Raw genomic sequence first — 54,795 nt, forward strand, 5'->3', positions numbered from 1 at the left:
CGGCGAAGGTGAACAGCGTTTCCGAAAGAATTTCCGCTGCCGCCGGGTCGGCGTCGCCAAGCGCCCGTAGCGCCGCTTCCTCGTCGAGGCCGGCCAGATTGATGAGATCGGCGGCCCGCTGCATCCCGCCATGCCCGACCAGCGGCTGCCTTGGCCGGGCGTTGCTGATGCGCGCTTCGAGTGCGGCATCCAGTGCTTCGGCGGCGTGCGGCGTCACTGGTCCCATGGTTGCGATCCGGCGCACGAGGTCGGGTTGCAGTTCTGCGGGCAGCCGAGCCAGCACGGCTGCCGCGCGCGCCGTGTCGAGCCGGGCGAGGATGAACGCCTGCGCCTGCGGGTGCTCCCCCTCGAGCAGGCTGGCGATGGCGTAAGGTTCCAGCCATTGCAGCCGGGCGAACAGCGGCTGCGTGGCATCGTCGCCGATGCGTTCGATCATGCCGCCCGCCCGTTCCTCGCCAAGCGCCTTGCCGAACAGGTCGCGCATGGTCGCAGGGCCGGTGCCGACGGCTACCGTTTCGCTGGCGATTGCAAGCACTTCATCGAGCAGGGTGTCGATCGTCGCTGGCGTCGCCTCGGCGACGGAAAGCATTGCGCGGCCGACGGTTTCCACTTCGGCGGGGGCGAGGCGCGCCAGCATGGCAGCGGCCTCAGGCCCTTCGAGGAGGAGCAGCAGCAACGCCGTTTTCTGTGCACCTGTCAGCATCACGCGTCGCCTGCGGGGGCGGCCAGCAGCCGGCGGGCGACGGCGGTAACGCGCGCGCTGTCGGAGGCGGCGAGCAGCCGCGTCTCGGCCAGCTTGGCGGAATAGTCGGCCGGAGGCAGCGGTGCAGGTGGCGCGCCGCCGATGATCGTGCCGGTTGCGCCCGCCCGGTCAGGCATGGCGGGGCTGGCAGCCATCAGCCGTTTCAGCACCGGCCGCACGACGAACGCCAGCAGCGCAATCGCCACCAGCGCGACGGCGAGCCAGCGGCTGCCTTCCACTACCAGCGGCTCGCGCCACAGCGGCACTTCGTCTGGCCGGGCTGTGGCAAAGTCGCGCGCGGATACGGCGATCCTGTCGCCGCGTGCCTGATCGTAGCCGACCGCCCCTTCGACGAGCGCGCGCATGTCGGCCAGAACCTTGTCGCGGCCTTTGGCCGGCCCAAGAGCGCCCGCACGGATGGCGACGGCCGCCGTCAGCCGGCGGATCTGCCCGCCGCTCCGGCTGGTCACTTCGACCGAGCGGCCGAGTTCGAAGTTCCGGGTGGCTGCCTCGTTGCCGGTTGCGCTGACCTGCGGCCCGGCAGCGACTGGCGCAGTTGCCGAAACGCTGGCGGCGGCGGGAATGCTGTTCGACAGCGCCCCCGGTATCCCCATCGCCCTGGGTTCCGACGCAGTGCTGCGGCTGGTCTGTTCGGAGCGCAACGCGCCTGCCGGATCATAGCGTTCCTGCGTTGCCTCGTGTGCGGCGAAATCCAGATCGACCGACACCTGCGCAGTGACGTTTTCGCGCCCGACGATCGGGCCGAGCAGTTGCAGGATCGACTGGCGCGCCCGTTCTTCGATTGCTGTTTGCAAACGCAGGCGGCGGTCGTCTCCGGCCAGTCGGCCGGGGCCGGGTTCACCGGCCAGCAGGCGGCCCGACTGGTCGGCGATCGCCACATTGTCGGGCGAAAGGCCGGGTACGGCGCCCGCGACCAGATGCACGATTGCGCGCGCCTGCGTATCGGAAAGGCTGCGCCCCGGCGCAAGCGTCAGCGTGATCGACGCCGTGACGGGGACCTGTTCGCGCACGAAAGGCGAAGCTTCGGGCCGGGCGATCAGCACGCGCGCGGCTTCGATGCCCTGCAACGATTCGATCGATCGGGCGAGTTCGCGTTCCTCGGCGGATTTCAGCCGCGCGCCTTCGATGGCGCGGCTGGTGCCAAGCGGCATGTCGGCCAGAAGTTCGGCGCCGCCGGGCGCCGCGCGCGGCAGGCCCTGCCCGGCAAGGATCATCCGCGCGCGGGCATGGTCGGCGGATGGAAGCAGCACGTCGCCGCTGGCTGCATCCAGCCCGACATCGAACCCGGCGGTTTCCAGCGCCGACACGACGGCTGCCTTGTCGCTGTCGGGCAATTGGCGGAACAGCGGCGCGCGCGCCGACGGCCCAAGCAGCAGCCAGCCGATCAGGGCAAGGCCGATGACGGCGGCGGCAAGAGCGGGCAACGCCGCCCGCGACATGACGGGGCTGGCGCGCAAACGGGCGAGCGCCTGACCGACGGGTGCCGGAAGCGCGCCGGAGAGCGAGCCAGAGAGCGGACCGGTGCCGGAAATTTCGGTGCCCGCCATCTCAGACCGGCATGTTCATGACATCGCGGTAGGCACCGAGCAGGCGGTTGCGCGCCTGCAGCGTGGCCTCGAACGCGATGGCGGCTTTCTGCCTGCCAAGCATCACGGCAGCGATGTCCTGCGTGTCGCCGCGTTCCCATGATGCGCCCGCAGCCTGCGCTTCGGCTTGCAGCCCGTTCACCGCTTTCAGCGCGTCGGCCATGGCGCCGCCGAACCCCTGGGCGGTGGATTGCGTTGTGCCGCCGGCGGGTGCGGTTGCGGGCGCCAGCGCCTGGCTGCGCTGGACGATTTCCGCCCTTAGCGCCAGCACGCCCGACATGCCGAGCGAAGGGGAAATGCCGTTCATGCGAGCACGAGCCGGGCGGATGCGCCAGCGCGCGCCGGGTTGCGCGGACGTCCGGCAAGTGCCGCCAGCTTGTAGCGAAGCGCGCGCTCGGAAATGCCGAGCCGCGCCGCCGCTTCGGAACGGCGGCCGTCGGTTTCGGCAAGCGCGGTTTGCAGCGCCTGCGTTTCATGCTGGCGGAGGTCGTCGGCAAGGGACGATGCGGCGGGTTGCCGAACCTCGATGCCGATATGGTGCGTGGCGATCGGCTGGCCACCGGCCAGGATCGCCGCACGCTCCAGCACGTTCGAGAGTTCGCGCACATTCCCCGGCCAGTCGTGGCTGAGGAGCGCCTGCAACGCGCCCATGGTTGGCGCCGCGACGACGCCGTTGCGGCGCAGCAGCATGGCGGCAAGCGGCAGGATGTCGGCCGGTCGCTCGGCAAGCGGCGGGATCGCCAGCGGGAACACCGCGAGGCGCCAATAAAGGTCGGCGCGGAAGCGGCCTGCCGCGACCTCGGCGGCGAGGTTGCGGTTGGTTGCCGCCACGAGGCGCACATCGACGGTGACCGGCGCCGTCGCGCCAAGCGGCAGCACTTCCCCCAGTTCGACCGCGCGCAGCAGCTTTGCCTGAAGGCTGAGCGGCAGTTCGCCCAGCTCATCGAGAAACAGTGTGCCCCCGCTGGCCGCGCGGAACAGCCCGGCCGACGCACCTTGCGCGCCGGTGAAGGCGCCGCGTTCATAGCCGAACAGCATGGCTTCGAGCATGGTTTCCGGAAGTGCCGCGCAGTTCAGCGCAAGGAACGGCTGCCGGCGGCGCGGGCTTTCGTCGTGCAGGAAGCGCGCCACCACCTCTTTGCCGGCGCCCGAGGGGCCGGTGACGAGCACCGTCGCGCGGCCCGGCGCCACCTGCCGGGCGAGATCGAACAGCGCGATGGTCTTGCGGTCGGCCATGACCGGCGCCGGGGATGCTGTTGCCAGCAGACCCGCAAACCAGGCTGCCAGCCCACCCGGCCCATGTTCCGGCCTTTCCGCACCGATCATCGCGCACCCTTTCTTCTGCCCGGTTTCTTTTTTCAGGCCCGCAAGCTTTTCCGGCGCGGGTCGTTCAGGGTGCAGCAAAGGCCGTGCCAACTGCGCCATCCTCGGTGCGGACGGTGTGGCTTAGGGCATTGCCGTCAGGAAATTGACGCTTGTGCGCTGGGGCGTCAGAAAATTGACGTGGGCCATCATGGACGGGGGCGCTGACGATTCCCGTGGCATTCGCCGGCAGTCGGGGCTAGCGGATCAGACCATGAGCAGCCCCGACGTTCTTCTTCTCCGCCGCCCGGACGACTGGCACGCCCACCTGCGCGACGGCCCGATGCTGAAGGCGGTGGCCGACAGCACGGCGCGGCAGTTCCGCCGCGCCATCGTCATGCCCAATCTGGTACCGCCGGTGCTGACCGTGGCCGACGCCAAGGCCTATCGGCAGCGCATTCTGGAAGCCGTCGATCCCGCATACGGCTTCGAGCCGCTGATGACATGCTACCTGACCGACACGACCGATGCCGACGATCTGGCCCGTGGCGCGGTGGAAGGCCTGTTCACCGCCGCCAAGCTCTATCCGGCGCACGCCACCACCAACAGCAGCCATGGCGTCACCGATATCGGGCGGCTGGATGGCGTGTTGCAGCGGATGCAGGAAATCGGCCTGCCGCTGCTGGTGCATGGCGAAGTGACGGATCGAACAGTCGACATTTTCGACCGCGAGGCGGTGTTCATCGAGCGGGTGCTGACGCCGCTGACAGTCCGCTATCCGGGCCTGAAGCTGGTGCTGGAGCATATCACCACCGAACAGGCGGTCGCCTTCGTCGAGGCTGCGGGGCCGAATGTTGCGGCCACCATCACGCCGCACCATCTGCACATCAACCGCAACGCCATCTTCGACGGCGGGATCCGGCCACACGCCTATTGCCTGCCTGTCGCCAAGCGCGAACGGCATCGGCTTGCCCTGCGCAAGGCCGCGACATCGGGTTCGGCGAAGTTCTTTCTTGGCACCGACACCGCGCCACATGCTGTTACGGCAAAGGAATCGGCCTGCGGTTGCGCCGGCATTTTCTGCGCGCCCCATGCGCTGGAAAGCTATGCCGCCGTGTTCGACGAGGAAGGCGCGCTGGACCGGTTGCAGGCCTTCGCCAGCGAGAATGGGCCGCGCTTTTACGGGCTGCCCCTGAACGACGAACTGGTCCGGCTGGAGCGCCGCCCGACGCAGGTGCCGGAATTCCTGGACCTTCAGGGTGCGCGGCTGGTGCCGTTCCACGCGGGTGAAACGCTGGGCTGGGCCTTTACCGGAATCGCCTGACCGGCCTCAGTAGAGGCCCGACCCGTACCAGGTGGCAAACTCGGCGAAGTTCGGCGCCTGCAGCGCATTCACCACCGGATCGACGGCGATCTGCACCACGCTGGTGCGGCCGCTTTCCAGGGCGCGCCGGATCGCCGGGCCGATGTCGGCGGTTCGATCGACATACTGGCCGTAGGCACCGAATCCTTCGGCGATCCGGTCGAACCTGACTTCGCCCCACTTCACCTCGACGTCGCGGTTTTCGCCGAAGGCGGCGTAGGCGGGCAGATGCTCCATGCCCCACGCAGCGTCGTAATTGACGACGCAGACAATCGGCAGCTTCTTGCGGACGGCGGTTTCCAGTTCCGAAATATGGAACTGGAACGCGGAATCGCCAGTGATCAGGCAGACCCGCCGGTCATTGCCGACAGCAAGCTGCGCCCCGATCGCATAGGGCAGGCCAACGCCCAGATGCCCGAACTTCGACGTCCACAGATAGTCCCGTCCGCGCAGTTCGTTGTAGGCCAGTTCCCAGAGCGAGGTGCAGCCGCCATCGCGGACGATCACCGTGTCGTCGGGCAGTTCGCGCGTTACTTCGACGATCATCCGGCCTGGGTGGATGGGCATGGTGTCGGGCGCGGCGGCGATCATCGCGGCGCGGCCTTCCGCCAGCGTCTGCCGCCATGCGGCAAGCTGCGGGAACGGGCGCATCGGCCCGAGTTCGGCGAGCGCCTGATGCAGTTGCGGCACGACATCGACGAGATTGCCGACCAGCGGCACGTCGATCGGCCGGTTCACGCCGATGTTGCCGGGGTCGCGTTCGATGTAGATCCATTTGCGATCCGTTCGCCCGACGGCCCAGTGGCTGTCGGTGCCATAGTGCAGCGGCTCGCCGATGCCGGTGCCGACGGCCAGCACCACATCGGCGGCGGCGATGGCGGCGTTCGCCTGCTCCGTCGAATAGGGCAGCACCTGTGCGTGGGTGTCGGGCAAGGTGCCGCGTCCGCCCCAGCTCGGGATGACTGGGCAGCCCGCATGTTCGGCCAGCGCCTGCATCGCCGCATGGCCGCGCGCGGTGTGCACGCCGGTGCCGCTGAGGATGATGGGGAGTTCTGCGTTGAAGATCATTTCGGCGGCGCGACGGACGGATTGCGGATCTGCCAGTTGCTGCACCACGCGATACTGTTCCGGGCGGGGCGCTTCGCCACAGGCAAGCTGCGTAAGGCTGTGATCCTCGGGGAGTTCGACATAGACCGGGCCGGGCGTGCCGCTCATGGCCTGGCGGAACGCCTCGTGCATGACATCATCCACCTGATCGGCAAACTCGATGATGCCGACATATTTCATCGCCGGGCGGAAGAATTCGGGCTGGTGCGTGTATTGAAACTGGCTGCGGCGGACGCGCGCATCATAGCGGCGGGCGCGCTGGCCGCCGAGGAAGATGACGGGGATCTTTTCCTTGGCGGCGCAGACGGCGGCGGGCAGCAGGTTGGCGACGCCCGGCCCTTCGTTGCCGCAGATGATCGCCGGGCGCCCGGTCATGCGGGCCATGGCGTCGGCCATGAATGCGCCCGCCGATTCATGGTGCGGCGCGATCACTTCCCACCCGCGATCGACGGCGGCGCGGTGCAGGTGCTGCACCAGTGGATCGGGAATCCCGAACAATGTGCGGATGCCTTCGGCTTCCAGCAGTTCGATGATGCGCTGCGGCACGGTCGTCTGGTTGGATTTCGGATCGGCCATGTTCGTTGTCCGGTGCTGGAGGGCAGGAATTCCCGAGAATTCGGCAACGTTGATCATGTCGACGACAGGAAACACTGATCAATGAACGAGGTGTGACGATTCGTCGTTCCCCGATAATGGCATTCGATATTGCCCAAGGCCAAATAATCACTTAGGATGCAAACCAGTATTTTCTGAAACGGGTATTGGTCGCACTTCTGCTGACGCGGGGGAAAGCCATGTCGGATCTTGCCTGGTACATCACACTCGCGCTGGTGCTGGCGCTGGCGTTGGTCTTTCTGCTGGTTGCGGTGCGCTCGCGCGAACCGGCCGATGCGGTGAAGGTGCAGAAGGCATCCTATGGTTATCGCCGGGGGCTTTTCATCGGGCTGGTGCTGCTGGGCGTGGTGGTCGCCTTCGCGTCGCTTCGCAACCTGCCATATACCTCTGCCAGTGCGGCGGTGCCGGATCAGGTGATCAACGCCACCGGGCATCAGTGGTATTGGGATCTCGATCGGGAAACGGTGGTCGCGGGGCAGCCGGTCGAATTCAGGATCACCAGCGCCGACGTCAACCACGGCTTTGGTATCTATGATGCGGAAAACCGGCTGCATGCGCAGGTGCAGGCGATGCCCGGCTATGTGAACCGGCTGCGCTTCACCTTCCGGCAGCCGGGCACCTACCGTGTGCTGTGCCTCGAATATTGCGGACTGGCGCACCACGACATGACAGCGCAGATCGAGGTGAAAGCGCCCTGACGAGGGAGGACGGACCATGGCCGCCGGAGAATTTCACGAACCAGAGATCGACAGCCTCGGGCGGCGGATGATCGCCACCAACTTGTCGCTGGTCGGGGTCGTGTTCCTGCTGATGGTGGTTGCCGGGTTGCTGATGCGGCTGGCGCAGGCCGGCTGGATGGAAATCGGCGCAGATCGCTTCTACCAGCTTCTCACCGTGCACGGCACCGGGATGGTCGGGATCGCGATCCTCGGCGGGTCGTCGGTGATGTGGTATTTCCTCAGCCGTTATGTGCGCCTGACGAGTGCGCTGCTGGTGGTGAACCTGCTGCTGTTTCTGGCTGGCGTGGTGATGATTCTGGGTGCCGCCTTCGTCGGCGGCTATGCCAGCGCCTGGACGTTTCTCTACCCGCTGCCCGCAGTATCAGGCGGGGTGTGGGGACAGCAGGCGGCGTTCTGGTACCTGTTCGGCCTGCTGCTGATCGGCGTCGGGTTTCTGCTGCTGTTTCTGGATGTCGGGCGCGCGATCGTCGGGCGGTATGGCGGGATCTTCCGCGCGCTCGGCTGGCCGCAACTGTTCGGCTCCTCGACCGAGGAACTGCCGCCGCCCACGGTCGTCGCCAGCACCATGTCGACGGTGGTGACGGTGCTCTGCCTGATCGCCGGGGCGACGATCCTTATCCTCAGCATCGTCAACCTGTTCGTGCCGGGGTTCACGGTCGATCCGCTGTTCGCCAAGAACATCATCTATTTCTTCGGCCACACCGTCATCAACGCCACCATCTACATGGCGGTGACGGTGGTTTATGAACTGCTGCCGGTGCACACCGGCCGCCCCTACAAGTCGTCGAAGGTGTTTCTGGCCGCCTGGGCCGGATCGACGATCATGGTGCTGGTGATCTTCCCGCACCATCTGCTGATGGACTTCGCCATGCCCAAATGGGCGATGATCTTCGCGCAGATCCTTTCCTATACCAACAGCTTCCCGGTGCTGACCGTTACCGGGCTTGGCGCGCTGGCGCTGGTGCACCGTTCGGGCATGAAATGGAACATGATCAGCGGCCTGATCTTCCTGTCGATGTTCGGCTGGATGGCGGGCGTGGTGCCGGCGGTCATCGATGCGACGATCGTCGTCAATTCGGTGATGCACAACACGCTCTGGGTGCCGGGCCATTTCCACTTCTATCTGCTGCTTGGCCTGCTGCCGATGATCCTTGCGTTCATGTATCATCTGGCCCGGCTGCCGGCGTCGCTTGCGCCGTCCTCGCCCGAGGGCTGGGCGCTCTGGCTTTATGTGCTGGCGGGGTTCGGGTTCGTGCTGATGTTCCTGAACGGCGGAAGCCATAGCGTGCCGCGCCGCTGGGCGGTGCATCTGCCGGAATGGATGGTCTATGACCAGATCGCCTCGGTGTTCGCGATTGTGGTGCTGGCGGCGGCCACCTTCTTCATCCTGCGGACGATTGCCGGCCTGGCCCGCTACGCAACCGGAAAATGAGCCGGCGCGGCATCGCCGCCGTTGGCGCGGCGCTGGTGGCAGGCGCCGCATTGCTGTGGTGGGGGACGGGCGGTTTCACCATCTTCACCGCCGAAACGGCGCGGCGCGCGGATGTGGCGCGGCAGCCGCGCCCGCTGCCGCCGATCCGGCTGGAAGACCAGAACGGCCAACCCGCCAGTTTTTCGTCGATGGCGGGCAAGGTCGTGTTGATGGACTTCGTCTATACCCGCTGCCCGACCGTCTGCTCGGTGCTTGGGGCGGGGTTCGAGCAATTGCGCGCACGCATCCGCCGCGAAGGATTGCAGGACCGCATCCTCCTCGTCACCTTCAGTTTCGACCCCGAGCATGACGGCCCGGCGGAACTTTCCGCCTATGCCGAACGGTTCGGCGGCGCCGACGCCGGGTGGAGCTTTGTGCGCGCGCCATCGCGCCGGCAGACAGATGAACTGCTGCGCGCGACCGAACTGGTGGCGGTGCCGGATGGTGCGGGCGGGTTCGTCCACAATGCCGCCATTCACATCGTCGACCGGCGGGGCCGCGTCGTCCGTATCGTCGACAGCGACGCCTTCGACGAGGCATTCGAGATCGCGCGCAAACTGGCATGAGCCGGCGCCGAAGGGTTCTGCTGGCTCTGGCCATCGTGGCGCTGTTCGGCCTGCCGCCGCCTGCCATCTGGTGGGAAGCGTCTCTGGTGCGGCACATGCTGGTGCAGATTCCGGCGCTGGTTGCGGCAGGCTTTGCCATTGGTGCGCGGTTACCACCCGATCGCGTAGCCGCCGGGGCGCGGCAGGCCGATGCGGTGGCGGCCGTCCTCGTCGGATTGTTCGTGCTTGCGTTCTGGATGCTGCCGCGCTGGCTGGATGCGGCAGTTGTCAGCCGCACCACCGACGCGGTGAAGGTTGCAAGCCTGGTACTGCTGGCCGGGGTGCCGCTTGGCTGGGGCTGGGTGCGGCTTGGTGTGGTTGCGCGCGGCTTCGTATGGGTGCATGGCGTCACCATGCTGCTGGTGCTGGGTTTCCTCTATCTGGGATACCCGGATCGCCTCTGTAACAGCTATCTTCTGGGCGAGCAGGCCCGGCTTGGGCGCGGTGCTTTGCTGCTGGCGGCGATCGTCGGGGTGATTGCCGTCTATCCGGCCTTCGTCGGGCGCCACCCGCAGGCAAGCGCGAACGAGACCGACCGATGAAGCCCAAACTGCTGACGACCCTTGCCACCTATAATCGCCGGCTGTTCGTGGGCGATGCGGTGGCCGGGATCACGGTTGCGCTGGTGGCGCTGCCGCTCAGCATCGCCATTGCGATCGCCTCGGGTGCAGACCCAAAGGCCGGGCTGGTGACGGCGGTGATCGGCGGGCTGCTGATCTCGTTGCTGGGCGGAAGCCGGGTGCAGATCGGCGGGCCGACGGGCGCGTTCATCGTGGTGGTCTATGGCGTGATCCACCAGCACGGCTTCGACGGGCTGCTGCTGGCGACGCTGATGGCGGGGCTGCTGCTGGTTGTCGGCGCGCTGTTCCGGGTCGGGCGGCTGATCCGGCTGGTGCCCGAACCGGTGGTCGAGGGGTTCACCATCGGCATCGCCATCATCATCGCCGTCAGCCAGTTGAAGGATCTGCTGGGCCTGTCGCTGGGCAAGGTCTCGGCGGATCTGGTCGAACTGGTTCCGGCGCTGTGGGATGCGCGTGCTTCGACCAATGTTGCGGCGCTTGGTATCGGCCTTGGCACCATTGCCGCGATATTTGCACTGCGAAAGGCGGCGCCGCGCCTGCCCGGCGCGATGCTGGCGGTCGTCGTGGCGTCGGCAGCCGTTGCGCTGCTGTCGCTGCCCGTCGACAGCATCTATTCGCGCTATGGGCCGATGCCCGCAAGTTTTCCGCCGCCATCCCTGCCGCCGATCAGCATCGCCAGAATCGCCGCGTTGCTGCCTTCCGCCTTTGTGATCGCGTTTCTGGCGGCGGTTGAATCGCTGCTTTCGGCAATCGTCGCCGACCGCATGATCGAGGGGAGCCACCGCCCCAATGCCGAACTGCTGGCGCAAGGTGCCGCGAACATCGTGTCGCCGCTGTTCGGCGGCCTGCCTGCAACCGGCGCGATCGCGCGCACGGCAACCAATGTGCGCGCCGGCGGCACCACGCCCGTCGCCGGTATCGTGCATGCGCTGGTGATTCTGCTGGTGGTGCTGACGCTGGGGCCGCTTGCGGGCTATCTGGTGATGCCGGCGATGGCCGGGCTGCTGATCGTGACCGCCTGGACCATGAGCGAGCCGAGGCGATGGCCCGAGCGCCTGCGTATGCGCTCGGCCGACCGGCTGCTGCTGTTCCTGACCATCGCGCTGACGGTGCTGAGCGACCTGACGGTGGCGATTGCGGTTGGAACGGCGCTTGGCCTTGCGCAGCGGCTGATGCGGCGCGGCGTCGAACCCGCCGACTGGAACCCGAGGGACCACTGACCAGCCGGGCTGAAACCTCTTTGCATCCACAGCTTGGGGAAGCCGTCTGCCCCGTTCATGATGCACCCGACATCGCTAGGAGCAGGAAATGAAACTGGACGGCAAGGTTGCGCTGGTAACGGGTGGCGCAAGCGGCATCGGCCGCGAGGCGGCGTTTGCGCTGGCCCGCGAGGGGGCCGCCGTCATGGTGACCGACATCGACGGCGAGGGCGGCGCGGCAACGGTCGCGCAGATCGAAAAGGCGGGCGGTCGTGCGCGCTATCAGCACCACGATGTCCGTTCCGAGGATGAATGGATCGCAGTCGTTACGGCAACCGAACAAGCGTTCGGAGGGCTGGACATTCTGGTCAACAATGCCGGCATCGGCAAAGGCGAACTGATCACCGAAATGCGCCTGGAGGACTGGAACAACCAGGTTGCGATCAACCTGACCGGCGTGTTTCTTGGCTGCAAGCACGGCATCCGCGCCATGCGGCGCACGGGGCGCGGCGGTTCGATCATCAATATTTCGTCGGTTGCCGGGCTGGAAGGCGCAGTGGGCCTTGGCGGCTACAGCGCCACCAAGGGCGGCGTGCGGCTGCTGACGAAATCGGTGGCGAAGGAATATGCGACCGAGCGCATCCGCTGCAATTCGGTGCATCCGGGCATCATCGACACCCCGATCTGGACCAAGATCGACAATGGCGGACTTACCGCCACGCGCGAGGCGCTGGGACTTGCCGATGGTGCGAACGCCGTGCCGGTTGGCGCGCTGGCGATGATGACGCCGATCCAGCGGCCCGGCCTGCCCGAGGAAATCGCCAACGGCATCCTGTTCCTCGCCTCGGACGAATCGGCCCTGATGACGGGTTCGGAACTGGTGATGGACGGCGGCATGACCGCCTGACGGCGGCGCGCCGTCAGCGCCAGAGGCAGTCGTCCAGCCCCTCGTTGGCGACGACACGCGTCCGCGCCGAAATGCGCCCGGCATAGCGCCGGGTGTAGCGGCCCGGCGATGCGGCGTCGCGCTTGATCGGCTGCGGCAGGATCGCCGCCAGACGTGCTGCTTCGATCCGCGTCAGGTTTTTCGCCGATTTGTTGAAATAATGCTTCGATGCAGCCTCGACGCCGAAGACACCGCGGCCGAACTCGGCGACGTTCAGATAGACTTCCATGATACGGGGTTTGCCCCAGATCAGCTCGATCAGCACGGTGAACCAGGCTTCGACGCCTTTGCGGACGATGGTGCGACCCGGCCACAGGAAGGCGTTCTTGGCGGTCTGCTGGCTGATCGTCGATCCGCCGCGCAGTTTGCCGCCCTTCTGGTTGCGTTGCATTGCCTTTTCGATTGCTTCGACGTCGAAGCCGCGATGTTCGCAGAAGCGGGAATCCTCGGCGGCGATGACGGCGCGCGGCAGGTGCGCCGACATGGCGCCAAGCCCGACCCATTGCTGGTGGACTTCCGTGCCGCGAAGCCGGTCGCGCAGCATCAGAAAGGTGGTTGGCGGGTTCAGCAGGCGATAGGCCGCGACCCACAGCACCGTGAACAGCACAAGGCCAAGCACCAGTTTGGCGGTGAACGCCAGAAACGCCTTCATAGCCCCTCCAGCGTGGTGGCGATGGTTCGGGCGACGATTGCCGCATAGCGAGCTATGCCGGCATCGTTGCTGAGCAGGTCCTGTCGGATTTCGAAGCCCAGATAGGGGATGCCGTTCGCCTCGGCGTGGCGGTTCATGGTGTAGTTCAACACTTTGCCGGAATAGGGTTCGTTGGCGCCCACCGGGCCGGGCAGCCCGGCCTCGGCTTCCAGTGCTGCAAGGCCCAGTTCGGCTGCGCGATAATCCTCGTTCCAGAGGATGGCGATCGGCCACGGGCGGGGCGCGGGCGCCGAAGCGAGGGCCGGGGTGAAGCTGTGGATCGACACCAGCAATTGCGGCTGGGCACCGGTGATCGATGTGGTGATGCTGTCGTGGAACGCCTGATGGATGCCGTGCCTTCGCGCGAGGTCGGCGCCGTCGAGGCCGACATTGCCGGGGATCAGCAACCCGTCGCTTCGTTCGGGGACGCAATGGTCGGGTTCGCGGTTGCAGTCGGCGACGAGGCGCGACGCGGTTGCGAGGATCGCCGGGCACGACAGGCTGGCCGCAACCTTCGCCGTTACCGCTGCCGCGCCGAGATCATAGGCGACATGTTCCTGCATGGCGGCAGCGGGAACGCCCAGCGCGATGTCCGGCGGCACCGCGTTCGAGGCATGGTCGCACAGCAGCAGCAGGCGGGTGTCCGGTCCGTCGAGAAGGCGGGGTATCGTCATGGAGGGCAGGTCGTCCGCAGTTGGCTGGTTGCGCCATTGCTTCTGCCAGCACCGGCCGCGCCTCTCAAGCCCGGCGCGGCATCGGCGCCGCCGAACCGCACATGAAAACGGCGGCAGCCCCCATTGATGGGAACTGCCGCCGGAATCCCGCAACGGGCCGCGCAGGGGAGGGGAGGGGAAGCGGCCCGCCGGGGTTTAGAGGTTACTGGACGTTGGCCGAAGCAGCCGGTGTCATGACGGCAGCCAGGTCGGTGCCGAGCGCAACAGCCGCCAGATTGAACTTCTTCGCGGCTTCCGAACGGTTGCGGGCTTCGCAGAGCGCTTCGCCGAGGGCGATGTTGCGTTCCGCCTTCTTCGCGGCCTGCGGCTGGGCGTTCGCCGTCATGGCGCGCAGCTTGGCCGGCGCGGTGGCGCAGGCTTCGGCGTTGGCGAAGGCGGGGGTGGCGGCAGCCGCTGCGAAGGCGATGGCAAGGCCAAGAAGTGTGCGCATATGACGAACTTTCCTGTTCAGTGCCGGAGGCCTGGTGTGGGTGCCGGCTGGGTTGGCGACAAATTTCCGAGTCGCACTCAATTTCTGTTGTCTAATTAGAGCGTCGCTCAGTTTTGATCAATGAAAATCTGCGAGCGATTGCTGAATTCAGCACAAGTTTATGCTGCATCGCCGCATATGCGGTGCTGCGGCGGCAATTAGATGCAGTTATTCAGTGTGTTGTATTGTGTAGAAAATTGCGCCATGCAGTAAAGGCATGGCTGCCATGTTCCCGGTGATGGGCCTGCGTTCGTCGGAATCGAACCTGCCGGAAGTCGGTCAGGCCTCGCCTTCGGTTTCCACCATGGCGGCGGCCAGCGCATCGCGCGGGGATTTTCCGCCCCACAGCACGAACTGGAACACCGGATAATAGCGTTCGCATTCGTCGAGCGCGGCATCGACCAGCGCATGCGCCTGCGGCATGCTGAGCGTCGCTTCTTCCGGCCCGTCGAGCAATGCCGCATGCCGGAACAGGATTGCGCCATCCGCCGACCATTGTTCGAAATGGCCGATCCACAGTTGCTCGTTGATGAGCGCCAGCGCCTCGAAGAGGTTGGCGCGGGTGGCGGCGTCGCCGCGGGCCGCAGCGGCGTTGATCCCGGTCAGGGCGATGAACTGCAAAACCCGGTCATCCTCGCGCCAGAGTGCGCGCAGTTCGTAATCCGACCAGCTTCCCTTGACGGTGGTGACGATTTCTTCGTCGCCCTCGCGCTCGAAGCTCCAGTTGTGGCTGGCGAAATATTGTTCCAGCATGTCGATCGGGGCCGATTCCACGGCGCCGGGATCAAACTGAAGGCTGGACATCGGCCAAGTTCCTTGTTGCTGCCAACGCCATCAGTTGCGGCGTTGGCCGGTGAATACCACCAGATATTGGTGGCAGCGCCATGTTGGCAAGCGGCAGCAGCATGGCGGCCGCCGTAAAACTGTGGATAGTCGTTCGCGCGTCAGGCGATATCGATCTTCTTTGCCGCCGACTTCGGTGCGGCTTTGGCGGCGGCCTTTGGCGCGGCCTTTGCCGTGGCGCCGGTTTTCAGCGCCGCCAACTCGGCGCGCAGCGCCTCGACCTCGGCGCGGGCTTCGGCCGCCATCGCCTTCACGGCTTCGAACTCGTCGCGGCTGACCATGTCCGGGCCGCCCATCGCTTCGCGCAGGCGTTCCTGCATGCGGGTCTGCGCCTCGCGGCCGGCACCTGCCATGGTGCCGGCGATCGACGACATCAGCCGCGACAGGTCATCGAAAACCGGGTTCTGGTTCTGCATGCATCGTCCTCGTTGACAGGGTGCGGGTGCCGGCAGGCCGGGCCGTTGCGCGCGCCAGATAGCGCATTTCACTGCAAATGCGAAGCCCGGCCCGGATTTGGCCCGCTATTCGGCCGGATGCCCGTCCTCGTCCAGTTTCAGTTCGTCCATCTCGCGGCGCAGTTCGCGGCTGATGGTTTCGGGCGATTTCGTCCGCCGGGCGAACGCCGCATAGAACACCGGGATCACGAACAGGGTAAGCAGCGTCGCAAGGCTTACGCCCCAGACGATCACCACCCCGATCGCCCGCCGCGAACCCGCGCCCGCGCCGCTGGCGACCATCAGCGGCACCGAACCGGCCACGGTTGCGATCGAGGTCATCAGCACCGGGCGCAACCGCCGTTCCGAGGCTTCCATGATGGCGTCGCGGAATGCCTTGCCGCGATCGCGCAACTGGTTGGCGAACTCGACGATCAGGATGCCGTTCTTGGCGGCAAGCCCGACCAGCATGACGATGCCGACCTGCGAATAGAGGTTGAGCGTGCCCCCCGTCACCCACAGGCCGAACAGGCCGCCGCCAAGCGCCAGCGGCACCGTCAGGATGATGACGGCCGGGTGCACCCAGCTTTCGAACTGCGCGGCCAGCACCAGGAACACCAGCACGATCGTCAGCCCCAGCACCACCCACAGCGACGAACCGGTCTGACGAAGTTGCAGGCTTTCGCCCCGGTGGCCGATCGACGTCACCTGCGGCTGTTCGGCGGCGACGCCCTCCAGAAAGTTGAGCGCCTGCCCCAGCGTGGTGCCCGGAGCGAGGCTGCCCTGCAAGGTGATCGCGCGCTGCTTGTTGAAGCGGCCGAGCTGCCCGGCCTGCGCCGATTCGCGCAGCTTCACCAGGTTGGAAAGCGGCACCAGTTCGTTCGTGGTTTTCGATCGCACATAGATGTTGGCGAGGTTGCCGGGGCTGGCGCGGTCGGCGTCCTCGGCCTGCAGAACCACATAATATTCTTCGCCCCGGTCGATGAAGGTGGTGACGCGGCGGCTGCCCATCATGGTTTCCAGGGTCGCGCCGATGTCGGCGATCTGCACGCCAAGATCGCCGGCGCGGGTGGTGTCGATGTCGACGATCAGTTGCGGCCGGGTTTCCCGGTAGTCGCTGTCGAGGTCGATGATGCCCGGGTAGGACTGGGCCGCCTTGAAGATGGCGTCGCGCGCTTTCACCAGTTCGTCGAAGGTGCTGCCGGCAATCACCAACTGGATCGGCCGCCCGCGCCCGCGGGACAGGGTGTTGCCGCTGGTGGCGTTGCCACGGATGCGCGGGTCCATGCCGATGATCTTCTGGGTTTCGTCCATCACCTGCTGGGTGGTGACGTCGCGCTCCTCCCACGGCACGAGGAACACCGTCATGCCGCCAGTCGAGAAATCCTCGGTGGCGCCGAAGCTTCCGGGCGCGCGCACCAGCAGCCGGCGGATCGGCTGGCCGTCGCCGACTTTCGGCATCATCCGCGCCTGCAGGTCCTCCATGTAGCTTTTCATGCGGTTATAGCCGGTGCCCTCGGCGCCCTGCACGCTGACCGAGAAATAGCCGACATCTTCGGGCGGGGCGAGTTCCGAGGCGAGGCGTGTGCCGAGGCCGAGGCAGAGCAGCACGAAACCGATGGCAATGCCACCGACCACCAGAGGACGGTCGAGCACGCGGTCGAGCAGCCCGACATAGCGGCGGCGCACCCGGTCGAACTGGCGGTCGAACCACTGGGTGAAACGGTTGTGCCCGGTTTCCTTGCGCAGCAGCTTGGAACAGAGCATCGGCGTCAGCGACAGGGCGACGAAGCCGGAAAAGGCGATTGCGCCGATCATGGCACCAGCAAGTTCTCGGAACAGCAGGCCGGTGTTGCCCGCGATGAAATAGAGCGGGACGAACACCGAGCAGACGACGATCGTGGTTGCCAGCACCGCGAACCCCACTTCGCGCGCGCCCAGAAATGCGGCGGCCAGCGGCGGTTCGCCGCGCTCGATGCGGTAATAGATGTTCTCGAGGACGACGATGGCGTCGTCGACGACGATGCCGATCGCCAGCACGAACGCAAGCAGCGTCAGCAGGTTCAGCGAATAGCCGAGCACATATAGAACGGCGAAGGATGCGACGAGGCAGATCGGCACCGTCAGCGCCGGTATGAGCGTTGCGCGCACGGAACCCAGAAAGACGAAGATCACCGCGACCACCAGAATGGCGGCTTCGGCAAGGGTCATCCAGACATTGTCGATCGCGCGTTCGATGAACAGCGAACTGTCGAAGCTTACCGCCATGCTCATGCCGGCGGGCAGGTTCTTCTCGACTTCCTTGATCCGCTCCTTGACCTGATTGGCGACTTCCAGCGTGTTGGCGCCCGACTGGCGGACGATGCCGAGGCCGATCGCCTGCACGCCGTTCGACCGGAAGAAATCATAGCGGTTTTCCGGTTCGAGGCTGACCCGCGCCACGTCGCCGAGGCGGACGAGATAGCCATCCGGCCCGCGCCCGACGATCAGACGGCGGAAATCATCCTCGGAGGTGAACTGGCGGGTGACGCGCACCGTCAGGTTGCTGGCTTCCCCCTCGACCCGGCCGGCGGGAAGCTCGACATTCTGCCGCCGCAATGCCGCTTCGACGTCGGCGGGCGTCATTGCATAGGCGTTCAGGCGCGCGCGTTCGAGCCAGATGCGCATCGACGGCCGCGCTTCGCCGCCGATCATCACCCGCGAGACGCCGTTGATCCCGGCGAAACGGTCGACGACCACGCGCTTGGCGTAGTCGGACAACTGCATCGGCGTCCAGTCGGGCTGGATCAGGTTGACCCAGATGATCGGGCTGGCGTCGACGTCGACCTTGCGCACCTCCGGCGGATCGGCTTCCTGCGGCAGGTTCTGCAGTGCGCCCGACACGCGGTCGCGCACGTCGTTCGCCGCAGCGTCGATGTCGCGCGTCGCCGAAAATTCGATGGTGATGTCCGATCGGCCGTCCTGCGAGCGCGAGGTGATGGATTCGATCCCCTCGATGCCCGACACCCGGTCCTCGATCTGGCGGGTGATGCGGTTTTCGATCACCTGCGAGTTGGCGCCGCGATAGGTGGTGGTGATCGAGACGATCGGCGGCTCGATCGCAGGCAGGTCGCGCACCGGCAGCCGCGAGTAGGAGACGATGCCGACCAGCAGCAGAATCAGCGACAGCACGGCACCGAAAACGGGCCTGCGGACGGACAGATCCGACAGGATCATGCGGCAGGCGCCTTGGCGGGCGCTTCTGCACCTGCGGCCCGTGCGACTTCGGCCGGCTGCACCGGGCCGGGGCCGCGCAGCTTCACGGTGCCTTCGGTCACGATGCGGTCGCCCTCGGACAGGCCCGAGAGGATTTCGACCTGACCGTCACGGCGCTGCCCGGTGGTGACGTTCTGCCTTGCCGCCTTGTTGTCGGAGGATACCTTCCAGACATAGGCGCCGTCGCCTTCGCCGACGACAGCGAGTTCCGGCACCGTCAGGGCCTGGCGCGGCGCCGACTTGATGTTGACCGTCATCATCATGCCGGGCCTGAGCCGCAGGTCGGCGTTCGGCAGCAGTGCGCGCGCGGTTGCGGAACGGGTCACGGGGTCCAGCACCGGATCGACCGAGGAAATGCGGCCGTGGAAGGTTTCGCCGGGGAAGGCGGCCGCGTGCGCCTCGATTTCGAGGCCGGGTTTCAGCGCTGGGATGAAGGTTTCGGGAACGGTGAAATCCAGCTTGATTTTGGAATGGTCGGTGATGGTGACGATGGTGGTGCCGGCGTTCACCACGGTTCCCGGCGAAACCTTGCGCAACGACAGCCAGCCCGAAAAGGGCGCGCGGATCACCCGGTCGGCGATCTGGCTGCCGGCCTGCTGCGTGCCTGCACGGGCCACATCGACGACTGCCTGCTGCTGGTCGACCCGCGCCTTGGTGGCGAACCCCTGCGCCAGCAACTGGTTCAGACGTTCGAGCTGAAGCTCGGCCTCGCGCAGGCGGGCGCGGTTTTCCGCAAGCGTTGCCGATTGCGCCGACTGGACCAGTTCGGCGACGACTGCGCCCTTGGGTACATACTGACCATCGGCGAAGTTGATTTTGGCGATGCGTTCGGTGACCGTCGAGTTGACGTCTGCCTGTTCATTGGCGCGCGCGGTGCCGACCGCTTCGATGGTGTCGACAAGCTGCGTTTTTTCGGCGCGGGATACCACGACGAGCGGCGCCGAACCGGGGCCGGCCTTGTCTTGACCGGCCTTGTCCTGACCGTCTTTTGAACCGCCCGGCAGGAGTGAGCAGCCGGGGAGTGCGACGAGCGCAAGGGAAAGCAGCAATACAAGGGGACGGCGGTTCAAGCGCGGTGTTCCTCGGACGTGAATGGCGAGTGAATACTGTATCTGAAAGATTCCGGATGGCTGCCCCATGAACATGTTTCGTGCACGACCGCAACCGATTGTTGGCGCGACTGGCGGCAGCAATGGCGCACTGCCCGCTTTGACCACCCGGCGGCGTTGGGATATTCTTGCGACATGCTGAATCGCCACGACACAAAAGCGCTGCCGGGCAGCGGGCCAATTTGCGGGCCGAGCGGCAGCGACGACGCCGCTGGTTCCGGCGGCGACGCCGGCACGGGCACCGGCATCGCCACCAAGACGCGCGCCGAAACGCGCAAGCCGTCGCTCTATCGGGTGCTGATGCTGAACGACGATTACACCCCGATGGAGTTCGTCGTGCATGTGCTGCGGCGGTTCTTCCGCATGGGCATCGACGATGCGACGCGGGTGATGCTGCATGTCCACCAGCGCGGCGTGGGGGTGTGCGGCGTCTTTACCTATGAGGTGGCGGAAACCAAGGTGTCGCAGGTGATGGATTTCGCACGAGAGCACCAGCACCCGCTGCAATGCACCTTTGAAAAGGTGTGACTGGTGAAAAGGTGTGACTGGCGAGAAGGCTTGACTGGCGGGCCGGGCAACCCGGAACTTGCCAAGCGGCGCGAACTGCACTAACGCCCCGCGCTTCAACTGCGAGATCGAATCCCGACCTGCCCGGCGAACATGGGCTGCCGCGGCCGGTCCTGAACTCGCCCCAACCCCCCAAGCGGGGACAAGGAAGGAGCCGAAATGCCCAAGCTGAAGACGAAGAGCGGTGTGAAGAAGCGCTTCAAGTTCACCGCGACCGGCAAGGTCAAGCACGGCGTTGCCGGCAAGCGCCACCGGCTGATCAGCCACAATGGCAAATACATCCGTCAGAACCGCGGCACCGAAGTGCTGTCTGATGCCGATACCGCTCGGGTCGTCCTCTGGGCGCCCTACGGCCTGAAGTAAGGAGAGCGCAGACATGGCACGTGTGAAGAGGGGCGTTACCGCCCACGCGCGGCACAAGCGCGTTCTCGTCGAAGCCAAGGGCTATTACGGTCGCCGCAAGAACACCATCCGCGTTGCGCGCCAGGCCGTCGAAAAGGCCGGGCAATATGCCTATCGTGACCGCAAGGCGAAGAAGCGTTCGTTCCGGGCGCTGTGGATCCAGCGGATCAACGCTGCAACGCGCGAACTGGGCGTGACCTATTCGGCGTTCATGCACGCACTGGCGAACTCGGGTCTCGAACTCGACCGCAAGGTTCTGGCCGACCTCGCCATGAACGAGCCGGCGGCCTTCAAGGCGGTGTTCGATTCGGTGATGGCCGGCGCCAAGGCCTGAGCCCCCACACGACCGCAAGGTCAGGGTTTCGGGGCGCGGGAGGCTTGGCCTTCCCGCGCCCTTTGCCGTTTGGAAACCCTGTTGCACACTCAGGTATTTGAAGGATCCGCATCCGTGACGATCGACACCCTGCGTGGCGAAACGCTTGACGCCATCGCTGCTGCCCCGACGCCCGAGGCGCTGGAAGCAGTGCGCGTGGCGGCGCTGGGGAAATCCGGCACCATCACCCAGTTGATGAAAAGCCTCGGCGGCCTTGCCGCAGACGAGCGGCTGAAGGTCGCCCCGGCCTATCAGGCCCTGCGTGAGGAAATCTCAGGCGCACTCGATGCGCGCAAGGCCGATCTCGGCCGGGCGGCGCTTGCCGCGCGGTTGCTGGCGGAACGGCAGGACATGTCGTTGCCGGCGCTGCCGCACATCGCCGGGACGGTGCATCCGATCAGCCAGGTGATGGACGAGCTGTCGGAAATCTTTGCCGATCTCGGCTTCGCCGTCGCCGAGGGACCAGAGATCGAGGACGACTGGCACAACTTCACCGCGCTGAACATTCCGCCCGAGCATCCGGCGCGCGCCATGCACGACACCTTTTACGTGCGCCCGGCCGGTGGCGGCGAGCAGATGGTGCTGCGCACCCATACCTCGCCGGTGCAGATCCGCACCATGATGCGCGACAAGCCTCCGATCCGCATCATCGCACCGGGGCGGGTCTATCGTTCCGATTCCGACGCCACGCACACACCGATGTTCCACCAGGTCGAGGGGCTGGTGATCGACCGGGGCATTCACCTCGGGCATCTGAAATGGACGCTGGAAACCTTCGTCAAGGCGTTCTTCGAGGTGGACGACGTGACGCTTCGCCTGCGCCCCAGCTTTTTCCCGTTCACCGAACCCAGCGTCGAGGTGGACGTGGGCTGCGCGTGGGAAGGCGGTACGCTGAAAGTCGGCGGCGAGGCGAGCTGGCTGGAAATCCTTGGCGCCGGCATGGTGCATCCGCGTGTCATCGCGAACTGCGGTCTCGATCCGGCCGAATGGCAGGGCTTTGCCTTCGGTTGCGGCATCGACCGGCTGGCGATGCTGAAATATGGCATGACCGACCTTCGCGCCTTCTTCGACGCCGATCTTCGCTGGCTGAAGCATTTCGGCTTTTCCGCACTCGACGTGCCGACGCTGTCCGCAGGAGTGGGCGCATGAAATTCCCGTTGTCCTGGCTGAAGCGCTATCTGGAAACCAGCGCCACCACCGCCGAACTGGCCGAGGCGATGACCCGCCTCGGGCTGGAAGTCGAGGGGCTGGAGAATCCGGCCGACGCTCTGCGGCCCTTCGTCATCGCCCGTGTGCTGACCGCCGAGGCCCACCCGCAGGCCGACAAGTTGCAGGTGCTTGGCGTCGATCTGGGCGACGGCAACAGCCTGCAGGTCGTCTGCGGGGCGCCCAATGCCCGTGCCGGGCTTGTTGGCGTGTTCGGCCCGCCGGGCGCGTTCGTGCCCGGTTCGGAGATGACGCTGAAAATTGCCGATATCCGGGGTATCACCTCGAACGGCATGATGTGTTCGGCCCGCGAACTGCAACTGGGCGACGAACATGACGGGATTCTGGACCTGCCTGCGGATGCGCCGGTCGGTGCAGGCTATGCCGCATGGGCCGGTCTCGACGATCCGGTGTTCGATATCGCCATCACGCCCAACCGGCAGGACTGCATGGGCGTGCATGGCATCGCCCGCGATCTGGCCGCCGCCGGGCTTGGCACGCTGAAGCCGTTGCCGGTGCCCGCAATCGATGGCGATGCGCCGCCGGTGGTGACAGTGCGGACCGACGATCCCGAAGGCTGTCCGGCCTTCTACGCGCGTTCGGTCGCAGGCGTTCGCAACGGGCCTTCGCCGCAGTGGTTGCAGGATCTGCTGACCCGTGCCGGGCTGCGGCCGATCTCGGCGCTGGTCGATGTGACCAACTATTTCTCGATCGGCTATGGCCGCCCGCTGCATGTCTATGATGTGGCGCGGCTGTCGGGCGGGCTGGCGGCGCGGCGCGCCCGCACCGGAGAGACGCTGCTGGCGCTGAACGGCAAGACCTACGCGCTGGACGAACGCATGACCGTCATTGCCGACGATCTCAATGTGCACGATATCGGCGGCATCATGGGCGGCATGGATTCCGGCGTTTCGGAAAACTCGACCGACGTGCTGGTGGAAGCCGCCTGGTTCGACCCGGCGCGGATCGGCGCGACAGGCAGGGCGCTTGGCCTGACGTCGGATGCGCGCGCGCGGTTCGAGCGCGGCGTCGATCCGGCGTTCGTCGAAACCGGCCTCGATCTGGCGGTAGCGATGATCGTCGAGCTGTGCGGCGGACGTGCGTCGGCGATCCAGCGCGCGGGCGAACCGCCGCTGGCGCGGAAGATCGTGCCGTTCGATCCGGCGCGGACCAAGGCGCTGGGCGGGCTGGACGTTCCGGATGAACGCCAGCGCGAAATCCTTGCGCAGCTTGGCTTCGAGGTGTCGGCAGCGGCCGTGCCATGGACCGTTGGTGTGCCGACCTGGCGGCGTGACATCGACGGCGACGCCGATCTGGTCGAGGAAATCGTCCGGCTGTTCGGGTTGGACAAGGTGCAGTCGGTGCCGTTGCCGCGCGCCAGCGGCGTCGCCCGGCCGACCGCCACCCCGGCGCAGAAGCAGGAACGCCGCCTGAAGCGGCTGATGGCGGCGCGCGGGCTGGATGAGGCGATCACCTGGAGCTTCATTTCCGAAGCCGAAGCCGCGCGCTTCGGCGGCTTTCACTGGAAGCTCGAAAACCCGCTGTCGGCCGAACTGGCGGTGATGCGGACCTCGTTGCTGCCGGGGCTGGTGGCGGCTGCCACCCGCAACATGGCGCGCGGCGGGCAAAGCGTGCGCTTGTTCCAATATGGCCGACGCTATCTGGCCGATGGCGAACGGCCGACGCTGGCGCTGCTGCTGGCGGGCGAAGAGCGTCCGCGCGACTGGCGCCATGGCAAGGCGCGCGGCTTTGATGCGTTCGACGTGAAGGCCGAAGTGGTGGCGGCGCTGGCGGCGGCGGGCGCACCTGTTGAACGGTTGCAGACGGTTGAACCGGCGGGCGCGCATTATCATCCCGGCCGTTCGGCGCGGCTGGTGCTGGGCAAGGCAGTGCTGGCCGAGTTCGGCGAGCTGCATCCGGCGGTGACGGGCGATCTCGATCGCGCGGTCGCGGCGGAAATCTATCTGGATCAGGTGCCGGAACGGCGCGGGCGCAAGGCGCGGCCGGCGTTCACGCCCACGGCGTTGCAACCCGTCCGGCGCGACTTCGCGTTCCTGCTGCCGGAAACGGCGCAGGCCGATGCGCTGGTTCGTGCGGTAAAGGGCGCCGACAAAGCGCTGATCGCCGACGTGCAGGTGTTCGATCGATTCGCGGGCCAGGGCGTGCCGGAAGGGCAACTTAGCCTGGCCGTCGCAGTGACGCTGCAACCGCTGGCAAAGACGCTGACCGACGCCGACATCGAAGCGGTTGCGCGTTCGGTGGTTGCGGCGGCAGCAAAGCTTGGGGCCGTGCTGCGGGGTTGATGCCTTCGTGCAGGGGTGCGACGCTGTTGCGCCGCACCCCGCAGCATCATTGCCGATACGGCTGGATCTGCTCCTGGCTGACGGGCACGATGCGGATTTCCACCCGGCGGTTTTTCGCCCGGCCTTCCGGCGTGTCGTTCGAAGCGACCGGCTGCATATAGCCGAAGCCGCGCACCTGCATGCGCGGACGGGCGACGCCGAAGCTTTCGAGCGTTCCCGCAACCGATTCCGCGCGCTGTTCGGACAGGCGCTGGTTCACTTCCGTCGTGCCGACATTGTCGGTGTGGCCGAACACGCCGATCACCGTCGAGGGGTAGCTGTTCAGAACCTTTGCGACGTCTTGCAACTGGGTGCGCATTTCCGGGCGCACCACGGCGGAATTGAAATCGAAGGTGATGGTGTCGGGGAAGACCAGCTTGATCTCGTCGCCCTGACGCTCGACCTGCACGTCGGTGCCGGCGGTTGCTTCGCGCAGGGCGCGTTCCTGCCGGTCCATGTAGGTGCCGATGCCGCCGCCGGCGATCGAGCCGACGCCTGCGCCGATCAGCGCGCCGGTGTTGCCGCCGATCAGCGCACCCAGCAGCGCACCGCCGGCGGCGCCGGCCAGCGCACCCTGTCCGCCTTTCGACATGCGCTGCTGGCCGGTGACAGGGTCGGTGGTGCAGCCGCTGGCCAGCACGAGGGCGGCGAGCGCACCTGCCATCAGCATGCGCGATTTTCTGGACGTGGTGGTGGTCGCCATGGCGGCATTCTCCTTTGCGGGGGGGGGCTGTTTCAGCGCCAAGACTAACTGTCGGGGCGCATTTGCGAAAGCCCGTGCGTGCAGCCGATGACAAGGGACGCTTGAGCGCGCCCGCGCTTCGCGGCATAAGCCAGCCGATCATGGGCTTACCCTGGACCGATGTCGCGATCATCCTTGCGCTGATCGTGCTGAACGGCTTCTTTGCCGGTGCTGAACTCGCCATCGTGTCGGCGCGCAGGCCGCGCCTGCACGTCATGCAGCGGGCGAATGTGCGCGGCGCCGGCAGCGTGCTGGCGCTACAGGCCGAGCAGGGGCGTTTTCTTTCGGCGGTGCAGATCGGAATCACGCTGGTGGGCGTTGCCAATGGCGCCTTTTCGGGTGCCAGCCTGGCCGGCCCGGCTGGCGCGATGTTGCAGCGGGCGGGGGTTCCAGCGCACTGGGCAGGCGAACTGGGCTTTGCGCTGGTGATCCTTGTGGTTACCTATCTGTCGCTGATCATCGGCGAACTGGTGCCCAAGCAGCTTGCGCTGCGGGCGCCGGAACGCATCGCCGTCGTCGTCGCCCCGGCGATGATCCTGCTGACGCGCCTGACCAGCCCGTTCGTCGGCTTTCTGGATGCATCGAGCGCGCTGATCTTCCGGCTGCTGCGGATCAACCGCGAAAGCGACAACGGCGTGACCGAGGCCGAACTGCGCCACGTCGTGCAGGAGGCCGAGGAAGCCGGCGTCATCGAAGGCGAGGAACGCGAACTGATCTCGGGGATCCTGCGGCTGGCCGACCGGCAGGTGCGCGGGGTGATGACACCGCGCCCCGAAGTCGATTGGCTGAATGTGGCTTCCCCGCCCGAGGAAGTGCGCGAACGGCTGATCGCCACACCGCACACACGCCTTGTGGTTGCCGACGGTTCGATCGACCGCATCATGGGCGTGGTGCAGGCGCGCGATGCGCTGGCCGCCATCCTGGAGGGGCGGACACTGGATCTTGCGTCGCTGGTGCGGCAGGCCCCCGTGGTGCCGGATGTCGCGGATTCGACTGTTGCGCTGGCGGCGCTTCGCGATGCCGCTGTGCCGATGGCGCTGGTGATCGACGAATATGGCCATTTCGAAGGGGTGGTGACACCCTCCGATCTGCTGGCGGCGATCGCCGGAGAATTCCGTTCCGACATGGACGAGGGGCACGACCCGCCGATGGTCGAGCGGGCGGACGGAAGCTGGCTGGTGTCGGGCGGGCTGCCCGCCGACGAACTGGCCGAGCGGCTGGGCTTCGCGCTGGAGGACGAACGCGATTTCCAGACGGTTGCAGGTTTTGCGCTGGCAGTGCTTGAACATATTCCGGCGACCGGCGAATATTTCAGCGCACACGGATTCCGCTTCGAGGTGATCGACATGGATGGCCGCAAGATCGACAAGCTGCTGGTGACGAAAGAGGGGGAGGGATGAAGCAGATCATCTGGGCCGTGCTGGCGGTGGTCGGCCTGTTCTGGTCGGGTTTTGCCTGGCTGGTCTGGGCGCTGGCGGGCGCCGGCGGGCGGACGGTCGTCACCGTCAGCGGCTGGTTCGATATCGACCCGTCGGCGACGCAGTGGCTGGCCGATGGCCTGGAACTGGCGGGCGGCATCGCGCAGTGGCTGGTCGTGCTGGTCTGGGTGCTGGGTGTGATCGCGCTGGTGATCGCCGGGTGGCTTGCCGGGCGGGCGCAGGAGGCGATCGTCGAAACCAGCCTGCGCGAGGAAATCCTCTATCGCGAACCGGCGATCGACGGCGAAATCCGTTCGAGAACGGTGTCGCCGCAGAACCGGCCCGACGAACCGGGGGCCTAGGCAACCTCCGGATCGGCGGGCACAGCGATCAGGCCGGTTTTGCGCCTGCCTTCAGCGCCTGCTCCCATGCAAGTTTCGCCATCGGCTCGACGGTTTCGGCCATGGCTTTGGCGTGCGCATTGGCGGCGGTTCCACGGATCACCCGGCCACGAATACCATGGACGATCGCCGCCAGCCGGAACATGTTGTAGGCCATCAGGAAATCCATGATGCCAAGCACATGCCCGGCATCGCGGCCGACGGTCTGGCAATAGCGTTCGACATATTCGCGTTCCGTCGGGATGTTCATTGCCGCCATGTCGACGCCGGTCAGGCCGGCGGAACCGGTCGTCGTCATGCGATACATCATCAGGTGATAGGAAAAATCGGCGAGCGGGTGGCCGAGCGTCGACAGTTCCCAGTCCAGCACCGCCAGCACGCGCGGCTCGGTCGGATGGAAGATCATGTTGTCGCAACGATAGTCGCCATGAACGACGGTCGATTCGTCGCCGGGCGGGATGTTGGCCGGAAGCCACTCGACCAGCCGGTCCATTTCCGGCACGCGGCCTGCGGCGTCGTCGTCCAGATACTGCTTCGACCAGCGACCGATCTGCCGCTCGAAATAGTTGCCGGGGCGGCCGAAGTCGCCGAGGCCTGCCTTGTCGGGGTCGATGGAATGCAGGTGGGCGATGGTGTCGTTCATCGCCTGAAAATGGGCGCGCCGGTCGGCCGTCGGCACATCCGGGAAAGTGCCGTCCCAGATGATGCGGCCCTCGACGCAATCCATCACATAGAACCATGTGCCGATCACGCTGTCGTCGGTGCAGAGACCGAAGGTTTCAGCGACCGGGAAGCCCTGCGCGAACAGGGCGCTGATCACGCGATATTCGCGGTCGACGGCGTGGGCCGATTTCAGCAGCAGGCCGGGCGGCTTGCGCCGCAGCACATAGGTGCGCTTCGGGGTAATCAGCTTGTAAGTCGGGTTCGACTGCCCGCCCTTGAACTGGCGCACCTCCAGCGGTCCCGCGTAATCCTTCACATTGTCACGCATCCAGCGTTCCAGTGCGGCTTCGTCGAAGCGTGCGCCTTCGCGCACTTCGGTCGTGCCGGTGAATTGTTCCTGGCGGCTTGCCATGTTCCTCTCCTCTGGTCGTTTCGCCGGGTGGGCCTTAGTGTGATTCCCGTTCCCGCATGATTTCACGCCAGCCGATATCGGCCCGACAGAAGCCATCGGCAAAGCTGATCCTTTTGATTGCCGCATAAGAAAGGGCGGCCGCCTCGGTCACGCTTGGCCCCCGGCCGACGATCCCCAGCACGCGCCCGCCGGACGCCACCAGCCGGCCTTCGGCATCGAGCGCGGTTCCTGCGTGCAGCACCGAGGCGCCGGTTTCTTCGGCTTCGGCAAGGCCGTCGATCTGCCCGCCCTTTGCCGGGGTTCCGGGGTAGCCGCGCGCCGCCATCACCACCACGGCCGCAAAGCCGGGCGCCCAGCGCGCGCTGACGCTGTCCAGCCGGCCGAGCGCCGCCGCCAGCAGGATTTCGCCGAGGTCGCTTGTCAGCAGCGCCATAAGCACCTGGCATTCCGGGTCGCCGAAGCGGACATTATATTCGATGAGCTTCGGGCCGTCGGCCGTCAGCATCAGGCCACAGAACAGAACCCCGGTGAACGGCGTGCCACGCGCAGCCATCGTGGCCAGCGTCGGCTCGATGATCTCGGTCATGGTGCGGGCCTGAAGGCTGGGCGTGAACACGCGGGCGGGCGCATAGGCCCCCATGCCGCCGGTGTTGGGACCGGTATCGCCGTCACCCGCGCGCTTGTGATCCTGTGCGGCAAGCAGCGGCAGTGCCGTGCGCCCGTCGGCCAGCACGAAGAAGCTGACTTCCTCGCCGACGAGGCATTCCTCGATCACCACTTCGGCGTCGGCCTCGGTGAAGAGGTCGCGCAGCGCCGCCTCGGCTTCGGCATGGCTGGCCGCAACGGTGACGCCCTTGCCAGCCGCCAGCCCGTCGGCCTTGACGACGGCCGGCAGTGCATGCGCCCGAACATGGGAAAGCGCCGGTTCGAGCGAAGTGAAATGCCGGTAGCCCGCCGTTGGGATCCCGGCTTCGTCGCACAGGGCCTTGGTAAAGGCCTTCGACGCCTCCAGCCGCGCCGCCTGGGCGCCCGGCCCGAACACCGGAATGCCCGCAGCCGACAGCGCGTCGGCGACGCCTGCCGCCAGCGGCGCTTCCGGGCCGACCACCACCAGCCCGATCCCCTGCCCGGCAGCCCACGCAACCACTGCATCGGCGTTCAGGATGTCGAGATCGGGAACGAGCGTTGCCACATGGGCGATACCTGGATTGCCGGGGGCGGCGAACAGGCGGGCGCAGATCGCCGACGCGGCCAGTTTCTTCGCCAGCGCATGTTCGCGCCCGCCCGCGCCCAGAAGGAGGATGTCGATAGCCATGCGCGTTCGTTAGGGGCGGGCGGCCGATTTGCAAAGCATCTTGGATTGCTGACCGGTGCGGCGCTGGTCTATGCGAAGGCGATGGCAAGCGCTGCGCCCAACATCCCCGAGTTTTCGGTTTCCGAACTGGCGGGTTCCGTGCGCCGCACCCTCGAGGATCGCTTCTCGCTCGTTCGCGTCCGGGGAGAGATATCGGGCTTCAAGGCCTATGGCTCGGGCCACGGCTATTTCGATTTGAAGGACGCCGACGCCGTGCTTGCGGGCGTGATGTGGAAGGGCAACCTGCAACGGCTGAATTTCCGGCCCGAGGACGGGCTGGAAGTGGTGGCGACGGGCAAGCTTTCCGCCTATCCGCGCTCGTCGAGGTATCAGCTCGTCGTCGAGCGCATGGAGGTGGCCGGTGTCGGCGCGCTGCTGAAGCAGATCGAGGACCGCCGCCGCCGCCTTGAAGCCGAAGGGCTGTTCGACCGCGCGGCCAAGCCGCGCCGCCCGTTTCTGCCGCACCACATCGGCGTGGTGACTTCGCCGCAGGGCGCAGTGATCCGCGACATCCTGCACCGCCTTGCCGACAGGTTTCCGCGCCGCGTGACGCTTTGGCCGGTGCCGGTGCAGGGCGAAGGCGCCGCCGCACGGATCCGGCAGGCGATCGAGGGGTTCAATGCGATGCCGGCGGCGCAACGGCCGGACCTGCTGATCGTGGCGCGCGGCGGTGGCTCGATCGAGGATCTGATGCCCTTCAACGATGAAGGCGTCGTCAGGGCGGCCGCCGCCAGCGCCATCCCGCTGATTTCCGCCGTCGGCCACGAAACCGACACTACCCTGATAGACCATGCCTCGGCACTGCGCGCCCCGACGCCGACCGCTGCCGCCGAACTGGCGGTGCCGGTGCGCGCGGAATTGCAGTTGCTGCTGGCCGATCTCGGCCTGCGCAGCAGGCGGGCCGAACGCAGGGCGCGGCTGCAACAGGGTGAACGGCTGGCGGCGCTCGGGCAGCGGCTCAGGCATCCGGCGGCGATAGCAGGGGTTGCGCGCCAGCGCCTCGACGATGCCGCCGATCGCCTGCCACGGGTGTTGATGGCGCGTGCGAAACTGTTGCGCGCGCGCCACGATGCGCTGGCCGGGCGATTGGCCCCCCGGCTGCTGGCGCAACGGGTGGATCAGATGCGCGCGCTGTTGGGCGCCCCCCGGGTGACGCCGAATCCGGCGCTGTTTCGCGCAAGGGTCACGCATGCGCGCGCCGCGCTGGATGCAGCGTTCCGGCTGGCCGAAGGGCTGTCGCCGCATGCAGTGCTGGCGCGTGGTTTCGTGCTGGTGCGGCGGGCGGATGGCGCAATCGTCCGCTCGGCCGCCGACGCAAGGGCCGAAGCGCGGCTTTCGCTGGCGTTCGCCGATGGCGAAGTGACCGTGCGCACCATGGCGCAACCGGCGCCGCGCCCCGGCGGCGATCAGGCCGGGCCGGTCGTGCAGGGCCGGCTTCTATGACAGGAGAAACCCGATGCTGAAGTTTGCTGCCGGCCGCGAGGCCAGGCTTCGCTATCTGTCCGGCTCGTTCCAGCGATTGTCCGACGGCGACCATGTGGTGTGCGCGGTGACCGGCCGGAAGGTCCCGCTCGGCGATCTGCGCTACTGGAGCCATGAACTTCAGGAGGCCTATGCCGATGCCGCAGCCGCTGCGGCGCGCTATGCCGAAGCGCGGGCGAAGGGCCTGCTTTAAGCACGCAACCGGCATGCGCGGCGTCAAAACTGTGGCAGAGGCGCAACAGGCGCCGACAATGAAGTAACCGCGCCCGCCCGACGCTTTACAGAACAGTTACAAATTGGCGATAGGGGCAACCAAGCCCATCAAGGCGACTGGTCTTGTCGTGTCTGTTCCGCGCAATCGCGGGGTGCAAGGTGCGATCCGGCCGGGAAATTAACGGCTCCTGCGGGGGGATTCCGGCGCGTCTGCCGGGCCGCACGAAGCCCGAGAAGGAAGGACTGTCCATCGTGATCAACAATAGCTGGCAAAAGCGCGCCGTGCTGAAGGGTTCGGTTGCATCCGCCGCCGTAACCATCGCCATGCTGGCGGGCTCTTCCGCCTTCGCACAGTCGACCGCGTCGACCGAGGCGGCAGAAGCCGAGACCATCGTCGTCACCGGCTCGCTCATCAAGAACCCGAACCTCGAGCGCGCGACCCCGGTCAGCGTCACGTCGGCTTCCGAAATCGAACTTCGCGGCGTGAACAGCGCCGAAGCCGTGCTGCGGGAAATCCCGGGCGTGGTGCCGTCGATCGGCTCGGCCGTGAACAACGGCAACGGCGGTGCGTCGTTCGTCAACCTTCGTGGTCTCGGTTCGAACCGCAACATCGTTCTCCTCGATGGCGATCGCCTGACCCCGGCTGAACTGAACGGCCGCTTCGACCTCAACAACATCCCGACCGCTCTCCTCGAGCGCGTCGACGTGCTGACGGGTGGCGCTTCGACCACCTACGGCGCCGACGCCATCTCGGGTGTGGTGAACTTCATCACCAAGCGCGACTTCTCGGGCGTCGAACTGTCGGGCAACACCGGCATCACCCAGAAGGGTGACGGCGGCAACATCCGCCTCGACCTCACGATCGGCACCAACCTCGACGACGGTCGCGGCAACGTGGTGTTGTCGTTCGGCTACATGAAGACCGATCCGGTCTACATGGGCGACCGCGACTTCTCGGTCACCGCCATCGACAGCTTCACCGGCCAGGGCGGCGGCTCGGGCACCGGCACGCCTTCGCGCTTCACCGGCGTCAGCGACACCGGCGCGGACTCGGTCACCTCGGGTTGCGGCGGCAGCACCGGCGTCACCTGCGTCACCAGCGCGCAGGGTACCCGCCAGATCGCGGTGCCGGGCTATCGCTTCAGCAACGTCAGCCTCTACGCGCCCTATAACTACAACCCGTACAACGTCTTCCAGACGCCGTTCAAGCGCTACAACATGTACGCTGCCGGCCGTTACGAGATCAACGACGCGGTTGAAGTCTATGCGCGCGGCCTGTTCTCGCGCAACTCGGTGAAGACGATCATCGCGCCGTCGGGCTCGTTCGGTTACAGCTTCACCGTTCCGCTGAACAACCCGTTCATGTCCGCCGCCCAGCGTCAGGCATTCTGCCAATATGACGTGAATCCGGGCGTCGGCTACACGCCGCGCTTCACCGCCGCCGAGTGCGCCGCTGCCGCAACGGCGGTCGACCCCAACGATCCGAACTACCGTTCGGTGACGTCGACGATCTCGCGTCGTGCAACCGAGTTCGGTCCGCGTATCTCGGACTTCGTGACGACCTATTTCGACTATCAGGCAGGTCTGCGCGGCGGCATCACCGAGAACATCGACTGGGATGCCAGCGTTTCGTACGGCGAAAGCGAAAACACGCAGACGCAATATGGCTACTGGCTGCGCAGCCGCCTGCAACAGGGCCTGCTTGCCGGTCCGAACGGCTGCTTCAACACGGCCAACAACTGCGTTCCGGTGAACCTGTTCGGGCCTGACGGTTCGATCACCAGCGAAATGAACCAGTTCATGACCGGCAACTCGGTCGTGTCGACCCGCACCTCGATGCTGCAGGCCAAGGGCCTGATCTCGGGTGATGTCGGCTACACCGTCCCCTGGGCTTCGGACGGCATCTCGTTCGCCATCGGCACGGAATACCGCAAGTACAACGCGTCGCAGGAATCCGACCTGCTGTCGCAGGCGAACGATCTGGGCGGCGCCGGCGGCGCGGCTCCGAACGTTGCGGGTGCCTATTCGGTCTATGAAGGCATCGGCGAAGTGCTGATCCCGCTGGTTCAGGATGTCCCCGGCATCCAGAGCCTGACGGTCGGCGGCGGCATCCGCTACTCCAGCTACAAGGTCGAAGCGGCGGGCAGCCCGTCGTACGACGCCTGGACCTGGAAGGGCGAAGCCACCTGGAACATCGCCGACGGCTTCAAGGTTCGCGGCAACTACTCGCGCGCTGTTCGTGCTCCGAACATCAGCGAGCTGTTCTACCCGGTGACGACGGCGCTGACCAACCTCGGCACCGATCCCTGCGCCGGCGCCAACCCGGTCGCCAACGCCAACCTGCGCGCGGTCTGCATCGCGCAGGGTGCCACGGCCGGCCAGATCGGCACCATCGCTCCGCCGAGCGCTGGTCAGGTCAACTACACCGGTGGCGGCAACCTGAACCTGAAGCCTGAAAAGTCGAACAGCTGGACGGTGGGCCTCGTGGCCACGCCGACCTTCCTGCCGGGCTTCTCGGCAACGATCGACTACTACAACATCAAGGTGACGGATGCGATCACCAGCCCGACCCCGGGTGACGCGATCGCAGCCTGCTTCGGCAACCTGACCGCGGCCAGCGCCTCGGATCCGGCCTGCACCTCGATCCGCCGCTACACCGACGGCAGCCTGAACGGCGATGCCAAGGGCCTGCTGCTGACCCTGTCGAACATGGGTCGTCTGGCAACCGACGGTATCGACCTGACGATGAACTACGCGACGGACCTGAGCGACAGTGTGCGCCTCAGCCTCGGCTTCCAGGGTAACTGGACGCACAAGTCGACGTTCCAGGCTACCCCGACCTCGGTCGACCGGGACTGCGTCGGTTACTACAGCGTGAACTGCGGCTCGATCCAGCCGAAGTACTCGTTCAGCCAGCGGACCACGCTGTCGGTCTCCGACCTGGACTTCTCGCTGAACTGGCGCTTCCTCAGCTCGACCCAGTACGAGCCGCTGCAGTATGACGACGAACTGGCGGCTGCCATTCGTGACGGTTGCCGTGATCCGCAGGGCGCCGATCCCGATGGCTGCATGGTCGAAAAGGACTTCCTGAAGATCCCGGCCGCGCACTACTTCGACTTCTCGCTGCGTGCGAACATCATCGAGAACTTCACCCTGACGGTGAGCGCTCTCAATCTGTTCGACAAGAAGCCCCATGTGGTTGGCGCGAACATCGGTTCGACCAGCTACAACAGCGGCAACAACTATCCGTCGACCTACGACGCGCTTGGTCGCAGGTTCTCGGTCACCGGCCGCCTGCGCTTCTGATCAGGGCGCAGACCTGAAAATGGGGGGCGATCCGAAAGGATCGCCCCCTTTTTCATGCCTGCCATATGGTGTTGATGGCGGGCAGGCTGCCGTTCAGGCTGCTGGCAGACGAAGGCCGATCGAAGCAGCCAGCTTTTCCGCCCAGCCGATCACCATCGTGATTTCGTCTGCGTGACGGGCAAGGCCGTCCTCGCGCTCTGCTGCGCGCGCGGCCGCGTCGAAGCTCTCGCCCGATTTGGAATGCCGGGTAAACGCTGGCCCGCTGACGATTTCACCCAGTTTCCCGGCTGAAATGCCAAGCTGCATCAGCGTGTTGATCCTGCCCAGCACGGGGCGCGGGTCGGCCATCAGGGTGTCGCTGTGCAGCGACAGCACCCGTTCCGGCATGCGATGTTCAAGCTGTGTGAAAATGCGCAACTGCGCCAGCCAGCACAGCGCTGCCACCTGCAGATCCGACAGTTGCAGCAAATCTTCCGGCCCAAGCCCGAACTCGATCACGCCTGCTTCGCGAAGATATTTTACCAGCAGTTCCCGCACCCAGAGCCGCCCCCAAAGCCCCTTGCGGGCGATCGAGCCAAGGAACACCGAAAGCGGCGCCCGCAGCAGCACTGCACGGGCGTCGGGCCGCAGGGCCATCATCGCGGGGGCCAGCGGGTTCAGCAGGTTCGAGGGTTTCAGCACCACGGCTTCGGCCTTGCCCCATGGCCGCGCCAGCAGCGAAAGCGACTGATCGAGGAGTGCTGCCACCTGCCGCCCGTCGGGCCGATGCCGGTGGCGCCAGCCGACGATGTCGTTCAGCAGCACCGGTTCGGAAAGCGCCATCGCAACACCCGGCGCATCCAGCGCGCGCGCCAGCAAGGTCGAGCAGCAGAAGGCCGAATGAAAGATGAAATGCACCGGCCCGGCAGGCATGGCGTCGCGCACGGCCTGCTGCCGGTCGAGCGCCACGAACGCGCGTTCGCCAAGATGCTCGTCGGTCAGGAACGGTATCGCTGCATGTTCGGCGCGGGTCAGGTGCACGAAGCGGAACTGGTCGGCGTTTTCATCATAGCGATGGGCGAGCCAGTGCGCATCCCGTGCCGGGTTTCGGGGCGATTGAGACATACTGTCTGATTGCATGGGCGCCATGCTTGCTGCAAGAACCAGCCATGCAAAGCGATGAACTGGTGGCGCGTGCGTCGCATGCGCGGCAAACGGGAAATCTGGCCGAGGCAGGGCGGCTGCTGGAACAGGCGCGGCGCCTCTCGCCCTCTGACCCGGTGGTTCTGAACGCGCTGGGGATGCACCTGCTTGCAAGCGGCGACCCGACGGCTGCCGTCCGTGAATTCGAAGCAGCGATCCATCACGACCCGCGCGAACCGGCGTTGTGGATGAACCTGGCATCGGCCCAGCGACAGCGTCAGGACGACGCGAGCGAACAGCTTGCGCTGGAAGGCGCGCTGGCGATCGACCAGACGCACTTCATGGCGCAGTTGCGGATCGCCGAACTGCACGAACGGCTGGAGCAAGCGACCATCGCAGCGGAACACTGGCGCGCTGTTCTGTCGCTGGCGCCGCCCGATGACCAGCTTCCACCGGCGCTGGCCGACCGGCTGGCCGAGGCGCGGGCCTATGTCGCCAGCGAGGCGATCGAAATATCCGCCCATGTGGATGCCGGGCTGGCGGTGGCGCGGGAAGGTCTGTCGGCTTCGGATGTGCGCCGGTTCGATGCGGCGGTCGATGTGGCGCTGGGGCGCCGTTCGCGGGTGTATTTCAATGAATGCAGCGGCCTGCATTTCCCGTTCCTGCCGGCGGATGAATATTTCGACCGGGCGCTGTTCCCGTGGATGGATGCGCTGGAAGCCGAATGGGAAGCCATCCGCGACGAATTTCTGGCGCTGGCCGGCAACGGGGATGGCGTCATTCGGCCCTATGTGCAGCAGGAAAAGGGGACGCCCGCCAACAAGTGGACGCCGCTCGACCATCGGCTGGACTGGGGCGCCTATTTCCTGTGGGAATATGGCAGGCCCAACCACGAAGTTCTGGATCGCTGCCCGCGAACCAGGGCGGCGCTCGAGGCGCTTCCCCGCAGCGAGATTCCGGGCCGGTCGCCGTCGGCGTTTTTTTCGGCGCTGAAGCCGCGCACGCGGATCCCGCCGCACACGGGCGTCACCAATACCCGCTGCACCGTGCACTTGCCGCTGATCGTGCCGCCGGGCTGCGCGTTCCGGGTTGGCGGTGAAACCCGGCCGTGGGTGCCGGGCAAGGTGTTCGCTTTCGACGATTCGATCGAGCACGAGGCATGGAACGACAGTGACGAACTGCGCGTGATCCTGATTTTCGATATGTGGAACCCGCATCTTTCTGTTGCGGAACAGCAGTTGCTGCGGCAATTCTACGTGCTGGCAGACGAGACGGGCCGGAATCCATGGCAGGCCACGTAACCGTCTGACAGGAGGAACAGATGAAGTCGATTCTAGTTTCGTCGGCGCTGGCGGCGCTGTTGTTCGCTGCCGCCCCGGCTCTGGCGCAGGCCCCGGCGGCCGAGGCCGCGCCCACCGCCAAGCTTGACGCCAAAGATCCGAACGCAGTTCGCTGCCGCAGGCTTTCGGTAACGGGAAGCCTCGTCAAGAAAGACCGGATCTGCAAGACCAACGCCGAATGGCAGTCGATCGCGGATCAACAGCGCCGCGACGGCACCGACCTGATCGAGCGTTCACGCGCCGGGATGAACCCGAACGGCTGAACGACCAGTTGCGCTGCCCCCGGTCAGACGCTGGTGTCTGACCGGGTGTCGGCCTTGCCGATGACCGACAATTGCAGCTCTCCGTCGCCGTCCTCGATGTGGACGGTGGCGCCATCCGGCACGTCGCCTGCAAGCAGCATTTCCGCCAGCGGATCGACAAGGTGCCGGCTGATTGCCCGCTTCAGCGGCCGGGCGCCATAGACGGGATCATAGCCGACACGCGCCAGCCAGTGGCGCGCGCCGTCGGTCAGCTCCAGCTCGATCTTGCGGTCTTTCAGCAGCTTGCGCACATGCGCCGCCTGAATGTCGACGATCGCGCCCATATGTTCCAGCCCCAGCCGGTGGAACAGGATGATCTCGTCCAGCCGGTTCAGGAATTCGGGGCGGAAAGCTGCCTTCACCACCTCCATCACCTGTGGTTCCGCCTGTTTTACGTCGGCGCCGTCGGGCAGGGCTGCGATGAACTGCGAGCCGAGGTTCGACGTAAGCACGATCAGGGTGTTGGAAAAATCCACAGTGCGGCCCTGCCCGTCGGTCAGGCGCCCGTCGTCGAGCACCTGCAACAGCACGTTGAACACATCGGGGTGGGCTTTTTCCACTTCGTCGAACAGCACGACCTGATAGGGCCGTCTGCGAACCGCTTCGGTTAAGACGCCGCCCTCATCGTAACCTACATAGCCAGGAGGCGCGCCGATCAGCCGGGCGACGGCGTGCTTTTCCATGAACTCCGACATGTCGATCCTGACCATCGCGTCGGACGAATCGAACAGGAAGTCGGCGAGCGCCTTCGTCAACTCGGTCTTGCCGACGCCGGTCGGCCCGAGGAACAGGAAACTGCCCAGCGGCCGGTTCGGATCCTGCAACCCGGCCCGGGCGCGGCGCACCGCCTTGGAAACCGCCGCCACCGCGTCGGCCTGCCCGATCACGCGCTTGCCAAGGCCCGCCTCCATCTGGAGCAGCTTCTCGCGCTCGCCCTCCATCATGCGGGCGACGGGAATGCCGGTCCAGCGCGACACCACCGCGGCGATATCGTCGGCGGTGACTTCCTCGCGCACCATGGCCGCGCCCGACGCCTGTTCAGCCTGCCTGAGTTTCGCCTCCAGGTCGGGGATGACGCCGTAGGTCAGTTCGCCCGCCCGCGCGAAGTTGCCCGCGCGTTGCGCCTGTTCGACTTCGATCCGCGCCTGGTCCAGTTGTTCCTTGATGCGGGTGGCGCCCGCCAGCTTTTCCTTTTCCGCCTGCCAGCGCGTCGTCAGATCGCCCGCTTCGGCTTCGAGCCGGGCCAGTTCCTCTTCCAGCGCGCGCAGCCGTTCTTTCGAAGCCTCGTCGCTTTCCTTTTTCAGCGCCTCGCGCTCGATCTTCATCTGCACGATGCGCCGGTCCAGCGCCTCGATTTCCTCGGGCTTCGATTCCACTTCCATCCGCAGCCGCGACGCCGCTTCGTCCATCAGGTCGATCGCCTTGTCGGGAAGAAACCTGTCCGAGATGTAGCGGTTCGAAAGCGTCGCCGCAGAAACCAGCGCGCTGTCGGTGATGCGGACGCCGTGGTGCAGTTCGTATTTTTCCTTCAGTCCGCGCAGGATCGAGATCGTGTCCTCGACCGTGGGTTCGCCGACGAAGACCGGCTGGAAGCGGCGCTCGAGGGCGGCGTCTTTTTCCACATGCTTGCGGTACTCATCCAGCGTGGTCGCGCCGATCACATGCATTTCGCCACGGCTTAGTGCCGGTTTCAGCAGGTTCGACGCATCCATCGCCCCTTCCGATTTGCCCGCGCCGACCAGCGTGTGCATTTCGTCGATGAACAGGATGATCTGCCCTTCGGCGGCCTTCACCTCGTCGATGACTGCCTTCAGCCGTTCCTCGAACTCGCCGCGATATTTCGCGCCCGCGATCAGCGCCCCCATGTCCAGTGCGAACAAGGTCTTGTGCTTCAGATTGTCGGGCACGTCGCCGTTGGCGATGCGCAGCGCCAGGCCTTCGGCAATCGCCGTCTTGCCGACGCCCGGTTCGCCGATCAGCACCGGATTGTTCTTGGTGCGCCGCGCCAGCACCTGGATGGTGCGGCGGATTTCCTCGTCGCGGCCGATCACCGGATCCAGTTTGCCGTTGCGCGCGGCCTCGGTCAGGTCGCGGCCGTATTTCTTCAGCGCGTCATAGCTTTCCTCGGCGGATGCGGAATGCGCGGCCCGGCCTTTGCGCATCTGTTCGATCGCGGCATTCAGCGCTTGCGCGGTGACGCCCGCGTCTTTCAGGGCGGCCGCCGCGCCGGTGCCGGTGGCCAGCACCAGCGCCAGCAGCAGCCGCTCGACGGTGACGAAGCTGTCCCCGGCTTTGGCGGCGATCTGTTCGGCCTGATCGAGCAGGCGCGCAACATCCTGATCCCATTGCACCTGCGCGCCGCTGCCTGAAACTTTCGGCATCTTCTGCACAGCGGCATCGATGGCCGCCCGTGCAACCTGCGGCTGCCCGCCGGCAGCCGAAATCAGGTTTGCCGCCATTCCTTCGCCATCATCGAGCAGGGCTTTCAGCAGATGTTCGGAGGTGATCCGCTGGTGCGATTCCCTTAGCGCGATCGTCTGCGCCGCCTGCAGGAACCCTTTGGCGCGGTCGGTGAATTTTTCGATGTTCATGCCCGCTGACACTCCTTTGTGGCAGATGTAGTGTTACATTTCTGCCACAGAAGGGGGGTGTGGTGATTTTTGCCGCCTGATCCCGTCAGCCGGTCGGCAGGTCGTGTTCCTGCGCCCAGCCGACGACGACCGAGCGCATGAATTCCCGGCCTTCGCTGGTGGCAAGCAAGGTGTGCAGAAAATGGCGGATCTGGCTGATCCGCGTATCGCGCATGTGGCGGATGCTGTCCTGCTGGGCGACGCCTTCGATCAGGAAACGGACGATGTCGCGGCTGAGGGTGAACTGCGTCTTGCTGATGAAACCGGCGGGCATGGCGGCCCAACTGGCGTCGCCGCGCGCCTTGTCGTAGGCGGCGACTGCCGGGTTCAGGATTTCGGCAAGCGTGGCATCGGTTCGGGCGGCCAGCAGCAGCTCGGTCGAGGCGCGGAATTCCGCAGTATCCGGTTGGTTCCAGCTTATGTCGATGGCAGCCGAGCTGAAGCTGCCGTCATAGGGTTCGTGCGCAGCCGGCAGGCCTTGAAGCGCTTCCTCGAACATCTCGATCCGGCGGCGCAAAAGGTGGTGGACGGTCGCGGCAAGCAGGTCCGTGTGCGAGCCGAACTGATAGAGCAGCGCCTGCCTCGTCAATCCGGCGCGTGCGGCGACGGCACTGGTGGTGAACCGGGCATAGCCATGTTCGGCGAGGATGTCGCGGGCGGCCTCGAGGATCCTGAGCTTGGTCGTCCGGCTTTTCTCAAGCCCGTTTCCGTTAATGGCAGTCGGGTCAGGGATGGCTTCTGTTTCTACGGGAAGCTGACTACGCATTACAAACCTCCGTGCCTTGGGGTGTTCTTTACAGAATAGCGATGGTTCTTTCCATGTGCGAGCCTGCCGCGGCTCGTTTCATCCCGTTCGAGTTCCAGCGAAGAACTACTTCGCCTGCCCGAGTGACGAGGATTATTCCGCCGTTGCCCCCGAACGAAGCGACGCGGTCCAGCATGTCGTCGGCGGCCTGCCCGGCCGGGGCGCCGCCATAACGGATGCGGGCCGACACGTCTGCCGCGCCGCCCGCAAGGATGAAATGTTCGCCGATGCCGGTGCAACTGGCGGCGATCGCGCCGTCGGCCCAGCAGCCGGCCCCCAGAATCGGGGTATCGCCCACCCGGCCCGGCCGCTTGCCGAACAGGCCGCCGGTCGAGGTGGCCGAGGCAAGACGCCCGGCCCGATCGAGGGCGACAGCGCCGACGGTGCCATGTGCAAGCTGATCGGCGGGCGCTTCCAGATCTTCGGCCGACACCCCGACCGCGAGGCGGAAATAGCCGGGATCGCCGGGGATCGGGTCCAGCCCGGCCTCGCGGGCGAATCGGGTGGCCCCTTCGCCGCAGAGCAGGACATGCGGGGTTCGTTCCATGACCGCGCGGGCGGCCGCAACCGGGCTTTTCACATCGCGGATGGCGGCGACTGCGCCGCCCCGGCCGCTGGCGCCGTCCATGATCGAGGCGTCGAACTCGACCACTCCGGCGCTGTTGGGCGCCGATCCGCGCCCGGCCGTATAGAGGCCCGACGCTTCGAGTTCGGCGACCGCCCAGGAAACCGTTTCAAAGGCCGACGCCCCGCCTGCCAGCCGCTCCGCACCGGCATCGATCAGCGCGGCAAGATGCGCCTCGACCGGCGCATAGTCGCGCCCCGGCGTGACACCGGCGCCACCATGCAGGGCAAGCGCCCAGCGCTGTTCTGCGTGCTCGGCCATGCCAATTGCTAGCCCCGTCGCGGGGTGACGGCAAGACGAGTTGCGGGCACTAATGTTCGGGCCACCATTGCTGTCGCCATCCTGCCACATCGGCGACGGCGCGCCCCTGCCCATCGCGGGCCGGGGCATAGCGGAACCGCTCGGTTGCAAGCCGGCAGGTGATGGCGTCGCGCGTGGCCGATGGGCCGGGGCGGACGACGGTGCAGCCGCTGACGCGCCCATCGGCCCCGACATCGAGCCGGATGGTGACGCTGCCGCCGGTTTCCGCCTTCGACCGGGCGCGCGGATAGTCCCCCCGGACGATATCTCCGGCAATCCGCCGCGCGCGTGTGACCACACCGCCGCCGGTGCCGGGGCCGCCCGCGCCCACGCCCGTTCCGGCGCCGGTGCCGCCTGCCGCAAGGCCACCGTCGTCGGCCGCTGCTGCGCCCGCGGCAACGTCGGTGGCGGGTTCCGCCGTGGCGGGAACGGCAGCGGGCTGATTCGGCGCCGGAACCACGGGCGGGCGTGCGGCCACGGGCTTCGGTTTGGCGAGCGGCGCGGCCGGTGCGGCTTCGCCCATCGTGCCGGGGGCCGTGGCGGACGGCAGGGGCGCTGGATAATCCACCAGCAGCATCGCCGGAGACGGCACCACGGGCGGCGCGACCCCCGGGCGAAGCAGCAGCGCGATCGCCAGCGCATGCGCTGCGACGACCGCCAGCAGCAGGCGTCGGTGGCGGGGTTCGCGCGCGGCGCTCATTTGCGGCAGGTGGCGACGCCGCCACCGCGTTGCAAGCCTTGGGTACCTCTGAAGCCCGGCAGGTGGACATGGCGGCCCTCCTGCGCTGAAATCAACGCGGGAGACAAACGGCAAGGCGGGAGGATCGCAGGCGATGGCGGCAACGGCCGGGAACAACATGCTGGAGGGAATCCGGATCCTCGATCTGACTGGCGTCGTATTCGGGCCATATGCAACGCAAATGCTGGCCGATCTCGGCGCCGACGTCATCAAGGTGGAACCTCCCGCCGGAGACACCATGCGCTGGACGGCGAAGGCCGCCGTCACGCCCGGCATGAGCCCGATCTTTCTGGCACTTAACCGGGGCAAGCGTTCGATCGCGCTGGACCTGAAGACCGACGCGGGAAAAGCCGCCCTGCACGAGCTGCTGGCGGAAGCCGACGTGTTCATCCTGAACGTGCGCGGCAAGGCGGCCGAACGTCTTGGCCTAGATTATGCGGCGGTCAGCGCGATCCGGCCCGACATCATCTACGCCCATTGTGTCGGCTTCGGGCAGGACGGCCCCTATGCCGAGCTTCAGGCCTTCGACGATGTGATTCAGGCGGCTTCGGGTGTCACCACCTTGCTGTCGAAGGTCGATCACAACCCGGCGCCGCGCTATCTGCCGACGTTTCTCGTCGACAAGGTGTCGGGCCTCTATGCGGCGCAGGCGGTGCTGGCGGCGATCATCCACCGGCTGCGCACCGGCGAAGGCCAGCACATCGAAATCGCCATGATGGAGTGCTTCAGCGCGTTCCTGCTGTCGGAGCATCTGGGCGGCAACACCTTCGTGCCGCCGAACGGGCCTTCCTGCTATTTCAGGCAGATCAACCCCGACCGCCAGCCCTGCATCACCCGCGATGGCGCGATCAGCATCGTCGCCTATACCGACGATGCGTGGCCCCGGCTGTTCGCGCTGCTGGATGCGCCGGATTTTCTGGCGCAGCCACGGTTTGCAACCCGCAAGCAACGGGTTGAACAGATCAACGAACTGTATCGCGAAGTCGGCCGGCTGACGCGGAACTTCGACACCGCCGAACTGCTGCGCCGGTGTGCCGAGGCAGCGCTTCCGGCGCAGGCCGTTCGCTCGATCGACGACATGCTGGACGAGCCGCATCTTGCCGCGACCGGCTTCTTCCGCACCCGCGACCATCCGACCGAGGGCAGATATGTCGAGATTGCGCCGCCCATCGACTTTTCCGCATGGTCGCCGCCCGAACCCTGCCACGCGCCGCACATCGATGCCGACCATGGCGCGCGCTGGCGCCCGCGCGGCACCGGAGGATGAGCGCGCCTCCGAAAACCGTGCTTGCGGTTTCGGCCGACGAGGAAGCCGCGATCCGCAATGCCGTGCGGCACGCCGATCTTTCGCTGCTGGGTCCGGGCTATGAGCCTGCCGGGCCGGAGCATGTGGCGGGGCTGCTGGAACTGCTGCTGGACCCGCGCGTTTCCGATCCGATCTATGATCTGCCGCGCCCCTTCACGCCCGAGAGCATCGGCGCATGGGTAGCCGATGCCCTCCGCGCGCGGGCGGCAGGCGAGGGGCTGCTGACGATCCGGCTGGACGACGACGGGCGCATCAGCAGCTACTCGCGCTTTACCGTCTGGCCGGGCCATTCCGCCGCCGAGATCGCGGGCGCGCACAGGGCCGACCGGCAGGGCGCGGGCATCGGCAAGACGGGTGCGGCCCGCAGCTTCGGCTGGATGTTCGAAGTGCTGGGCGTACGGCTGCTCTGCGTGACTGCGGCGCTTGATAATGTGCGTTCAGCAAGCGTGATCGAGGCAGCCGGGTTCAGGCGCATGGGCACGCGCGACTGCCTGCGCCCCGACGGCACGCTGAGGCCGTCGCTTTACTGGGAAATGACCCGCGACGAATGGCGCCGGCTGGCGGCTGAGCCACCGCCGCCAGCCGATAGAGCGGGTGGTCAGTCGCGCCAGTAATTGTTGGCGGCGGCGACCGTCTGGAAATGGACGGCGATCACCTGCGACGAGGCGATCAGTTGCGCGGTGTCGTGATCATAGGCGGCGCGCAGCCGGTCGCGCACTTCCGCCGAAGGCTGGGTGGCCTTGACGCCTACCCGGGCGAGCTTGGTCGCCAGTTCGAAACCTTCCTGCGGAGTCGCGGTTTTCAGGGTGGGAAGCCAGGTGTCGGCCATGACAGTCTCCTTTTGGTTGGCGGTAGTGGAACGCGCGCATCGTATCGGTGCGAACGGCCTGCGGCAAATCGAACGGAGTGAAAGGGTGCGGCATCGCGTGCTGCATCAGGTATTTGCAGTTCGCGTTGGCAGCGGCTAAGGCCGCCCCCGAGCCGGGGCTTCCCCGGTTCAAGATCGCGCCGGTGCCTCATCAACGAGGCTTAAAAGGGAATGTGGTGCGGCAGGCCTCCTGCCCAATCCACTGCTGTCCCTGCAACTGTAAGCGGCGAGCGCGGTGCACACAGATGGGCGGATTTCGCCCGTCAGCCACTGGGGTTTCCCGGGAAGGCGTGCACCAAGCCCTGACCCGCAAGCCAGGAGACCTGCCGGCGCCGTCGCTCAATGCCCCGATCCAGGGAATGGTCCGGGCACGGGAGATCCTTCCGTAAGGGCGGCAAGCAGAACCGGCGGCTTCAAGGGGCTGCCAGACGGCGTATCCGCCGGGGCGTCGCGCATGGCCCCGTCGGGCGCGCCGTGCCTGCCCGGCACGCCGGGCGGGCGGCCCCGGATCCCGCCAGACCCGAACAGTTGCGCGGTTGGATTGAACGAACATGAACAGATTGCTTTTCCCGCTTGTGGCGCTTGCAGCAGCGCCTGCGTTCGCCGACGCCGATGTGGCGCCCGACGACATCGTCGTCACTTCGTCGCGCTCGGGCGACGGGGTGCGGATCGCCGATGTGCCCGCTTCGATCACGCTGATCAGCGCCGCCGACATGGAAAGCCGGCAGGTGCGTGTGGTTTCCGACGTGCTGCGCGACGTGCCGGGCGTTGCCGTGAACCGCATGGGCGGGATCGGCGGCCTGACGCAGATCCGCGTGCGCGGTTCCGAAGGCAATCATGTGCTGGTGATGATCGACGGCATCAAGGTGTCCGACCCCTATCACGGAGAGTTTGATTTCGGCACGCTGATCGCCGACGAAGGCGCGCGGATCGAAGTGCTGCGCGGGCAGCAGTCGTCGCTCTATGGCTCGGATGCGATCGGCGGGGTGATCCAGTATTTCACGCCGTCGGGCCACGAGGCGCCGGGCTATTCGCTGCGCGCCGAGGGCGGTTCATTCGGCACCTTTTCCGGCGCCGCGCGCGCGGCGGGCGCCACCGACAAACTGGATTACGCAGTTTCCGGATCGGCCATCGTCACCGACGGCTGGGCGACGGCGCGCAACGGCAGCCGCAATGTCGGCTCGACCAGCATCGGTGCCTCGGCCAAGCTGAACTGGACGCCTTCGGACAATGTGAAGCTGACGGCGGTCGGCCGCTATTCGGACACCCGCGCCGACAACAACGAAAGCGAGTTCGATCCCAGCAGCCCGCTGTTCGGCTATCTGGTCGACAGCCCCGGCGTCACCGTCACCAACCGTGCGTTCCACGGGCTGGCGCGCGGCGAGCTAAGCCTTGATGACGGACGCTGGACCAACGCGCTGACCGGCCAGTTCACCGACGTCAGACGGCGCGGCTACAGCCCGTGGGGGCTTTCCTATGGCGACAACGGCCGGCGCTACAAGGGGGCGTTCGAATCGACATGGCGCGGCGGCGGCGACGGCATCGAGCACAAGCTGACGGGTGCCGCCGACTTCGAGCGCGAGGAATATCGCAACGTCGTGCAGCAGCCCGGCGTGTTTCAGGGCTGGCGCGCGACCGACAACTGGGGCCTCGTCGGGCAGTATGAGCTGGAAGTGCAGGACGCATTGTTCGCAGGCGCCAGCATCCGGCACGACTTCAACAACCGCTTTGCCGATGCAACCACATGGCGCGCACAGGCCGGGTATCGGCTGCCGATCGGGCTTCGCCTGCATGCCGCCTATGGCACCGGCGTGAAGAATCCGGGCTTTTACGATCTGTTCGGCTATTCCGACGGGAAATATATCGGCAACCCCAACCTGCGGCCCGAAAAGTCGAGCGGCTGGGAAGTCGGCGTCGATCAGGTGGTCGGCGATGGCTGGGCGACGGTCGGGCTGACATGGTTCCAGTCGCGGCTGACGGATGAAATCTATATTTCCTATCCGCCGCCCGCCTATGTGGCGACGCCGTCCAACCGCGACAAGCAATCGCGCCAGCGCGGCATCGAAGCGATCATTTCCGCGAACCCGGTGCCGCAGATCCGCTTTGATCTGGCCTATACCTTCCTCGACGCCACCGAGAATGGAATCGAGGAAGTGCGCCGTCCGCGCCACACCGGCAGTTTGAACCTGCGCTATTCCAGCCTCGACCAGCGCTTCGCCACTACGCTGACCATGCGCTACAACGGGCGGCAGACAGACCTTGCCTACACCGACCCGAGCTGGGTTCCGGTCCGTGTCAGCATGGCCGAATTCGTGCTGGTCAATCTGGCGGCGGAATACCGGCTGAACGAGCAGTTCACGCTGTTCGGCCGTGTCGAGAACCTGCTGAACGAGCGATACGAGGAACTGTTCAGCATCGTCGGTTCCGGTCGCGCCGCCTATGGCGGGGTGCGCGCCCGCTTCTGAGCCGCCCCATCACCCACCCGGCAGACACGCTCTGCCGGGTGGGCATGGCCCCTTTGCCCCGCGACCTATCGACCCTGCGGGATTGACACGCCGGGTTCACCCTTCATCCTGCACGCGTCTGGCGGGCACGCTGTTCGCCGACCACTGCGGGAGGACATTGCATGAACGGGGCGGAAGCCTTCATCGCCACGCTGAAGGATTGCGGGGTAAGCGTCTGCTTCGCCAATCCCGGCACTTCGGAAATGCAACTGGTTGCCGCGATCGACCGCACCGACGGGATGCGATCCGTTCTAGGGTTGTTTGAAGGCGTGGTGACGGGCGCCGCCGATGGCTATGCCCGCATGGCCGACAAGCCGGCGGTGACGCTGTTGCATCTTGGCCCCGGCATGGCGAACGGGCTTGCCAACCTGCACAATGCGCGGCGCGCAGGCGTGCCGATGATCAACATGGTCGGCGATCACGCCACCTATCACGCCCATTATGACGCTCCGCTCACCTCGGATGCGGCGGGCGTTGCCCGGCCGATGTCGGACTGGGTGCGCGTCTCCCGCTCGGAGCGCGATCTGGCGCAGGCGGGCGCCGAGGCATTCGCCGTGGCGCAGACCTATCCGGGCCGGATCGCAACCGTGATCGTGCCCGCAAACCATGCGTGGGAGGAAGGCTCGGCGGTGGTGCCGCCGCCCGCACCTGTTGCTGCGGCGAAAACGCCTGCATCGGTGATCGCGGATGCAGCGGCGGCGCTGCGCGGCGCGGATGGCCCGGCCTGCCTGTTTCTTGGCGGCAGGGCGCTTCGGGCCGATACGCTGCATCAGGCCGGGCGCATTGCAGCCGCCACCGGCGTGCGGTTGATCGCCGAGACATTTTCCACCCGGACCGAACGCGGCGTTGGCCGCGTGGCGACGGAAAAGCTGCCCTATTTCGGCGAACAGGCGCAGGATTATCTGAAGGATTTCCGGCTGATCCTGTTCTGCGGCACCGAGCCGCCGGTTTCGTTCTTTGCCTATCCCGGCAAGCCGAGCTTCCTGTCGCCGCCCGAAGCGCGGCTGGTGCGGCTGGCGTCGCTGCGGGAAGATGCGCTGGAGGCCCTGACCGCACTTGCCGATGCGCTGGGCGCGCCGGCCGAACCTGCGATGGTGCAGCAGCCGACGAGCTTCCCGGCCGCACCCGGCGCGCTGGATCCGGCCGGCATCGGTGCGGTTCTGGCGGAGCTGCTGCCGGAAAACGCCATCGTATCCGACGAAGGCGCGACTTCGTCGGGCCATGCGCACTTCATGTGCGCGGGCGCAGCGAAGCACGACTGGCTGCAACTGACTGGGGGCGCCATCGGCCAGGGCCTGCCGCTGGCTGTCGGTGCGGCAATCGCCTGCCCCGACCGCAAGGTGATCGCGTTGCAGGCCGATGGTTCGGGCATGTACACCAACCAGGCGCTGTGGACGATGGCGCGCGAGAAACTGGATGTCGTCACCATCATCCTGAACAACGGTTCCTATGCGATCCTGAACATCGAACTGATGCGGGTGGGTGTACAGAATCCGGGGCCGAAGGCGCTGGCGATGCTCGACCTGAAGCACCCCGACATCGACTGGAGCAAAATCTCGGAAGGCATGGGTGTGCCCGCAGTCCGGGTCTCGACCGTCGAGCAGTTCCGCGAGGAGCTGGCGGCGGCGCTGAAGGCAAAGGGGCCGCGCCTCATCGAAGCGATGCTCTGAGCGCGAAAGGAACGCGACGATGGCGGGTTCGCTGGATCTGTTGCCGGCATCCTATGCCGATTTCCGCCGCAGCGCCGAACGGCGGCTGCCGCGCTTTCTGTTCGACTATATCGACGGCGGCGCCGGCGCCGAAGCAACGCTTTCCAGCAACAGCGCCGACTGGGAGCGGGTCCGCCTGAACCAGAAGGTGCTGCGCGACGCCTCGAAGCTCGATTGCTCGGTCGAGCTGTTCGACGAGAAACTGGACCTGCCGCTGGTGCTGGCGCCCGTCGGCATGGGCGGCATGACCGCGCGGCGCGGCGAAGTGCAGGCAAAGCGCGCTGCCGACAAGGCCGGGATCGGCTTCTGCCTCTCGACCGTCGGCATCTGCCCGATGGAGGAAGTGGCGGCCGTTTCCGCGCGGCCGTTCTGGTTCCAGCTTTACATGCTGAAGGATCGCGGCGTCGTTGCCGAGATTCTGGCGCACGCATGGGAACAAGGCGTGCGGACACTGGTGTTCACCATCGATCTTGCCGTGATCGGCACCCGGTATCGCGATATCCGCAACGGCATGGCCGGCGGGCTTTCGGCGTGGGGACGCTTGCGTTCGGGACCGCTGGATTATCTGCTGCACCCCGGATGGGCGTGGGATGTGGGATTGCGGGGCGGGCCGCACGGCTTTGGCAATATCGCCCGCTATGTGAACCAGTCGAAACAGCCGCGCGATTATCTGCACTGGACGACGAAGCAGTTCGACAGTTCGGTCACCTGGAAGGACATCGAGTGGCTGCGCGGTGTCTGGAAGGGCAGGCTGGTTCTGAAAGGCATACTGGACATCGACGATGCAAAGCGGGCGATCGGCACCGGGGCCGATGGCGCCGTGGTGTCGAACCATGGCGGCCGGCAGCTCGACGGCGTCGCCTCGACCGCGGTGATGCTGCCGAGGATCGCCGATGCCGTGGGCGACGATCTCACGCTGCTGGTCGATGGCGGCATCCGCAGCGGGCAGGATCTGGTGCGCGCGCTGGCGCTGGGGGCGAAGGCGGTGATGGTCGGGCGGCCGTGGGTGATGGCGCTGGCGGCGGGCGGAGAAAGCGCGCTGACGCGGATGCTGGACCTGATGCGGATCGACATGCAGACCGCGCTCGGCCTGACGGGCATAGCAAATGCCCGCGACGTGACGCGCAAAGCACTTCTGGAGGATTGAACGATGGAGCTACTGGACGAAATCCGCGCGGTGGTGGGCGATGTCGGCCTGATCGTCGGCGCGGATGTCGGTAAGCGGGCCGCCGACTGGCTTGGGCTTTCCACCTGCCGCGCGCGCGCCGTCGTCCGCCCGGCGACGACCGACGAACTGTCGGCGGTGATGAAGCTTTGTCATGCGGCGCGGCAGCCGGTCGTGCCGGCAGGCGGCCTGACCGGCCTCGTGCATGGCACTGATGCCGGGCCGGCGGAAGTGCAGATCTCGTTCGAGCGGATGCGATCGGTGCTGTCGATCGACCCGGTAGGCCGCACCATGCTGGTCGAGGCGGGCACGCCGTTGCAGGCCATCCACGAAGCGGCGGCCGAACATGGGCTTTGCTATCCCGTCGATCTTGGTTCGCGGGGGTCGTGCACCATCGGCGGCAACATCTCGACCAACGCCGGGGGCAACACCGTGGTGCGCCACGGCATGACGCGCGACAATGTGCTGGGCATCGAGGTGGTGCTGGCGGACGGCACGGTGATTTCGTCGCTCAATCACCTGCTGAAAAACAACGCCGCCTATGACCTGAAGCAGCTTTTCATCGGCAGCGAAGGAACGCTGGGCCTTGTCACGCGGGCGGTGCTGAAGCTGCAACCGCAACCCGTTTCCGAGGCGACGGCGATCGTCGCGCTGGCGGGGTTCCAGCAGGTGCAGGACCTGTTCGTCCACTGCGGGAGGAGGCTGGGCGGGTTGCTGTCCTCGTTCGAGGTGATGTGGCGTGAGCATTATGAGCTGATCGCCGTGCAGTCGGGGCGGCATGTGCCGCCGCTGCCGCCGGGGCACGGTTGCTACGTCATCGTCGAGGCGACCGGCACCAACCCGGCGCGCGACGAGGAACTGTTCGCCGAAGCGATGGGCGAGGCGCTGGAACAGGGCATTGCAGACGACATCGTGATCGCCGCATCCAAGGCGCAGCGGGCCGGCATCTGGAAGGTGCGCGAGGATGTCGAGGGCATCTTCTTTGCAACAGCGCCCGCCTGCACCTTCGACGTGAGCCTGCCGATCGTCGAGATGGATGCATATGTGAAAGCCATCCAGCAGGAAGCCGCGCGCCGCTGGAACGAGGAAACCAGAGTGCTGGTGTTCGGCCACATCGGCGACGGCAACCTGCACATCGTGGTGGCGCCGCGCCCATGGGGGGAAACTTCCCGCCACGAGGCCGAGACGATCGTCTATGAACCGCTGCGCGCGCTGGCAGGGTCGGTCTCGGCGGAACATGGGATCGGGCTGGAAAAGCGCGACTGGCTTGGCGTTTCGCGCACGGCCAATGAAATCGCCATGATGCGGCAACTGAAGGCGATGCTCGATCCGCTGGGCCTGCTGAACCCCGGCAAGGTGCTTGGCTGAACCGCCCCGCCGCGACAACGGGGCAATGCAAAGGGCCCGCCGGTTGCTGCCGGCGGGCCTTGTCGTCTTACGGTATGCGGTGCGCCCTCAGGCGACCACCAGCCCCTTGGCGCGGGTGCCGTCGGCACGCGCCGGGTCGTGGGCGACGTCGGCCTTGGTGAAGCCGCTGTGCGTCCAGGCGGCGAATTCCAGCATGGCGCCGTCCGGGTCGAAGAAATAGATCGAGCGGACATAGACTTCATCGCCAAAGGCAGGCGCAACCTGGGTCGGCGAATTGTCGTGGTTCATCACCGGGCCGATCTTCACGCCGCGTGCTTGCAGCTTCTCGACATATTCGTCGAACTTTTCGGCCGGAATGTTGAAGGCGAGGTGGTTCATCGAGCCGTGCGATGTCACGAACGAGCCCTCGCCCGGAAGATCGGCCGCCTGGCCGACGCCCGGCTGGCGTTCCGGTGCATCGGGGAACCAGAAGAAGGCAAGGCAGTCGCCGTTGCCGATGTCGAAGAAGAAGTGCTGGCTCTTGCCGTCCGGAAGGTCGAGCGTCTTCACCAGCGGCATGCCGAGGATGTCGCGGTAGAACTCCACCGTCTTGGCCATATCCTTGCAGACCAGCGCGACGTGATTGACGCCGCGGATGTCGAAGACCTTGTTCTCTGCTCCCATCTTGCCTCTCCTCGGTTTGGTGGTGCCGTGGCACCGTTCACATGCGGCTGGCGGTTCCCGACGTAGAATCGGCCAGCCCTGCGTTGATCCTTCTAGCTCTAAGCATATTAATCGTCAATTAAATTGACGCATGAAATTCAGCTATCCTTTTTGCGCGTCGCGGCGCCCGCCAGAAAATCCGCCGCTTCGAAGCCTTCGGGGGCCGCCACCTCTGTGATCGGATCCTCGCGGTTGTCATACTCCATCCTGAGTGCGCGCGTGATCACCGCGTGCATGTCGTACAGGCAGGTGATGTAGGTGAACTCGAAGATCTGTTCGTCGGACCAGAAGCTCTTCAGCTTGTCGAACACCTCGGTCGGCACCCGCCCGCCCGCCTGCGACAGGCAGTCGGCATAGGCGAGGACGGCGCGTTCCTGCTCGTTGAACAGGTTTGATACGGTCCAGTAGGGGATGGCGGCGATCTTGTCGTCGGCGACGCCCAGCCCGCGCAGTGACTTGCAGTGCTGTGAAAAGACGAACTGGCTCTGCTTCACCCAGCCGGCGCGGGTCTGCCCCAGTTCGCGCAGCACCGGGTCGATGCTGCGCGCGGGGTTGCGATAGACGGCGAAGCCATCGACCGCGTGTTGCAGAATGTCAGGCGACAGTGCGTAAACCGTCCACCAGTCGCCGGGCGTTCCCGTAGATGTGCCGGGTTCGGCAACCGGATCGCGTCCACCGAACAGGTGGTCGTAATAGCGCAGCACGACATCGGCGGTCACTTCGCTGCGGGGAACCTGGCGCAACACGGGCATCAGTCGATCACCTTCCTGAATGCGGCGACATGCGCCGAGTCGAAATATTCGTCGAGGCGGCTGATCCGGCCGTCCCGTACGGTGCAGACAATGCAGCACGGAAGCACGACGCGCACCCCATCCTTTCGCTGGCCATGCAGTTCGTGCTGCTGCACGAAACCGCCTTCAAACGTGCGGAGGCGGCGGTTCAGATAGCGGCGCCCGTCGATCCGCGCGACGAAGCCACGCAGCGTTTCGGCGTTTTCGTCGGGGGTCTGTTCCAGCCCGTCGGTGTTGTGCCAGATGCGGGCGTCGTCGGTGTAGCAGGCGCGCACCGTGGCGATGTCGCCCGCTTCGACGGCGTCGAAGAAGCGTCGTGCAAGGGCTATAGTCGACTGGTCGTCCGGCATGGCGGAAATCCTGCGGGTTGCGGGTGGTTATCGTTGAAGATCATGCGGCAGCGCGCGCGAAACCATGAACGAGGTGATCGCGGCGACGATGGCGAACGGCGTCAGCCACAGCAGCCCCACACGCAGGCTTTCGGCGCCGATCGCCGGGGCCAGATGGTCGCTGACCATGCCGACGAACAGCGGCCCGCCCGCCAGCCCGCACAGGTTGAACAGCGCCAGCAATACCGAAGTCGCGGTGGCGCGGGCGCTTGGCGGCGTGAGATTGGAAACCAGCGCCAGCGCCGGTGCGACATAGACGGTGCAGCAGGTCATCGGGATCAGCAGCAGCAGCAGCGAGGTCTGCCAACTGCCGGCCAGCAGCGCCAGCACCAGCGACGGGATCAGGATGCAGGTGGCAGCGAACGGCACCAGCGCATAGGCCCTGACGCTGCGCGCGACCGACCGGTTCACCAGCGCTCCGCCGCCGAAGATGCCGATCGCCATCGCGCCACCGGCGGCAGGCGCAAACCACGCGGCCAGCGCCGACAGCGGCATGCCATGGGTGCGCATCAGGAACGCCGGGATCCAGTTCAGCATGCCATAGCTGACGAAGGCCGACAGGCTGCTGGAGACCATCAGCAGCAACAGGCTGCGGCGCTGCACGAACAGCGCCAGCGTTTCGCCGAGCGGCAGCGGCGCGCCCGCCGCAGCCACGCCGTCCATGCGCCCGCGCAGCGGTTCGCGCACCGTCAGCCACAGGACGGGGGCCAGCAGCAGGCCGATCGCCCCCAGCACGTAAAAGGCCCCGCGCCAGCCGATGTGGATTGCCGCCCAACCCCCGAACGCCGCACCGATGAACACCCCGAACGGCCCGCTGGCGGTGTAGATGCCCATGATAAGCGGGCGCTTTTCCGGCGGGTAGTGGTCGGCCAGTACCGAAAGCGACGGCGCCGTGCCGCCCGCTTCGCCGATGCCCACCCCGAAGCGTGCCAGCGCCAGATGGACGAAACTCTGCGCCATACCCGAAGCGGCGGTGAACCCGCTCCAGACGAAGCACGAGATCGCGACCAGCCGGATGCGGTTCCAGCGGTCGGCGATCATCGCCATCGGCACGCCCATCATGGTGTAGAACAGCGCGAAGCTGAGGCCGGTGAGCAGGCCGAACTGGGTATCGCTGAAGCCCATTTCCGCCCGGATCGGCTCGACCAGCACGGCAAGGATCTGCCGGTCGACGAAGCTGAGCGTCGCCACCAGCGTCAGCACCCATAGCGCCACGACCCTTTGTCGGCTATCGATTGCGCCCGGCGGCAGCCCTTTCGTGGCGGCATCCGGCATCCCGGTATCGAGCATCGAGCGCTTTCTCCTCCCGCGTGGTCGGCCCGCATGAGATGGTTAGTGTTCTATGCGTTTTTATCTGTCAATTGCCAGCTGCAATAATACTTAGTATTAAAAGTAATATTCGAATCATATTCCGGGTGTGATCGAAACGCGGGGCG

General features: G+C 66.3%; 50 protein-coding genes and 1 riboswitch. Of the genes, 25 read left to right on the forward strand and 25 right to left on the reverse strand.

Features of this window, described 5'->3' with window-relative positions; all coding sequences use genetic code 11:
* The 4 genes from AC16JP_RS06810 to AC16JP_RS06825 all read right to left on the reverse strand — a co-directional run.
* Positions 1-703 (reverse strand): hypothetical protein (locus AC16JP_RS06810; RefSeq protein WP_484339853.1); only part of this gene is annotated, 703 nt, incomplete at its 3' end.
* On the reverse strand, positions 703-2,310 hold the full coding sequence (gene fliF / locus AC16JP_RS06815) for a flagellar basal-body MS-ring/collar protein FliF (RefSeq protein WP_484339854.1): 1,608 nt from the start codon (positions 2,308-2,310) through the stop codon (positions 703-705). The genes fliF and AC16JP_RS06810, both read right to left, overlap by 1 nt.
* Before the next feature lies 1 nt (position 2,311).
* Complete coding sequence (gene fliE, locus AC16JP_RS06820) at positions 2,312-2,656, reverse strand: flagellar hook-basal body complex protein FliE (RefSeq protein WP_484339855.1); 345 nt, start codon at positions 2,654-2,656, stop codon at positions 2,312-2,314.
* The gene (locus AC16JP_RS06825) at positions 2,653-3,585 is read right to left on the reverse strand and encodes a sigma-54 interaction domain-containing protein (RefSeq protein ID WP_484339856.1); all 933 of its coding nucleotides are present in this window, start codon (positions 3,583-3,585) and stop codon (positions 2,653-2,655) included. Before AC16JP_RS06825 ends, fliE begins: the two co-directional genes overlap by 4 nt.
* Before the next feature lie 340 nt (positions 3,586-3,925).
* Between AC16JP_RS06825 and pyrC the strand changes: the two genes are divergently transcribed.
* The gene (gene pyrC, locus AC16JP_RS06830; protein WP_484339857.1) at positions 3,926-4,975 is read left to right on the forward strand and encodes a dihydroorotase; all 1,050 of its coding nucleotides are present in this window, start codon (positions 3,926-3,928) and stop codon (positions 4,973-4,975) included.
* 6 nt (positions 4,976-4,981) lie between these two features.
* On the opposite strand, the gene AC16JP_RS06835 is transcribed toward pyrC, so the two are convergent.
* The gene (locus AC16JP_RS06835; RefSeq protein ID WP_484339858.1) at positions 4,982-6,697 is read right to left on the reverse strand and encodes a thiamine pyrophosphate-binding protein; all 1,716 of its coding nucleotides are present in this window, start codon (positions 6,695-6,697) and stop codon (positions 4,982-4,984) included.
* A 218-nt stretch (positions 6,698-6,915) separates the two neighbouring features.
* Between AC16JP_RS06835 and AC16JP_RS06840 the strand changes: the two genes are divergently transcribed.
* From AC16JP_RS06840 to AC16JP_RS06865, 6 genes are all read left to right on the forward strand, one after another.
* On the forward strand, positions 6,916-7,434 hold the full coding sequence (locus tag AC16JP_RS06840; protein ID WP_484339859.1) for a hypothetical protein: 519 nt from the start codon (positions 6,916-6,918) through the stop codon (positions 7,432-7,434).
* 16 nt (positions 7,435-7,450) lie between these two features.
* Entirely contained in the window at positions 7,451-8,908 is a 1,458-nt protein-coding gene (locus AC16JP_RS06845) for a cbb3-type cytochrome c oxidase subunit I (RefSeq protein WP_484339860.1), read from the forward strand.
* Positions 8,905-9,513: an SCO family protein gene (locus tag AC16JP_RS06850; protein WP_484339861.1), complete on the forward strand. Its 609-nt coding sequence runs from the start codon at positions 8,905-8,907 to the stop codon at positions 9,511-9,513. Before AC16JP_RS06845 ends, AC16JP_RS06850 begins: the two co-directional genes overlap by 4 nt.
* Positions 9,510-10,094, forward strand: a complete 585-nt coding sequence (locus AC16JP_RS06855) for a hypothetical protein (RefSeq protein WP_484339862.1) — start codon at positions 9,510-9,512, stop codon at positions 10,092-10,094. Before AC16JP_RS06850 ends, AC16JP_RS06855 begins: the two co-directional genes overlap by 4 nt.
* Complete coding sequence (locus AC16JP_RS06860) at positions 10,091-11,353, forward strand: SulP family inorganic anion transporter (protein WP_484339863.1); 1,263 nt, start codon at positions 10,091-10,093, stop codon at positions 11,351-11,353. The genes AC16JP_RS06855 and AC16JP_RS06860 overlap by 4 nt, the downstream gene beginning before the upstream one ends.
* An 88-nt stretch (positions 11,354-11,441) precedes the next feature.
* Positions 11,442-12,239 (forward strand): SDR family NAD(P)-dependent oxidoreductase, encoded by a 798-nt coding sequence (locus tag AC16JP_RS06865; protein WP_484339864.1) that lies wholly within the window; start codon positions 11,442-11,444, stop codon positions 12,237-12,239.
* Between the two features lie 13 nt (positions 12,240-12,252).
* On the opposite strand, the gene mtgA is transcribed toward AC16JP_RS06865, so the two are convergent.
* The 7 genes from mtgA to AC16JP_RS06900 form a co-directional block, all read right to left on the reverse strand.
* Positions 12,253-12,930, reverse strand: coding sequence for a monofunctional biosynthetic peptidoglycan transglycosylase (mtgA, locus tag AC16JP_RS06870; RefSeq protein WP_484339865.1), 678 nt, complete (start codon positions 12,928-12,930; stop codon positions 12,253-12,255).
* Positions 12,927-13,643, reverse strand: a complete 717-nt coding sequence (locus AC16JP_RS06875; protein ID WP_484339866.1) for an N-formylglutamate amidohydrolase — start codon at positions 13,641-13,643, stop codon at positions 12,927-12,929. Before AC16JP_RS06875 ends, mtgA begins: the two co-directional genes overlap by 4 nt.
* Before the next feature lie 202 nt (positions 13,644-13,845).
* Entirely contained in the window at positions 13,846-14,133 is a 288-nt protein-coding gene (locus tag AC16JP_RS06880) for a hypothetical protein (RefSeq protein WP_484339867.1), read from the reverse strand.
* A 318-nt stretch (positions 14,134-14,451) separates the two neighbouring features.
* Positions 14,452-14,976, reverse strand: a complete 525-nt coding sequence (locus AC16JP_RS06885; RefSeq protein ID WP_484339868.1) for a type III secretion system chaperone family protein — start codon at positions 14,974-14,976, stop codon at positions 14,452-14,454.
* 140 nt (positions 14,977-15,116) lie between these two features.
* Positions 15,117-15,431, reverse strand: a complete 315-nt coding sequence (locus AC16JP_RS06890) for an accessory factor UbiK family protein (protein ID WP_484339869.1) — start codon at positions 15,429-15,431, stop codon at positions 15,117-15,119.
* A gap of 105 nt (positions 15,432-15,536) precedes the next feature.
* On the reverse strand, positions 15,537-18,665 hold the full coding sequence (locus AC16JP_RS06895) for an efflux RND transporter permease subunit (protein ID WP_484339870.1): 3,129 nt from the start codon (positions 18,663-18,665) through the stop codon (positions 15,537-15,539).
* A complete protein-coding gene (locus AC16JP_RS06900; protein ID WP_484339871.1) occupies positions 18,662-19,774 on the reverse strand; it encodes an efflux RND transporter periplasmic adaptor subunit in 1,113 nt (370 codons plus the stop codon). Before AC16JP_RS06900 ends, AC16JP_RS06895 begins: the two co-directional genes overlap by 4 nt.
* 174 nt (positions 19,775-19,948) lie before the next feature.
* On the opposite strand from AC16JP_RS06900, the gene clpS reads away from it, so the two are divergent.
* From clpS to pheT, 5 genes are all read left to right on the forward strand, one after another.
* Positions 19,949-20,341, forward strand: a complete 393-nt coding sequence (gene clpS, locus AC16JP_RS06905; RefSeq protein WP_484339872.1) for an ATP-dependent Clp protease adapter ClpS — start codon at positions 19,949-19,951, stop codon at positions 20,339-20,341.
* 198 nt (positions 20,342-20,539) lie between these two features.
* Entirely contained in the window at positions 20,540-20,743 is a 204-nt protein-coding gene (gene rpmI / locus AC16JP_RS06910; protein ID WP_484339873.1) for a 50S ribosomal protein L35, read from the forward strand.
* 13 nt (positions 20,744-20,756) lie between these two features.
* Positions 20,757-21,116: a 50S ribosomal protein L20 gene (gene rplT, locus AC16JP_RS06915; RefSeq protein ID WP_484339874.1), complete on the forward strand. Its 360-nt coding sequence runs from the start codon at positions 20,757-20,759 to the stop codon at positions 21,114-21,116.
* Between the two features lie 120 nt (positions 21,117-21,236).
* The gene (pheS, locus tag AC16JP_RS06920) at positions 21,237-22,304 is read left to right on the forward strand and encodes a phenylalanine--tRNA ligase subunit alpha (RefSeq protein ID WP_484339900.1); all 1,068 of its coding nucleotides are present in this window, start codon (positions 21,237-21,239) and stop codon (positions 22,302-22,304) included.
* Complete coding sequence (gene pheT / locus AC16JP_RS06925; RefSeq protein ID WP_484339875.1) at positions 22,301-24,664, forward strand: phenylalanine--tRNA ligase subunit beta; 2,364 nt, start codon at positions 22,301-22,303, stop codon at positions 24,662-24,664. Before pheS ends, pheT begins: the two co-directional genes overlap by 4 nt.
* A 46-nt stretch (positions 24,665-24,710) precedes the next feature.
* Here pheT and AC16JP_RS06930 read toward each other — a convergent pair whose 3' ends face one another.
* The gene (locus AC16JP_RS06930) at positions 24,711-25,406 is read right to left on the reverse strand and encodes a YiaD family glycine zipper/OmpA-like lipoprotein (protein WP_484339876.1); all 696 of its coding nucleotides are present in this window, start codon (positions 25,404-25,406) and stop codon (positions 24,711-24,713) included.
* A 140-nt stretch (positions 25,407-25,546) separates the two neighbouring features.
* Between AC16JP_RS06930 and AC16JP_RS06935 the strand changes: the two genes are divergently transcribed.
* The gene (locus AC16JP_RS06935) at positions 25,547-26,845 is read left to right on the forward strand and encodes a hemolysin family protein (RefSeq protein WP_484339877.1); all 1,299 of its coding nucleotides are present in this window, start codon (positions 25,547-25,549) and stop codon (positions 26,843-26,845) included.
* Complete coding sequence (locus AC16JP_RS06940) at positions 26,842-27,225, forward strand: hypothetical protein (protein ID WP_484339878.1); 384 nt, start codon at positions 26,842-26,844, stop codon at positions 27,223-27,225. The genes AC16JP_RS06935 and AC16JP_RS06940 overlap by 4 nt, the downstream gene beginning before the upstream one ends.
* 28 nt (positions 27,226-27,253) lie before the next feature.
* On the opposite strand, the gene AC16JP_RS06945 is transcribed toward AC16JP_RS06940, so the two are convergent.
* Both AC16JP_RS06945 and purD read right to left on the reverse strand, forming a co-directional pair.
* Positions 27,254-28,339 (reverse strand): phosphotransferase family protein, encoded by a 1,086-nt coding sequence (locus AC16JP_RS06945; protein WP_484339879.1) that lies wholly within the window; start codon positions 28,337-28,339, stop codon positions 27,254-27,256.
* Positions 28,340-28,373: 34 nt separating this feature from the next.
* Positions 28,374-29,648, reverse strand: coding sequence for a phosphoribosylamine--glycine ligase (gene purD / locus AC16JP_RS06950; protein WP_484339901.1), 1,275 nt, complete (start codon positions 29,646-29,648; stop codon positions 28,374-28,376).
* Between the two features lie 51 nt (positions 29,649-29,699).
* Here purD and xseA point away from each other — a divergent pair, with 51 nt between their 5' ends.
* The 3 genes from xseA (at position 29,700) to AC16JP_RS06965 (ending at position 34,694) form a co-directional block, all read left to right on the forward strand.
* Positions 29,700-31,136 (forward strand): exodeoxyribonuclease VII large subunit, encoded by a 1,437-nt coding sequence (gene xseA / locus AC16JP_RS06955; protein WP_484339880.1) that lies wholly within the window; start codon positions 29,700-29,702, stop codon positions 31,134-31,136.
* Between the two features lie 13 nt (positions 31,137-31,149).
* Positions 31,150-31,368, forward strand: coding sequence for a DUF2093 domain-containing protein (locus AC16JP_RS06960; protein ID WP_484339881.1), 219 nt, complete (start codon positions 31,150-31,152; stop codon positions 31,366-31,368).
* A 344-nt stretch (positions 31,369-31,712) separates the two neighbouring features.
* Complete coding sequence (locus AC16JP_RS06965; RefSeq protein ID WP_484339902.1) at positions 31,713-34,694, forward strand: TonB-dependent receptor domain-containing protein; 2,982 nt, start codon at positions 31,713-31,715, stop codon at positions 34,692-34,694.
* Between the two features lie 93 nt (positions 34,695-34,787).
* Here AC16JP_RS06965 and AC16JP_RS06970 read toward each other — a convergent pair whose 3' ends face one another.
* Positions 34,788-35,798 (reverse strand): hypothetical protein, encoded by a 1,011-nt coding sequence (locus tag AC16JP_RS06970; RefSeq protein WP_484339882.1) that lies wholly within the window; start codon positions 35,796-35,798, stop codon positions 34,788-34,790.
* A 44-nt stretch (positions 35,799-35,842) separates the two neighbouring features.
* Here AC16JP_RS06970 and AC16JP_RS06975 point away from each other — a divergent pair, with 44 nt between their 5' ends.
* Both AC16JP_RS06975 and AC16JP_RS06980 read left to right on the forward strand, forming a co-directional pair.
* Positions 35,843-37,117, forward strand: coding sequence for an aspartyl/asparaginyl beta-hydroxylase domain-containing protein (locus AC16JP_RS06975; RefSeq protein WP_484339883.1), 1,275 nt, complete (start codon positions 35,843-35,845; stop codon positions 37,115-37,117).
* Positions 37,118-37,137: 20 nt separating this feature from the next.
* Positions 37,138-37,419, forward strand: a complete 282-nt coding sequence (locus AC16JP_RS06980; protein WP_484339884.1) for a hypothetical protein — start codon at positions 37,138-37,140, stop codon at positions 37,417-37,419.
* 23 nt (positions 37,420-37,442) lie between these two features.
* Here the strand turns inward: AC16JP_RS06980 and clpB are convergent, their stop codons facing one another.
* The 4 genes from clpB to AC16JP_RS07000 form a co-directional block, all read right to left on the reverse strand.
* Positions 37,443-40,049 carry an ATP-dependent chaperone ClpB gene (gene clpB, locus AC16JP_RS06985; RefSeq protein ID WP_484339885.1) on the reverse strand — a complete coding sequence of 869 codons (2,607 nt, stop codon included), beginning with the start codon at positions 40,047-40,049 and terminating at the stop codon, positions 37,443-37,445.
* Between the two features lie 85 nt (positions 40,050-40,134).
* On the reverse strand, positions 40,135-40,854 hold the full coding sequence (locus AC16JP_RS06990) for a TetR/AcrR family transcriptional regulator (RefSeq protein WP_484339886.1): 720 nt from the start codon (positions 40,852-40,854) through the stop codon (positions 40,135-40,137).
* 28 nt (positions 40,855-40,882) lie between these two features.
* Complete coding sequence (locus AC16JP_RS06995) at positions 40,883-41,779, reverse strand: isoaspartyl peptidase/L-asparaginase family protein (protein WP_484339887.1); 897 nt, start codon at positions 41,777-41,779, stop codon at positions 40,883-40,885.
* Between the two features lie 49 nt (positions 41,780-41,828).
* The gene (locus AC16JP_RS07000) at positions 41,829-42,518 is read right to left on the reverse strand and encodes an energy transducer TonB (RefSeq protein WP_484339888.1); all 690 of its coding nucleotides are present in this window, start codon (positions 42,516-42,518) and stop codon (positions 41,829-41,831) included.
* Between the two features lie 133 nt (positions 42,519-42,651).
* Between AC16JP_RS07000 and AC16JP_RS07005 the strand changes: the two genes are divergently transcribed.
* Together AC16JP_RS07005 and AC16JP_RS07010 are read left to right on the forward strand one after the other, a co-directional pair.
* Positions 42,652-43,824, forward strand: coding sequence for a CaiB/BaiF CoA transferase family protein (locus tag AC16JP_RS07005; RefSeq protein ID WP_484339889.1), 1,173 nt, complete (start codon positions 42,652-42,654; stop codon positions 43,822-43,824).
* Positions 43,821-44,477 carry a GNAT family N-acetyltransferase gene (locus AC16JP_RS07010; RefSeq protein WP_484339890.1) on the forward strand — a complete coding sequence of 219 codons (657 nt, stop codon included), beginning with the start codon at positions 43,821-43,823 and terminating at the stop codon, positions 44,475-44,477. The genes AC16JP_RS07005 and AC16JP_RS07010 overlap by 4 nt, the downstream gene beginning before the upstream one ends.
* Here the strand turns inward: AC16JP_RS07010 and AC16JP_RS07015 are convergent.
* Positions 44,462-44,692, reverse strand: a complete 231-nt coding sequence (locus AC16JP_RS07015; RefSeq protein ID WP_484339891.1) for a hexameric tyrosine-coordinated heme protein — start codon at positions 44,690-44,692, stop codon at positions 44,462-44,464. The genes AC16JP_RS07010 and AC16JP_RS07015 overlap by 16 nt on opposite strands.
* A 163-nt stretch (positions 44,693-44,855) precedes the next feature.
* A riboswitch (cobalamin riboswitch) is annotated at positions 44,856-45,076 on the forward strand.
* A 206-nt stretch (positions 45,077-45,282) separates the two neighbouring features.
* On the opposite strand from AC16JP_RS07015, the gene AC16JP_RS07020 reads away from it, so the two are divergent.
* The 4 genes from AC16JP_RS07020 (at position 45,283) to AC16JP_RS07035 (ending at position 51,477) form a co-directional block, all read left to right on the forward strand.
* On the forward strand, positions 45,283-47,196 hold the full coding sequence (locus tag AC16JP_RS07020; RefSeq protein ID WP_484339892.1) for a TonB-dependent receptor plug domain-containing protein: 1,914 nt from the start codon (positions 45,283-45,285) through the stop codon (positions 47,194-47,196).
* Between the two features lie 161 nt (positions 47,197-47,357).
* A complete protein-coding gene (locus AC16JP_RS07025; RefSeq protein WP_484339893.1) occupies positions 47,358-48,905 on the forward strand; it encodes an acetolactate synthase large subunit in 1,548 nt (515 codons plus the stop codon).
* A 19-nt stretch (positions 48,906-48,924) separates the two neighbouring features.
* Positions 48,925-50,091 carry an L-lactate dehydrogenase gene (locus tag AC16JP_RS07030; protein ID WP_484339894.1) on the forward strand — a complete coding sequence of 389 codons (1,167 nt, stop codon included), beginning with the start codon at positions 48,925-48,927 and terminating at the stop codon, positions 50,089-50,091.
* A gap of 3 nt (positions 50,092-50,094) precedes the next feature.
* Positions 50,095-51,477: an FAD-binding oxidoreductase gene (locus AC16JP_RS07035; RefSeq protein WP_484339895.1), complete on the forward strand. Its 1,383-nt coding sequence runs from the start codon at positions 50,095-50,097 to the stop codon at positions 51,475-51,477.
* 87 nt (positions 51,478-51,564) lie between these two features.
* Here the strand turns inward: AC16JP_RS07035 and AC16JP_RS07040 are convergent, their stop codons facing one another.
* The 4 genes from AC16JP_RS07040 to AC16JP_RS07055 form a co-directional block, all read right to left on the reverse strand.
* Complete coding sequence (locus tag AC16JP_RS07040; protein ID WP_484339896.1) at positions 51,565-52,140, reverse strand: VOC family protein; 576 nt, start codon at positions 52,138-52,140, stop codon at positions 51,565-51,567.
* Between the two features lie 137 nt (positions 52,141-52,277).
* On the reverse strand, positions 52,278-52,931 hold the full coding sequence (locus tag AC16JP_RS07045; protein WP_484339897.1) for a carboxymuconolactone decarboxylase family protein: 654 nt from the start codon (positions 52,929-52,931) through the stop codon (positions 52,278-52,280).
* On the reverse strand, positions 52,931-53,320 hold the full coding sequence (locus AC16JP_RS07050; RefSeq protein ID WP_484339898.1) for a nuclear transport factor 2 family protein: 390 nt from the start codon (positions 53,318-53,320) through the stop codon (positions 52,931-52,933). The genes AC16JP_RS07045 and AC16JP_RS07050 overlap by 1 nt, the downstream gene beginning before the upstream one ends.
* Positions 53,321-53,347: 27 nt before the next feature.
* Positions 53,348-54,649, reverse strand: a complete 1,302-nt coding sequence (locus AC16JP_RS07055; protein ID WP_484339899.1) for a spinster family MFS transporter — start codon at positions 54,647-54,649, stop codon at positions 53,348-53,350.
* Positions 54,650-54,795 lie beyond the last annotated feature (146 nt).

It is taken from the genome of Sandaracinobacteroides sp. (genome assembly GCF_057137845.1).

Excerpts from the sequence above, each read along its gene's own strand:
- fliF (WP_484339854.1), bottom strand. The coding sequence starts at position 2,310 with ATGGCGGGCACCGAAATTTCCGGCACCGGTCCGCTCTCTGGCTCGCTC.
- fliE (WP_484339855.1), bottom strand. The coding sequence starts at position 2,656 with ATGAACGGCATTTCCCCTTCGCTCGGCATGTCGGGCGTGCTGGCGCTA.
- AC16JP_RS06825 (WP_484339856.1), bottom strand. The coding sequence starts at position 3,585 with ATGGCCGACCGCAAGACCATCGCGCTGTTCGATCTCGCCCGGCAGGTG.
- pyrC (WP_484339857.1), top strand. The coding sequence starts at position 3,926 with ATGAGCAGCCCCGACGTTCTTCTTCTCCGCCGCCCGGACGACTGGCAC.
- AC16JP_RS06835 (WP_484339858.1), bottom strand. The coding sequence starts at position 6,697 with ATGGCCGATCCGAAATCCAACCAGACGACCGTGCCGCAGCGCATCATC.
- AC16JP_RS06840 (WP_484339859.1), top strand. The coding sequence starts at position 6,916 with ATGTCGGATCTTGCCTGGTACATCACACTCGCGCTGGTGCTGGCGCTG.
- AC16JP_RS06845 (WP_484339860.1), top strand. The coding sequence starts at position 7,451 with ATGGCCGCCGGAGAATTTCACGAACCAGAGATCGACAGCCTCGGGCGG.
- AC16JP_RS06850 (WP_484339861.1), top strand. The coding sequence starts at position 8,905 with ATGAGCCGGCGCGGCATCGCCGCCGTTGGCGCGGCGCTGGTGGCAGGC.
- AC16JP_RS06855 (WP_484339862.1), top strand. The coding sequence starts at position 9,510 with ATGAGCCGGCGCCGAAGGGTTCTGCTGGCTCTGGCCATCGTGGCGCTG.
- AC16JP_RS06860 (WP_484339863.1), top strand. The coding sequence starts at position 10,091 with ATGAAGCCCAAACTGCTGACGACCCTTGCCACCTATAATCGCCGGCTG.
- AC16JP_RS06865 (WP_484339864.1), top strand. The coding sequence starts at position 11,442 with ATGAAACTGGACGGCAAGGTTGCGCTGGTAACGGGTGGCGCAAGCGGC.
- mtgA (WP_484339865.1), bottom strand. The coding sequence starts at position 12,930 with ATGAAGGCGTTTCTGGCGTTCACCGCCAAACTGGTGCTTGGCCTTGTG.
- AC16JP_RS06875 (WP_484339866.1), bottom strand. The coding sequence starts at position 13,643 with ATGACGATACCCCGCCTTCTCGACGGACCGGACACCCGCCTGCTGCTG.
- AC16JP_RS06880 (WP_484339867.1), bottom strand. The coding sequence starts at position 14,133 with ATGCGCACACTTCTTGGCCTTGCCATCGCCTTCGCAGCGGCTGCCGCC.
- AC16JP_RS06885 (WP_484339868.1), bottom strand. The coding sequence starts at position 14,976 with ATGTCCAGCCTTCAGTTTGATCCCGGCGCCGTGGAATCGGCCCCGATC.
- AC16JP_RS06890 (WP_484339869.1), bottom strand. The coding sequence starts at position 15,431 with ATGCAGAACCAGAACCCGGTTTTCGATGACCTGTCGCGGCTGATGTCG.
- AC16JP_RS06895 (WP_484339870.1), bottom strand. The coding sequence starts at position 18,665 with ATGATCCTGTCGGATCTGTCCGTCCGCAGGCCCGTTTTCGGTGCCGTG.
- clpS (WP_484339872.1), top strand. The coding sequence starts at position 19,949 with ATGCTGAATCGCCACGACACAAAAGCGCTGCCGGGCAGCGGGCCAATT.
- rpmI (WP_484339873.1), top strand. The coding sequence starts at position 20,540 with ATGCCCAAGCTGAAGACGAAGAGCGGTGTGAAGAAGCGCTTCAAGTTC.
- rplT (WP_484339874.1), top strand. The coding sequence starts at position 20,757 with ATGGCACGTGTGAAGAGGGGCGTTACCGCCCACGCGCGGCACAAGCGC.
- pheT (WP_484339875.1), top strand. The coding sequence starts at position 22,301 with ATGAAATTCCCGTTGTCCTGGCTGAAGCGCTATCTGGAAACCAGCGCC.
- AC16JP_RS06930 (WP_484339876.1), bottom strand. The coding sequence starts at position 25,406 with ATGGCGACCACCACCACGTCCAGAAAATCGCGCATGCTGATGGCAGGT.
- AC16JP_RS06935 (WP_484339877.1), top strand. The coding sequence starts at position 25,547 with ATGGGCTTACCCTGGACCGATGTCGCGATCATCCTTGCGCTGATCGTG.
- AC16JP_RS06940 (WP_484339878.1), top strand. The coding sequence starts at position 26,842 with ATGAAGCAGATCATCTGGGCCGTGCTGGCGGTGGTCGGCCTGTTCTGG.
- AC16JP_RS06945 (WP_484339879.1), bottom strand. The coding sequence starts at position 28,339 with ATGGCAAGCCGCCAGGAACAATTCACCGGCACGACCGAAGTGCGCGAA.
- AC16JP_RS06960 (WP_484339881.1), top strand. The coding sequence starts at position 31,150 with ATGCTGAAGTTTGCTGCCGGCCGCGAGGCCAGGCTTCGCTATCTGTCC.
- AC16JP_RS06965 (WP_484339902.1), top strand. The coding sequence starts at position 31,713 with ATGCTGGCGGGCTCTTCCGCCTTCGCACAGTCGACCGCGTCGACCGAG.
- AC16JP_RS06970 (WP_484339882.1), bottom strand. The coding sequence starts at position 35,798 with ATGTCTCAATCGCCCCGAAACCCGGCACGGGATGCGCACTGGCTCGCC.
- AC16JP_RS06975 (WP_484339883.1), top strand. The coding sequence starts at position 35,843 with ATGCAAAGCGATGAACTGGTGGCGCGTGCGTCGCATGCGCGGCAAACG.
- AC16JP_RS06980 (WP_484339884.1), top strand. The coding sequence starts at position 37,138 with ATGAAGTCGATTCTAGTTTCGTCGGCGCTGGCGGCGCTGTTGTTCGCT.
- clpB (WP_484339885.1), bottom strand. The coding sequence starts at position 40,049 with ATGAACATCGAAAAATTCACCGACCGCGCCAAAGGGTTCCTGCAGGCG.
- AC16JP_RS06990 (WP_484339886.1), bottom strand. The coding sequence starts at position 40,854 with ATGCGTAGTCAGCTTCCCGTAGAAACAGAAGCCATCCCTGACCCGACT.
- AC16JP_RS06995 (WP_484339887.1), bottom strand. The coding sequence starts at position 41,779 with ATGGCCGAGCACGCAGAACAGCGCTGGGCGCTTGCCCTGCATGGTGGC.
- AC16JP_RS07000 (WP_484339888.1), bottom strand. The coding sequence starts at position 42,518 with ATGAGCGCCGCGCGCGAACCCCGCCACCGACGCCTGCTGCTGGCGGTC.
- AC16JP_RS07005 (WP_484339889.1), top strand. The coding sequence starts at position 42,652 with ATGGCGGCAACGGCCGGGAACAACATGCTGGAGGGAATCCGGATCCTC.
- AC16JP_RS07010 (WP_484339890.1), top strand. The coding sequence starts at position 43,821 with ATGAGCGCGCCTCCGAAAACCGTGCTTGCGGTTTCGGCCGACGAGGAA.
- AC16JP_RS07015 (WP_484339891.1), bottom strand. The coding sequence starts at position 44,692 with ATGGCCGACACCTGGCTTCCCACCCTGAAAACCGCGACTCCGCAGGAA.
- AC16JP_RS07020 (WP_484339892.1), top strand. The coding sequence starts at position 45,283 with ATGAACAGATTGCTTTTCCCGCTTGTGGCGCTTGCAGCAGCGCCTGCG.
- AC16JP_RS07025 (WP_484339893.1), top strand. The coding sequence starts at position 47,358 with ATGAACGGGGCGGAAGCCTTCATCGCCACGCTGAAGGATTGCGGGGTA.
- AC16JP_RS07030 (WP_484339894.1), top strand. The coding sequence starts at position 48,925 with ATGGCGGGTTCGCTGGATCTGTTGCCGGCATCCTATGCCGATTTCCGC.
- AC16JP_RS07035 (WP_484339895.1), top strand. The coding sequence starts at position 50,095 with ATGGAGCTACTGGACGAAATCCGCGCGGTGGTGGGCGATGTCGGCCTG.
- AC16JP_RS07040 (WP_484339896.1), bottom strand. The coding sequence starts at position 52,140 with ATGGGAGCAGAGAACAAGGTCTTCGACATCCGCGGCGTCAATCACGTC.
- AC16JP_RS07045 (WP_484339897.1), bottom strand. The coding sequence starts at position 52,931 with ATGCCCGTGTTGCGCCAGGTTCCCCGCAGCGAAGTGACCGCCGATGTC.
- AC16JP_RS07050 (WP_484339898.1), bottom strand. The coding sequence starts at position 53,320 with ATGCCGGACGACCAGTCGACTATAGCCCTTGCACGACGCTTCTTCGAC.
- AC16JP_RS07055 (WP_484339899.1), bottom strand. The coding sequence starts at position 54,649 with ATGCTCGATACCGGGATGCCGGATGCCGCCACGAAAGGGCTGCCGCCG.